The 41,826-nt window shown below is 47.7% G+C and carries 33 protein-coding genes and 1 pseudogene; 17 read left to right on the plus strand and 17 right to left on the minus strand.

What is annotated here, in order from left to right; genetic code table 11:
* Window positions 1–83 precede the first annotated feature (83 nt).
* From QUB13_RS26010 to rpoD, 6 genes are all read left to right on the plus strand, one after another.
* Entirely contained in the window at window positions 84–968 is an 885-nt protein-coding gene (locus QUB13_RS26010; RefSeq protein ID WP_333386732.1) for an ABC transporter permease, read from the plus strand.
* A 120-nt stretch (window positions 969–1,088) separates the two neighbouring features.
* A complete protein-coding gene (locus QUB13_RS26015) occupies window positions 1,089–1,928 on the plus strand; it encodes an AAA family ATPase (protein ID WP_333386735.1) in 840 nt (279 codons plus the stop codon).
* A complete protein-coding gene (locus QUB13_RS26020; protein ID WP_333386738.1) occupies window positions 1,814–2,290 on the plus strand; it encodes an AAA family ATPase in 477 nt (158 codons plus the stop codon). Before QUB13_RS26015 ends, QUB13_RS26020 begins: the two co-directional genes overlap by 115 nt.
* A 24-nt stretch (window positions 2,291–2,314) precedes the next feature.
* Complete coding sequence (locus QUB13_RS26025; RefSeq protein WP_333386741.1) at window positions 2,315–2,590, plus strand: hypothetical protein; 276 nt, start codon at window positions 2,315–2,317, stop codon at window positions 2,588–2,590.
* Window positions 2,539–2,946, plus strand: a complete 408-nt coding sequence (locus QUB13_RS26030; protein ID WP_333386743.1) for a DUF4276 family protein — start codon at window positions 2,539–2,541, stop codon at window positions 2,944–2,946. Before QUB13_RS26025 ends, QUB13_RS26030 begins: the two co-directional genes overlap by 52 nt.
* Before the next feature lie 1,694 nt (window positions 2,947–4,640).
* Entirely contained in the window at window positions 4,641–5,810 is a 1,170-nt protein-coding gene (gene rpoD, locus QUB13_RS26035; RefSeq protein ID WP_333087819.1) for an RNA polymerase sigma factor RpoD, read from the plus strand.
* 563 nt (window positions 5,811–6,373) lie between these two features.
* On the opposite strand, the gene QUB13_RS26040 is transcribed toward rpoD, so the two are convergent.
* The 3 genes from QUB13_RS26040 to QUB13_RS26050 form a co-directional block, all read right to left on the minus strand.
* Complete coding sequence (locus QUB13_RS26040) at window positions 6,374–6,526, minus strand: chlorophyll A-B binding protein (protein WP_194066599.1); 153 nt, start codon at window positions 6,524–6,526, stop codon at window positions 6,374–6,376.
* A 126-nt stretch (window positions 6,527–6,652) separates the two neighbouring features.
* The gene (locus QUB13_RS26045; protein ID WP_442922205.1) at window positions 6,653–7,933 is read right to left on the minus strand and encodes an ABC transporter ATP-binding protein; all 1,281 of its coding nucleotides are present in this window, start codon (window positions 7,931–7,933) and stop codon (window positions 6,653–6,655) included.
* 403 nt (window positions 7,934–8,336) lie between these two features.
* Complete coding sequence (locus QUB13_RS26050; protein WP_333386749.1) at window positions 8,337–10,889, minus strand: DNA gyrase/topoisomerase IV subunit A; 2,553 nt, start codon at window positions 10,887–10,889, stop codon at window positions 8,337–8,339.
* Window positions 10,890–11,971: 1,082 nt separating this feature from the next.
* Between QUB13_RS26050 and QUB13_RS26055 the strand changes: the two genes are divergently transcribed.
* Both QUB13_RS26055 and QUB13_RS26060 read left to right on the plus strand, forming a co-directional pair.
* Window positions 11,972–12,367 (plus strand): response regulator, encoded by a 396-nt coding sequence (locus QUB13_RS26055; RefSeq protein WP_194009855.1) that lies wholly within the window; start codon window positions 11,972–11,974, stop codon window positions 12,365–12,367.
* Window positions 12,368–12,472: 105 nt separating this feature from the next.
* Window positions 12,473–12,694 carry a hypothetical protein gene (locus tag QUB13_RS26060; protein ID WP_333386750.1) on the plus strand — a complete coding sequence of 74 codons (222 nt, stop codon included), beginning with the start codon at window positions 12,473–12,475 and terminating at the stop codon, window positions 12,692–12,694.
* Window positions 12,695–13,172: 478 nt separating this feature from the next.
* Here the strand turns inward: QUB13_RS26060 and QUB13_RS26065 are convergent, their stop codons facing one another.
* From QUB13_RS26065 to QUB13_RS26095, 7 genes are all read right to left on the minus strand, one after another.
* Complete coding sequence (locus tag QUB13_RS26065; RefSeq protein ID WP_333386753.1) at window positions 13,173–17,312, minus strand: DNA-directed RNA polymerase subunit beta''; 4,140 nt, start codon at window positions 17,310–17,312, stop codon at window positions 13,173–13,175.
* A gap of 349 nt (window positions 17,313–17,661) precedes the next feature.
* Complete coding sequence (locus QUB13_RS26070) at window positions 17,662–19,536, minus strand: DNA-directed RNA polymerase subunit gamma (RefSeq protein ID WP_333087812.1); 1,875 nt, start codon at window positions 19,534–19,536, stop codon at window positions 17,662–17,664.
* A 159-nt stretch (window positions 19,537–19,695) separates the two neighbouring features.
* Window positions 19,696–20,388 carry an HNH endonuclease gene (locus QUB13_RS26075; protein WP_333386756.1) on the minus strand — a complete coding sequence of 231 codons (693 nt, stop codon included), beginning with the start codon at window positions 20,386–20,388 and terminating at the stop codon, window positions 19,696–19,698.
* A 42-nt stretch (window positions 20,389–20,430) separates the two neighbouring features.
* Window positions 20,431–20,733: an HNH endonuclease gene (locus tag QUB13_RS26080; protein WP_333386759.1), complete on the minus strand. Its 303-nt coding sequence runs from the start codon at window positions 20,731–20,733 to the stop codon at window positions 20,431–20,433.
* A gap of 148 nt (window positions 20,734–20,881) precedes the next feature.
* On the minus strand, window positions 20,882–24,265 hold the full coding sequence (rpoB, locus tag QUB13_RS26085; RefSeq protein ID WP_333087807.1) for a DNA-directed RNA polymerase subunit beta: 3,384 nt from the start codon (window positions 24,263–24,265) through the stop codon (window positions 20,882–20,884).
* 249 nt (window positions 24,266–24,514) lie between these two features.
* Complete coding sequence (locus QUB13_RS26090) at window positions 24,515–24,727, minus strand: hypothetical protein (RefSeq protein ID WP_333386763.1); 213 nt, start codon at window positions 24,725–24,727, stop codon at window positions 24,515–24,517.
* A 118-nt stretch (window positions 24,728–24,845) separates the two neighbouring features.
* Window positions 24,846–25,652 carry a TatD family hydrolase gene (locus QUB13_RS26095; protein ID WP_333386766.1) on the minus strand — a complete coding sequence of 269 codons (807 nt, stop codon included), beginning with the start codon at window positions 25,650–25,652 and terminating at the stop codon, window positions 24,846–24,848.
* 67 nt (window positions 25,653–25,719) lie between these two features.
* On the opposite strand from QUB13_RS26095, the gene QUB13_RS26100 reads away from it, so the two are divergent.
* Window positions 25,720–25,977, plus strand: coding sequence for a hypothetical protein (locus QUB13_RS26100; RefSeq protein WP_333386769.1), 258 nt, complete (start codon window positions 25,720–25,722; stop codon window positions 25,975–25,977).
* Here the strand turns inward: QUB13_RS26100 and rpsT are convergent.
* Window positions 25,974–26,273: a 30S ribosomal protein S20 gene (rpsT, locus tag QUB13_RS26105; protein WP_333386772.1), complete on the minus strand. Its 300-nt coding sequence runs from the start codon at window positions 26,271–26,273 to the stop codon at window positions 25,974–25,976. The genes QUB13_RS26100 and rpsT overlap by 4 nt on opposite strands.
* Window positions 26,274–27,616: 1,343 nt before the next feature.
* Between rpsT and hisD the strand changes: the two genes are divergently transcribed.
* Both hisD and QUB13_RS26115 read left to right on the plus strand, forming a co-directional pair.
* Window positions 27,617–28,930: a histidinol dehydrogenase gene (gene hisD, locus QUB13_RS26110; RefSeq protein ID WP_333386787.1), complete on the plus strand. Its 1,314-nt coding sequence runs from the start codon at window positions 27,617–27,619 to the stop codon at window positions 28,928–28,930.
* A 211-nt stretch (window positions 28,931–29,141) separates the two neighbouring features.
* Window positions 29,142–29,567, plus strand: coding sequence for a universal stress protein (locus QUB13_RS26115; RefSeq protein WP_333386790.1), 426 nt, complete (start codon window positions 29,142–29,144; stop codon window positions 29,565–29,567).
* A 486-nt stretch (window positions 29,568–30,053) separates the two neighbouring features.
* Here the strand turns inward: QUB13_RS26115 and QUB13_RS26120 are convergent, their stop codons facing one another.
* From QUB13_RS26120 to yidD, 3 genes and pseudogenes are all read right to left on the minus strand, one after another.
* Complete coding sequence (locus tag QUB13_RS26120; RefSeq protein WP_333087794.1) at window positions 30,054–30,449, minus strand: hypothetical protein; 396 nt, start codon at window positions 30,447–30,449, stop codon at window positions 30,054–30,056.
* Between the two features lie 125 nt (window positions 30,450–30,574).
* Window positions 30,575–30,757 carry a hypothetical protein gene (locus QUB13_RS26125; protein ID WP_333386793.1) on the minus strand — a complete coding sequence of 61 codons (183 nt, stop codon included), beginning with the start codon at window positions 30,755–30,757 and terminating at the stop codon, window positions 30,575–30,577.
* 151 nt (window positions 30,758–30,908) lie between these two features.
* A pseudogene (gene yidD / locus QUB13_RS26130) lies at window positions 30,909–31,133 on the minus strand (membrane protein insertion efficiency factor YidD); the annotation flags it as partial.
* A 225-nt stretch (window positions 31,134–31,358) separates the two neighbouring features.
* Between yidD and chlP the strand changes: the two are divergent.
* Entirely contained in the window at window positions 31,359–32,579 is a 1,221-nt protein-coding gene (gene chlP / locus QUB13_RS26135) for a geranylgeranyl reductase (RefSeq protein ID WP_333087791.1), read from the plus strand.
* A gap of 120 nt (window positions 32,580–32,699) precedes the next feature.
* Here the strand turns inward: chlP and QUB13_RS26140 are convergent, their stop codons facing one another.
* Complete coding sequence (locus QUB13_RS26140; protein ID WP_194070820.1) at window positions 32,700–33,242, minus strand: Dps family protein; 543 nt, start codon at window positions 33,240–33,242, stop codon at window positions 32,700–32,702.
* 246 nt (window positions 33,243–33,488) lie between these two features.
* Between QUB13_RS26140 and QUB13_RS26145 the strand changes: the two genes are divergently transcribed.
* The 3 genes from QUB13_RS26145 (at window position 33,489) to QUB13_RS26155 (ending at window position 36,197) form a co-directional block, all read left to right on the plus strand.
* Entirely contained in the window at window positions 33,489–33,734 is a 246-nt protein-coding gene (locus QUB13_RS26145) for an Asr1405/Asl0597 family protein (protein WP_333087790.1), read from the plus strand.
* 141 nt (window positions 33,735–33,875) lie between these two features.
* The gene (locus QUB13_RS26150) at window positions 33,876–34,538 is read left to right on the plus strand and encodes a (2Fe-2S) ferredoxin domain-containing protein (RefSeq protein ID WP_333087788.1); all 663 of its coding nucleotides are present in this window, start codon (window positions 33,876–33,878) and stop codon (window positions 34,536–34,538) included.
* A 330-nt stretch (window positions 34,539–34,868) separates the two neighbouring features.
* Complete coding sequence (locus tag QUB13_RS26155; protein ID WP_333113294.1) at window positions 34,869–36,197, plus strand: hypothetical protein; 1,329 nt, start codon at window positions 34,869–34,871, stop codon at window positions 36,195–36,197.
* A 328-nt stretch (window positions 36,198–36,525) separates the two neighbouring features.
* On the opposite strand, the gene QUB13_RS26160 is transcribed toward QUB13_RS26155, so the two are convergent.
* Complete coding sequence (locus QUB13_RS26160) at window positions 36,526–38,691, minus strand: NAD(P)/FAD-dependent oxidoreductase (protein WP_333386777.1); 2,166 nt, start codon at window positions 38,689–38,691, stop codon at window positions 36,526–36,528.
* A 193-nt stretch (window positions 38,692–38,884) separates the two neighbouring features.
* On the opposite strand from QUB13_RS26160, the gene QUB13_RS26165 reads away from it, so the two are divergent.
* Window positions 38,885–39,118, plus strand: a complete 234-nt coding sequence (locus QUB13_RS26165) for a hypothetical protein (RefSeq protein WP_194070816.1) — start codon at window positions 38,885–38,887, stop codon at window positions 39,116–39,118.
* A 270-nt stretch (window positions 39,119–39,388) separates the two neighbouring features.
* Here QUB13_RS26165 and QUB13_RS26170 read toward each other — a convergent pair whose 3' ends face one another.
* The gene (locus tag QUB13_RS26170) at window positions 39,389–40,465 is read right to left on the minus strand and encodes a M23 family metallopeptidase (RefSeq protein WP_333386781.1); all 1,077 of its coding nucleotides are present in this window, start codon (window positions 40,463–40,465) and stop codon (window positions 39,389–39,391) included.
* Between the two features lie 256 nt (window positions 40,466–40,721).
* On the opposite strand from QUB13_RS26170, the gene QUB13_RS26175 reads away from it, so the two are divergent.
* The gene (locus tag QUB13_RS26175) at window positions 40,722–41,423 is read left to right on the plus strand and encodes a phosphatase PAP2 family protein (RefSeq protein WP_333386784.1); all 702 of its coding nucleotides are present in this window, start codon (window positions 40,722–40,724) and stop codon (window positions 41,421–41,423) included.
* The last annotated feature ends 403 nt before the right edge of the window (window positions 41,424–41,826 follow it).

Consider the following 41,826-nt stretch of genomic DNA (forward strand, 5'->3'; position numbering starts at 1 on the left):
TTCCTTCTTCCTTCTTCCTTCTTCCTTCTTCCTTCTTCCTTCTTCCTTCTTCCTTCTTCCTTCTTCCTTCTTCCTTCATAAATATGACTCAAAGCCGCCTCCGACTGCCGCGATTGCTCAATGTTGCCTCAAAGTCCAGCCTGTCAATGAAAATGATGTGGGCGGGTTTGATAATAACTGCCGTGTTTGTATTGGTAGCCACTTTGTCTCCGGCCATGCAAGCTTGGGGATGGCTGCAAAATCCTACCGATGCTTTGATTAATCCGATTCACGAACCGCCGTCAGCGAATTACTGGTTTGGTACCAGCCGCAGCGGCTACGATGTTTTTTCCCGCACGCTGTTTGCTTCTCGCGCTGCTTGGCAAGTGGTGATTTTAGCCACAAGTTTGAGCTTGTTTATCGGCGTACCCCTAGGTTTGCTTAGCGGTTATTTGGGCGGTAAGCTCGATCGAGCGCTGTTATTTTTAATGGATACAATTTATACTTTGCCGGGGCTGCTGCTGTCCTTGACACTGGCGTTTGTAGTAGGAAGAGGAGTATTCAACGCTGCGATCGCCCTGAGCATTTCCTACATCCCTCAATACTACCGCGTAGTCAGGAATCACACCGCCAGCATCAAAACCGAATTATTTGTCGAAGCCGCCCGAGCAATGGGTGCAGACACTCAGACAGTGCTTTCGCGCTACCTCTTCCTAAACGTGATTCAAAGCGTACCCGTGCTGTTTGCCCTTAACGCCGCCGACGCCATTTTAACATTAGGAGGCTTAGGATTTCTCGGTTTGGGACTTCCCGAACAAACCCCAGAATGGGGACACGACTTGCGTTTAGCTTTGGATGCGTTACCTACAGGCATTTGGTGGACAGCATTATTTCCCGGTTTAGCCATGACTTTAATGGTAATCGGACTATCTTTAGTAGGAGAAGGATTGAACGAAGTTGTTAACCCTCGGCTGCGAAATCAACAATAATTTGTCTCGCGGTTAAATTAATCACAATTAAGTTGCGAGTGCATTTTTTAGCGAGAGATGAACTCACAACTTGTTGAATATTTTAATTCACGACACACAAAATCTAATTAAGCAGGTGAAATGATGAAAAATGTTCCACGGATAGAATATCTCAAAGTCCAAAATTACCGAGCTTTACATAATCTAGAACTTAAAAAAATTACCCCCTTAACTGTCCTCTTAGGACCTAATGGTAGCGGAAAATCAACTATTTTTGATGTTTTTGCTTTTTTGTCTGAATGTTTCAATGAAAGCCTCAGAAAAGCATGGGATAGAAGGGGCAGATTTCGAGAATTACGCACCAGAGATAGTACAGGCTGCATCATTATTGAATTAAAATATCGAGAGACATCCAAATCGCCGTTAATTACCTATCATCTCGCCATAGATGAAGAAAATAATCGTCCTTTCATTGCTGAAGAATCGTTACAGTGGAGGCGAGCCAGCCAAGGTAAACCTTTTCGGTTTTTAGACTTCAAAAAAGGCGAAGGACAAGTTATTAGTGGCGAAAGTCCTGATGAAGAAGGTGAAAGGATCACCGAAAAACTAGAATCATCTGAATTTTTAGCAGTAAATACATTAGGACAATTTGCCAAACATCCTCGCGTCAGCGCATTAAGACGCTTTATTACAGGTTGGTATTTATCCTATTTAACCGCAGATAATACCCGCAGCCTTCCCGAAGCAGGTGCACAGGAAAGATTGTCCCCCACTGGTGACAATTTACCTAATGTTATCCAATACCTAAAAGAACAACATCACCAACGGTTAGAAGAAATACTAAAAACCCTTTCTGCTCGTATTCCATGCCTCGAAAAAGTCGAGGCTCTTGTCATGCAGGATGGCCGACTTTTGTTGAAATTAAAGATGCTCCTTTTTCTCATCCCATTTTGGCAAAATATGCCTCTGATGGTACCTTAAAACTCTTAGCTTATTTGACAGTTTTATTCGATCCAAATCCCCCGCAATTAGTGGGAATAGAAGAACCAGAAAATCATTTGCATCCGCAATTATTACCTCAGCTTGCAGAAGAATGTCGTTCGGCTTCGGCGAATACTCAATTAATGATAACAACCCATTCTCCCTTTTTTGTAGATCGTTTAAAACCAGAAGAATTATGGGTATTATATAGAGATGAAAAAGGTTTTACTCAAGCCAAAAGAACTGCAGATATGCAGGGAATTAAACAATTTATAGAAAACGGTTCCTTACTCGGTTCGCTGTGGATGGAAGATTTCTTCGATGTGGGAAATCCCCTCAAAAACGCGGGTGCACCGCAATAATTTTAACTTGAAAATTAAGAGTAGGTGAGCATTTTGCATCTTGAATTTTTAGTGGAAGAAGCATCACTAGAATCAGCTTTAACCCAGATTTTACCCAAAATATTGCCATCGACTATCACCTATAAAATTCATGCTTTTCGAGGGAAAACAGATTTACTGGCTAAATTGCCTAACCGTTTGAAAGGTTATCAAGCATGGCTTCCGCCTGACAGGAAAATAGTTGTTTTAATAGATAAAGATCGAGAAGATTGTCTCAAATTAAAACAACAACTAGAAATAATGGCAATATCATCGGATTAATCACTAAATCTTCCTGTCAAAAAGATAAATCATTCCAAGTCTTAAATCGAATTGTAGTTGAAGAATTAGAAGCGTGGTTTTTCGGCGATGTTGAAGCAATTTGCCAAGCTTACCCTAAAGTCTCTGCCAATTTAGCTAAACAAAAACGGTATCGCGACCCTGATGGTATCAAAGGAGGAACAGCGGAGGCTTTGGAAAGAGTCCTGCAAAATGCTGGATATCATCCGGGAGGATTAGAAAAATATAAGGCCTCTAGCGAAATTTCTCAATATATGAATCCTGAATTAAATAGCTCTACAAGTTTCCAAGCTTTTTATCGAGGTTTATTAGACTGCATCAATAGTAACCAGGTATAATCAACTTGATAGACAATTTTCGCTCTCGTCATTGCTGAGCTAGGAGCGCGATCAATGATTTAGAGATCAAACCTAGAGCCGCGCTTTCGGACGATACGCTGTAAATAAATGTAACAAAACTTTGAGCTATCGCACCAGCGTCCTGTCGCTCCAAATCTTTAAGCGCATTCTGCAGCTTGTGCCTTCTCCAACAATAGCAAGCACATCGCTAACTGGGTAAATTTTCCTTTTCTTGCAGAGTTATCATCTGCCGACAGTTGCACCAACGCCCCATACGGCTTTTGTTCTATCTGCTGGAAATCTTCAGCACAACACCAGTAATTTTACTTAAAATTGATGAATTTGCTTTGTCAAAGCTTCACACTGTTAGGATATATTTAAAGTAAATGTGAAGTTGTGCTTTCGGGAAATAGCGAATTGTCTTGCTTGTGAAAATGGGCGTTAGCGAAGCCCTCGAAGAGGATCGCGCAAGTGCGAGCCGAAAGCCAGCAAATTTTAGAGACATTTGCTGCCGGGAGTTGCGCGACGGGTTAACTCTCAGTAGAATTTATCCGGGTGGTTTTTGCCACGCTCTGCCATAAACTCGTGTCCCACTGCTTAAATGAGAATGTGACGCTAATAACTTAATGTGATTTAATGTCGAAATTAAACCCAATTTCTGGGATTTGAGCTAACTTAACAAAGAAAGCCCCTGTTGCACTATTAAACCCGCAACGCTTCATTGGGGGAAATCGTCGGTTTCTACTTCAGAGCGGCCGACTTACAACTCAAGTTCGCAAGCTTTATTAGATCGCAGATTGTGTATGATTCAATTCAGGGAAACAGGGTAATGATGGGTGCATCTACAAAGATTTTATTGGTTTCAATTCCAGCAAATCCAAAATTGTCTGCTAACTCTCTGGCAGACTGCGCCGCAGCCGTTCACCCACATCAGCACAAAAAAACAGCGCCGTTCGATCGTACCCAGGTTTTTAGGGGCCGTTCTCAGGATTGATCTGAATCGGCCATGAGTCACTATTGTCAAGCTAAGCTGACAAAGTTTTCCGAGTTCTTGACAAAAATTGAAAATAACTTCCATTTTTTGTGAGAACGGCTACAATCGGAAGGGTCTTTGCCAGATCCGATTCTCACCATTTGGTGCTACGACTCTCTGCTGTTGCGTTGGAAGCAGCAAACTTACATCCGAAATGGCGAAAATTAGCCGTGCAACTATCATGTCTGACAACATCGTCACTCGCACGCTGCCGGCTTTCTCAAAAGTTCGACACCTCAAACACAAAAGTTAGAGGGCTCAGTACCAGAAAACTGGTACGGGTAAAAGATCGAAGTACCGGGTAAAAAAAAGCCAGTATTTTGACCTGCGTGCGATCGTCGCATCTCTGGCATTCGTTTTTCTGGGTAAGGTATCGCAGATGAGGCGATAACTCGCTGTGAAAGAAAAAGCTGCACCCTCAATATAGGTTGCAACGTTAAAAATATGCGATAGATTGAATGTACTCGCTGCTTCTTTCAACCAGAAGTCGAAATTTGACTTGTAAAACTGGTGCTGTTTCGGTCAATGCTTCATTTAGCAAACTGAAAAGCCCACTATTTCTTACTGCGGAAATGCCAATACTGGCTAACTTGTCTAAACTACAAACAGACACTATTCCACTGTTATTTATTCTTTAATTCAGGAGCATGAGGAAGGCGGCATGACCCAGGCTAACACCGTACTCGAAACCACAATCACACCCGAAATGGAAACCATCGAGTTGCTTAGGAACGCCAAAAGCGTTCTACCCGAAAGCGAGTTGGAACTTTTTATCGACGAAGACGACGATCGAGAAGATTTTCTAGACAGCCCATCTGAAGAAGACGATACTAAAGTTGGCAAAGGTGTCAAAGCCCGCCGTCGGGCCCAAGCCAAGAAAAAGCATTATACAGAAGACTCTATTCGTCTTTACCTCCAAGAAATTGGTAGAATTCGACTGTTGCGAGCCGACGAAGAGATTGAACTCGCCCGCAAGATTGCCGATTTGCTGGAATTAGAGCGAGTTCGAGAACAACTCCTCGAAGAGTTAGACCGCGAACCCAAAGATAACGAATGGGCTAATGCTGTAGATATGGCACTGCCGGCATTCCGTCACAGACTCCACGTCGGTCGGCGGGCCAAGGAGAAGATGGTACAGTCAAACCTGCGTTTGGTGGTGTCGATCGCCAAAAAGTACATGAATCGCGGTTTGTCTTTCCAAGATTTGATTCAAGAAGGCTCTTTGGGTCTGATCCGGGCCGCTGAAAAATTCGATCACGAAAAAGGCTACAAATTTTCCACCTACGCAACTTGGTGGATACGTCAAGCCATCACCAGAGCAATCGCCGACCAATCCCGGACTATCCGCCTACCGGTTCATCTTTACGAAACCATCTCGCGGATTAAGAAAACTACCAAACTTCTTTCTCAAGAAATGGGCCGCAAGCCTACGGAAGAAGAAATCGCGACTAAAATGGAGATGACGATCGAGAAGTTGCGTTTCATTGCTAAATCCGCACAGTTGCCTATTTCTTTAGAAACTCCAATCGGCAAAGAAGAAGACTCGCGTCTGGGAGACTTTATTGAATCTGACGGAGAAACGCCAGAAGATCAAGTCTCTAAAAACTTGCTAAGAGAAGATTTAGAGAGCGTTTTGGATACTCTAAGCCCTAGAGAACGAGATGTATTGCGACTGCGTTACGGCTTAGATGACGGACGGATGAAGACCTTGGAGGAAATTGGTCAAATCTTTAACGTTACTCGCGAGCGGATTCGTCAAATCGAGGCTAAAGCGCTGCGGAAGCTGCGCCATCCCAACCGCAACAGCATCTTAAAAGAATATATCCGCTAGAGTATTTTTCTCGCATCACCCAAAAGAGTGATTGGCTCTTTTGGGGATCGAACCATAGCTTTTTTGGAAGCGATGGTTGTTAAACTTTTTGTGTTCGCTGCACTGCGAGTCATATCAATTCCGGTTGCACTCATACATGATGTTAACTGTTAACTGTTAGCTGTTAACTGTTAGCTGTGAATCTACTATTCCGATGAAGAGAGGATTTGATATCATATCATGTCGGGTCGATTACCATCACAAAAACGGTTCGTAGTGCGGTCAATCAAACGGATATGAGATAGCTATTTGCTGCTGGTAAATGGCCCTGCTAAAAGCGCGCGGGAAAAACTTTGGGAGTTCTTTTGGGGACTCCCAAGCTTTCTATTGTCTAAACAATCTCAAGTGAAAAATTAGATTGGTTTAAAGCATTTTGCTCGCGCACGGCAGTTCAAAAACCCGGTTTCTCGATCTGAGTCACTCGAAGAGCAGCTACTCGCGTCAAAGAAACCGGGTTTTTTAATCTTAGTCAGATCGAGAAAAGAATGGCGTCCCAATCCTCCAATCTCCAATCTAAAATCGTACTAGATCACGCCCCAGAAGTGAAGCAGGCCTTGACCGGAAACCAATTCGATAATCACAGCGGCAGAGAAACCAATCATCGCTAAACGACCGTTCCAATTTTCAGCTCCTTCGCTGAAGCCCCAGTTCCAAGCGTTGCGTTTTTGTTCTTGCATAGTGCGAACTCTTTTTGTTAACTTTTGTAAGGCTTATGTAAATTAATATAACATTCACTTGAATAAAGTGCAAGTTTATGATGTGTGAGATCGATCGCAAAGGCCGATCGACCTTGAGAATTTCGCCTAACGAGGGAAAATAGCCAACTCCGTATCCGGGTCAAACAAGTGAATCTTGTCATGGGCGACGGCCAGCCAAAGCTCCTCACCAACACGGATCGATCGCTCAGGAGGAACCCGCACCTGCATCCGCACAGCCGGAGCATCAGTCAAACACACCCGCAAATAAGTTTCGTGCCCCAAAGCCTCCACAATTTCCACTTGTACAGACAGATTTTTGGTAGCAGGAGGGTGAATGCTCAGATGTTCGGGCCGGATGCCCAAAATCAGCTCTCGCCCGTCATATTGCTGTAGGTTTTTTGCCCAAATATCCGGTAAAGTAAAGCGAAATTGCGGGTGAGAAATCAACAGCGGGGCTGTAAACTGCACCGGCAAAAAATTCATCGGCGGAGAACCGATAAACTCAGCCACAAATAGATTAGCCGGCTTGTTGTAAAGCTCCAGAGGTTGAGCGACTTGCTGAAGCTGGCCTGCATTCATAATAGCAATGCGATCGCCCATAGTCATCGCCTCAGTCTGGTCGTGAGTCACATAAATAGTCGTAGTTCCCAACTGTCGCTGCAACTGCACAATTTGCGATCGAGTTTCCGCCCTCAATTTCGCATCAAGATTAGATAGCGGTTCGTCCATCAAAAAAACTTCAGGATTTCGAGCCATCGCCCTACCCAAAGCTACTCGCTGCTTTTGTCCTCCCGAAAGTTGTTTCGGCAAGCGATTTAAAAGCGGTTCTATTTGCAATAATTGAGCTACCGCCCTAACTCTTTTGCCTACAGCCTTTTCCCGTTCCGAAAAATAGCGCAAACCCGGAGGAAGCTTGCGAGTTGCTCCAACTAAAAAGTCCTCCCCTAAAGTATATATTTGCTCTTTGTTTAAAGTATTAGAAGCTAAATAATTAATCACCTCTTTTAACTGATTTTTTATTTTTTCTGCCTGAACCAGGCTGCTTTTTTCCGCCTCTGTCTCTGTCTTTGTCTCTTCTTCCTTTTTCCCTCTTCCTTCTTCCCTCTTCCCTCTTCCTTCTTCCCTCTTCCTTCTTCCTTCTTCCTTCTTCCCTCTTCCTTCTTCCTTCTGAGAGCGACGCAATCCAAAGGCGAGATTATCGTAAACTGTTAAGTGAGGATAGAGAGCATAATTTTGAAACACCATAGCGATATTTCGGTCTTTGGGGGGCAAATCGTTGAGGAGGCGATCGCCAATCCAAATATTGCCGGCAGTCAAAACTTCCAAACCGGCGATCGATCGCAGCAGAGTGCTTTTTCCGCAGCCCGAAGGCCCCACCAGCACCATAAATTCCCCGTCTTCGACCGTCAAGTTAATCCGCCGCAAAACGCTGTTAGAAGTTGAACTAGAGGCTTCGGGCGAGACACTTTCTGCGACGTTGTTTGCTTTTTTTTCCTGTTCTCCTTGGCGGAGTGGAAAACTTTTGTAGATATTTTCTAATACAACTTTCGCCATCAAACAATTTTATATTTTATATTTTAGATTGGGCATCGGGCATTGGGCATTGGGCATCGGGCATCGGGCAAACAGGGCAAACAGGGCATCGGGCAAACAGGGCATCGGGCATTGGTAATTGCTTTGAGATTTAAATTAACCAGTGAGTGCCTGGATGTGAATCCTCGCTTTACCCATTACCCATGCCCCATTACCCATGCGCCATGCGCCATGCGCCATGCCCCATGCCCCATGACTATTGACTGGTAATAACCTTAATAATTTTTTCACCGGGATTGAGGTCAAAAACTCGATCGCCCGGAGCATCTTTCCCCCAAAAAGCTATAGCATCAGTAGTCGATCGCAGCAAGCGGCCAGAAGTAGTAAAAAGTTTAACATCCGTACCCGGAACCGATCGCAGCAAGCCAACCAAAGCATCTTTAGGTTCTGCGAAACGAAAAGCTTGAGTGCCTATTTCGCCGCGATTAGTAAGTCTGACAGAACCTGCGGGCATTCGTTTAGCCCAACCCAACTCCGAAAATAGCACCAGACTGTCTTCGGGATCGATCGTAATACAACCCACCAAAACTTCCTGCTTCCGCAACCTGGTTACTTGAGAACCTAGGGCGCTGCGGCCCATTGGCGGCAGTTGTTCGTCATTAACATCAAACCGGAGAACTCGGCCTCCCGAAGTTGCGACGGCCACTTGCTCGCCGACTTTGCTCAGACTAGCGCTGCGGAGCCGATCGTCCTCCTTGAGTTTAACAACAGTCATGCCGCGATTAGTCACATCAGCCAATTCCTGCACCGGCAAACGTTTAATTTTGCCTTGCTGAGTCATAGTTACTAAATCCACCCCCTCCGAATTTTCCGGCAAAATAAAGTGTGCGATAGTAATTTCCGACAAAGCGCGATCCGTACTGTCTTTAGTAGCACTAGGGGATAACAAACCGACAATCGGCTTTCCTCGGTCTTTTGGATTGCTGCTAGGAATATCAGCCACTTTCAGCGGGTAAGCTTTGCCGTTAGGAGTTAAGACTACCAAAGTGCGATCGGTTTTAGTCAGCTCTGCAGTCACAATAAAATCTTCATTTTTTTCTAAAGCTGAAACCGATTTTTCGCGACTTTTCGAGCGCGGGCGATCGTTAGCCGGCAAGCGCCGCACGTACTGCTTGTGCGAAAATTCAACAATTGTTTCTTCAGGCTCTAGAACAGGCAATAAGTTAGGCTGAATTGTTGCCGGCGATAACTGCTTGAGTCCAGAATTTTTCTTACCAGAAAATTGTGTGTCTGTCTTGGCCGCGCGTCCTGTTTCCCTAGCAAATTTAGTGCGGCGGGGGTCAGCGTACTTGCGTTTGAGCGATCGCAATTCCTTCTTCAAAGCCTTCAAAAGTTCGCGCCTGTCGCTCAACAACCGCTGCAATTCTTGAATATTTCCCGTCAACTCATCCAGTTCGGCTTGCAAATGTTGCCTTTCTAAACCAGTCAGCCGGCGCATCGGCATCGCCAAAATCGCATCAGATTGACTTTCGCTCAAATCGAGGCGAACTTGGAAAGTTTGCTTAGCAGTAGTACCATCAGGAGAATTTCTGAGAATGTCGATCGTAGTATCGAGATTTGTCAAAGCCAACATTAAGCCTTGGACAATGTGACACCGACGTTCTGCCACCTGCAACTCGTAATTGTAGCGCCTGGTGATAGTCACTTCTCGGAAATCCAGAAATTCCTGCAACAATTGTCTGAGCGTCAACTGTCGGGGTTGACCGTTGACAATTGCCAGCAAAATCGCACCAAAATTTGTTTGCAGGTCAGTTTGTTGGTAAAGACGAGCTAGCACCGCTTCGGGAGTAAATTCCCGCTTGAGTTCAATCACAACTCGAATGCCATCGCGATCGCTCTCATCGCGCAAATCAGAAATACCGTCGAGACGGCCGGCATTCACCAAATCCGCCACCTTTTCAATCCAACTCGCCTTATTCACCTGAAACGGAAACTCCGTCACCACGATCGCCGTTTTAGTCCGCACCTTGCGATTACCAGGCACTTCTTCCACCCCAGCCACACCCCTGACCGCAATGCTGCCTCGGCCCTTAGTGTAGGCATCAACAATGCCCTCTGTAGCGACGATTTCCCCTCCGGTCGGGAAATCCGGGCCCGGAATCAGTTCAATCAACTTCTCGTCCGAGACTTCGGGATTTTCAATCAAAGCAATTAAACCGTCTACCACCTCTCCCAAATTGTGCGGCGGAATATTAGTTGCCATCCCCACAGCAATCCCAGTACAGCCATTGAGTAACAGAAACGGCAACTGAGCCGGTAGTGCTGTCGGTTCCTGTTCGGAACTGTCAAAGTTAGCTGCAAAATCAACAGTTGCATCGCCGACTTGGGTTAGCATAGCTTCGTGGGCGATCGGTGCGAGCCTAGTTTCTGTGTAGCGCATCGCAGCAGCCGGGTCATTGTCCACCGAACCGAAATTGCCGTGACCCGCAAGCAAAGGATAGCGGCTCGAAAACTCCTGAACCATCCGCACCAGAGCGTCGTAAACCGATTGGTCGCCGTGGGGGTGATATTTTCCCAAAACATCTCCAACTACCCGGGCGCACTTGCGGTAAGGTCTGTCTGGTGTCAAACCGAGTTCGTGCATCGCATACAAAATTCGACGGTGCACCGGTTTTAAACCGTCGCGGACATCAGGCAAAGCTCGCCCGACGATCACACTCATGGCATATTCGAGGTACGATTGCTGCATCTCGGCGTGCAGAGGCGTAGAAATTACTTGCCCGGAAAGTAGGTTTAGTTGTTTGGCCATGAGTTCTTGTGTCCGTTAATTCCTGAGTGAAGACAGCCTCTGTCAATAATGCTCAGGTTGCCTGTCTCGAATGAAAAGCGTTTGCCTTCAAGCAAACCGATAGTTCGATAAAACCGCCCAGCAGGAGGATAAAAATAAATTTAACAGGTTAAAGCAAAATCAGAGTGCCGAAGACAGACAACACTTGCCTCTTACTCTCCACTCTTACCCTAACCTCTATATTGCCGACCGTTGCGATTACCTGTCTATTTACCGTCCGCCGCGAGAAGGTTGATTTACAGTCATGCTTTTATTTATAATCGCTCACAAATGCCGATCTTTGAGAATTCAGCAGTCAAAAGCTTTTCTCATGAGCTGTCCTAGTCTGACCTGCGATCGATCGAAGCGTCGATATTTTAAAGCAATGTCGATCGGTCTAAACTAAGAATTGCCAATCCTTAACAATCCCCGCTATGTTCCCTACTCCCAATGCTTCAGCGGCAGTATCTGAATCAACATTGCTTGATTTTAAGGGCAGCACATAAAACAATTGTCACACTACCCCGACTATAAATCGCAGGCTTGACCCAGAAAAAAATCCTAAAAACCTGCTAATGAAGAATTTTGAAACTGTTGTCAGTGTCAGGGGGAGCACCTCAATCAATGCAGTAAGTGTTTTTTTGACAGCCCATTTATAGTGCTGTCTGGCGATCGAGTCTTATATAGGTCGATCGCCACCGCCTTGCACTCGCAAAAAAAATGCTTGGCGACAGAAATGAGATACTCCCTGGAAACTTTTAGGCATCTGTAGGCCATTTCGCCTAAAAACCAGCGGGCCCAAGACAACCGAGTTGAAGGGAAACGCAATTCGCGGATCGGAGCCACCTAGTGCCATCTGTGATATAACTAGCTTGATGAAACAAGTTTTGACATAGATGAAATCCCCGTCCATTTTACGGCGGGGCAGATGTCAAAAGTATTGCAAACACATTCACAAAAAAGATGGCTATTTGTATGCAGCCGTATTGTTGCCCATCCTTTCCTCTCGCCTTCCCCGTGCTGAGTAAAGCGCCTTGGAAGCTGGTATCTAGGAGATCGCAAAGATGAAAACCGTTCTGATTGTAGAGGACGATTTGGTTAACGCTAGAGTTTTTTCTAAAATTCTGACTAAGCGGGGTGGCTTAGCCGTGAAGCACACAGAAAATGTTGAAGAGGTGATGCAGATTGCTGCGTCTGGAGAAGCTGATTTGATTTTAATGGATGTGTCTCTTTCACGCAGCGTCTATCAAGGAAAAGCTGTTGACGGTATTAAAATTACTCAACTGCTGAAAGCAGACCCGCAAACGGCCTCGCTACCAATTATTTTGGTAACAGCTCACGCGATGGCCGGTGATAGAGAAACTTTTCTAAATCAAAGTGGTGCGGACGGTTACATCTCTAAACCCGTGGTAGACCATCAAGAGTTTGTCGCTCAGATCAAGGCTTTGCTCCCTGATTGAGTGAAATATATAGCCTTTCTCGGTAACATGAGGTGCTAGGAGTGGGCATAGGGGATAGGCCAAACCGCGCATAGGCAGGAGTGGAAAGATCCCGCCTCACCAAGTTTGAGAACCGCTATACATGAAGGAGGAAGTTGGACAACGGATTGTGTAGCTGATCTAACGGATGTAAGGAAGGAAGAAAGAAGAAGGAAGAAGGAAGAAGGAAGAAGGAAGAAGGAAGAAGGAAGAAGGAAGAAGAAGGAAGAAGGAATTTTAATTGCATTGGATCTCAATGCTACATTTGTAGCAACAGCTCGCTATCGAGTTTGCACGGGCTGTATGTAACCAGCGGTGCGATCGATAGCGATAGAATATTATATCGGTCAATCTACCGGACAGGATATTAAAAAAAAGCTTTTTGTTGAAAATCCACAGATGCTCCCTTTAACTATTTGTTATATCAAACACTTAAAACCTCGGAATTATAAATTTTTATTGAATTCTGACTTATATTTTTTGACGAATACACCTATTGCTTTCTTTTTTCCTTGTTTAAAGTCCGATCGCGCTTTTGGTAGCGAATTTGCCTGTGGAGAACACCAAGCTTTAAAGAAACAAACTTAATATTTTTACACCAGTGCCGAAACCGAAAAAAAATGCCGCGCCGCCCGGTATTACGGGCGTGCGCGACAATTTCATAACTAAGATTACAGCCCTAAATTGGTTAAGGCTAAAGAAACCGGGTTTTTTACCAAATCAGTGAGCGAGTGGGAAAAATTGTCGAAAAAACCCGGTTTCTGACCACCCGCGAGTAAGTCCTGTATTACTCTTCGTCTTCGTCGAAATCGAAACCGATATCATCGTCCTCGTCGTCAGCCAAAACTTCTAACGAACCGTCATCACTTGAGCCGACAAAATCGTCTTCATCAACTTCAATTTCCTCAAACTCTTCATCAGGCTCAAGGTCAGAAACTGCTGCGGTATCGAAACTGCTTTCGATCGTATATTTGCGGCGGGCAGTACGGTCATCAAGTACCACATCCTCCTGCAAATCTTGGAAATCGTCATCAAACACGGCACCTTCAAAACCCGCATCCTGAACGCTGGCATCTTCGTAAGCATTGAAACCAGTACCGGCGGGAATCAAGCGGCCGATGATGACGTTTTCTTTGAGGCCTCGGAGCCAGTCGGACTTGCCTTCGATCGCCGCTTCGGTCAGCACCCTGGTGGTTTCTTGGAAAGAAGCCGCAGAAATGAAACTGTCAGTATTGAGCGAAGCCTTAGTAATTCCCAGTAGCACCGGAGTGTAATCTGCCGGAGCCCCGCCGGTAATCGACATTGCCTCGTTCACCTGCTCTACCTGCCGCAGCTCTACCAGCTCGCCCGGTAGCATCGTAGTGTCGCCGCCGTCTTCTACGCGGACTTTGTTGGTCATCTGCCGCACAATTACCTCAATGTGCTTGTCAGAAATATCTACCCCTTGGGATTGATAGACAGATTGCACTTCGTTTACCAAGAGGGTTTGCACCTGCTGGAAACTTTCCAAAGCTGCTTCAAATGTGGACTGGCGCTCTTTGAGGGCTTGGAAGAAAACTTCGAGAATTTCATGGGGGTTGGCGGGCCCGTCAGTCAGGGCTTCGGCTACACCTACTCGCTGTCCGTCGGAGACGATCGGATTCTGCCCCGGTAGCAAAGGATATGCTTCGATGCGGCCGTCATCTTCAACTACAGCCAGTTCGACCATATCTTCCTCGGTGGATACGCGGGCAGTCCCCGGACGGTGGGCCAAAATGCAGGCTTCCTTCGGCTTGCGCCCTTCCAGGAGTTCTTCAATCCGGGGCAAACCCTGGATGATGTCGCCTGTTTTCGCCCGCTCGAACACCAGGATGACTAAGTTGTCGCCCCGCTGCACCAAGTCGCCGTCATCGACGTGGAGGACTGCACCGGCGGAAACCCGGTAAGGACGAGCTATTCTGAGCACGATTTTTGCAGGTTCCGAGCCGTTCGAGGGTACGACCTTGACTACTTGGCCGGATTCTTCCAAAAACGTGCCGGGGGCGATTTCCGTACCGGCTACTAGCAGTTGACCGGGACTGAAATCTGGGGCGACGGGGAGGTCGATCGAAATCGAGTCGGCTTCCCGCATGACCAAGAGGCGGCGCACCGGCTCATTTTGTCCTTCGCGGATGCCCCGAACCGTCCCTGCTTCTTTGCAAAGAATTTCGGTGCGGGCTACTACTGCGCCCGGAGCGATCGACTGTCCGTCTTCTACCAACAGCCGCGTCTGAGTGCTGCCCTGGGTGGGGTCTGCCGACACGTCGCGCCGAACTACGAGGGATTCTAAAATCACTAACTGCAGGCGGAAGGTTTTGGAAACCGGCGGTGCTTCGTCGCTTTCTCCTGCCAATTCTTGGGAGAGGGCGGTGGAGTCGGAGACTGCTGCTGGGGAGTCATAATCGTTGTCCGACAAGGCGGTATCATCTTCTGGGTCTGGCAAAAGTTCGATATCTGCTGCCAGTTGCGGAGCTCCTGAACCGATTTCTAGGATGAGCTGAGTCCGCAGGAGTTCGAGTCCTTCTACTGATTTGACGCGCTCTCCGTCTTTGTAGGGGAGGCGCTGGACTGCTTTGAGGGCGATCGACTCGTTGAGCGCAGTCTGGGAAGGCACCGGCGGCTTGTCGGGAACAGGAAACTCTACGACTGGCCGCAGCAGCAATGCTGGGCCTTCGGGTGTTTCGATGTATTCCGCATAGGCGAGTTCTTCAGCAACTAAGCCGGGGAAGATTTCTTGACCCGCGTTGACAATTTGACCTTCGGTTGCCGAAAGTGGGGGGCGGTCAACGACGTGCAGGGTTCCAGGTTTGATGACAATTTCCCGCAAAATATCATTTTTTTGCGTTACTTCTACTGCACCGCTGGTTTGGCAGAAGATATCTTTGACTACTTCAGTGCCGGCTTCGACGTACTGGCCATCTTCGACTAGCAATAGAGAGATGTCTTTGTTGACTTCGTGGCATTCTTCCGGTATCCACAGCAGGGTGCCGCCCTTGATGACTTCGAGTCCTTGTTTGGCTTTGCCGCGCTTTTGGACTTCGACGCCGGCGTATTTGACAATGCCTCCGGTGGCGGTGCGGTAGGTGTCGTCGAGCAGTTCGGCTACGACTTCGCCGTTGATGACTTTGCTTCCGGGAGTTGTTTTGAGCGAGAACCGCTGGTTGGAAGTTGTTTCGATCGTGTAATATTCTCGGCCGCCGGTGCTTTCGGCTCGGACGATGGCTTGGTCGAGCAATACTTGAGCGGTGATGATTTCAATTTCTCGCTCGTCGGCGATGCGGACTACGCCCCCGTGTTCGGAGACGAGTTTGGTTTCGGCGATGACGCTGTTTTCTGGAATTCGGGAGCCGTTTTTGACTGCCGGTTCCGCGCCGGGAGGGAGGTTGTAGACTTCTCCCGAGAGTATCCAAATCAGTCCGCCCCGGCTGGCGGTGCGGGTGGTGTTACCTTGGCGGTCGGTTTTTTCTTCGGGTACGATGTCGGCAAATTTGGCTTCGCCGGCTAAGTCTGAGGCTACGTCTGTGGTGACTTTTTCGGTGGTTTTGCGGGCTGCGCGTCCGACGATCGGCACTTGAGCCAATATTTGACCTTGGATGGCGCGCTGTCCGTCTTTGACCATGAGCGTGGAACCTTGGGCGATCGCCAGTTCAATCTTTAGTTTCTGATTTTTGGCTCCCGATTTGCCTTCCTCGAAGCCGTCGCCCTCGAATACGAGCTTGCCGCCGTTTTCGGCGATCAGGGCTTCTTCGCCGTGAGAAGTGCGGAAGGAACGGGTTCGCAAGTTCTTAAACTTTGCCACGCCCGGGAATGGGGCGCGTTCTTGTTTGGCGACTTCTCCGGTGAACACGCCTCCGGTGTGGAAAGTACGCATGGTGAGCTGGGTTCCGGGTTCGCCGATCGACTGGGCGGCAATAATCCCGATCGCTTCTCCCATGTCTACCATTTTCAGGTGGGCGAGGCTCCAGCCGTAGCAGCACTGACAGACGGAACGGGTGGCTTCGCAGGTTAGGGGCGATCGCAAATACACCTCGCCAACTCCTGAAGCGCCGATCGCGTCTGCCAGCTCTTCACTAATTGGCTGGTTGCGGACTGCCATGATGTTGCCGAACCTTACGATTTCTTTGGTTTTGGGGTGCACCACGTCTTTTGCAAACACCCGGCCGAGCAGCCTGTCTTTGAGGGGTATCAGCACGGTAGCTCCGTCGGTCATCGGCCGGACTCGAATCCCGCGTTGGGTGCCACAATCTACTTCGCGGACAATTACGTCTTGGGACACGTCTACCAGGCGTCGGGTCAGGTAGCCGGAGTCGGCGGTGCGGAGGGCCGTATCGACCAGTCCTTTTCGCGCTCCGTAGGAAGAAATAATGTATTCCGTGACAGTGAGGCCTTCTCGGAAGTTGGTTTTAATTGGCAAGTCGATGATTTCTCCCTGGGGGTCTGCCATCAATCCGCGCATTCCGACAAGCTGCCGCACTTGGGAGATATTTCCCCGGGCACCGGAGAAGGCCATCATGTAGACCGAGTTGAGGGGATCTGTGGCTCGGAAGTTTTTGACTACTTCGTCTTTGAGGTCTTCTGAGGTGCTGTTCCAAGTGTCGATTACTTTTTGGAAGCGTTCGACTTCGGTGATTTCGCCTCTGGTGTACCGCTGTTCGGTGATGCGGATTTCTTCTTCGGCTGCATCTAAGAGTTGTCGTTTGATTGGTGGTACTTGCAGGTCGTCTACGCTGATGGAAACTCCGGCGCGCGTAGCAAAGCGAAAACCCAAGTCTTTGAGTTTGTCTGCCATTTGCGCCGTGCGGGCAGTTCCGTATTCCATGAACGACCAAGAGATTAATTTTTTGAGCTGACCTTTGTCAACAACTCGGTTGCGAAAAACAATTTCTTTATTTTCTTTGTATTCAGTCATTTGTTTGCTGTTAGTAATTTACTCGTCAGTCATCAGTTTAGAAACCGGGTTTCTGAGAATATTTCTCCTCACCAAGCCCAACCTGTAGAAACCCGGTTTCTCGCTCCTGGCGCATCACTCATCGGTCATCAGTTCAGAAACCGGGTTTCTGAGAATATTTTTGGTCACATAACCCAACCCTTAGAAACCTCGTTTCTCGCTTCTGGGACATGGGTCATCGGTCGTGGGAGTGAAACCGGGTTTCTAAGAATATTTTTGGTCACATAACCCAACCCTTAGAAACCTAGTTTCTCGCTCCTAGACTGACCGATCGCCTATTACCCGCTGTTATTTCCCAATTTTCCAATTCCTAATTATTAATGACCGATTCGATCGTTTGGTGATAGATAATTCGACCGGGAGTAGTGCGAATAAACTGATTGAGCAAGTTTCCTTCTTTGTCTTCTCGAATCCGGCGGAACTTGAATTCTTTCGTCACCGTACCGTCGGTCGATCGTTCTAGTTTCAGCGGTTCTCCTTCTGGTTCTATATTTTCTATCGGGCCTTGAAATCTCACCCACACGTAGGAATGCAAGTCAACAACTCCTTGTTCGTAGGCTACAACCGCATCGGTGAGGTTAGAGAAATAGTGACCTGCTCCTTTTTGAGCGTCGCGATTTTCCGCTGTCAAGTAATAGCAACCGAGCACCATATCTTGCGAAGGAGTAACAATCGGTCTTCCGGTTGCGGGCGACATAATGTTATTAGAAGCCAGCATCAGCAAGCGGGCTTCCGCCTGAGATTCCAGAGACAAGGGCACGTGCACGGCCATTTGGTCGCCGTCAAAGTCAGCGTTAAAAGCCGGACAAACTAGCGGGTGAAGCTGAATCGCCCTCCCGTCTACCAAAATGGGCTCGAAGGCTTGAATTCCCAAACGGTGCAGGGTGGGGGCCCGGTTCAGCATGACTGGGTGTCCTTCAATCACTTCTTGAAGCACCTCCCAGATGCTTGGGTCGCTGCGCTGGATCAATTTTTTGGCAGCTTTGATGTTATTGACCAATCCTTGGCGGATGAGGCGGTGGATGACAAAGGGCTGGAAAAGTTCGATCGCCATTTCCCTCGGTAAACCGCACTGATGAATTTTCAGTTTCGGCCCCACCACAATCACCGAACGTCCAGAATAGTCAACCCGTTTCCCGAGCAAGTTTTGCCGGAAGCGGCCTTGTTTCCCTTCAATAATGTCCGACAGAGATTTCAGCGGGCGGTTGTTTGCGCCCACGACAGTCCGGCCGCGGCGGCCGTTGTCAATCAGCGCATCCACAGCTTCTTGCAGCATCCGTTTTTCGTTGCGGATGATAATTTCCGGCGCTAGGATTTCTTGCAATCTCGCCAAGCGGTTGTTGCGGTTAATTACTCTCCGATAAAGGTCGTTGAGGTCGCTCGTTGCAAAACGCCCGCCGTCTAGCTGTACCATCGGCCGCAAGTCTGGGGGAATCACCGGAATCACCGACAGCACCATCCAATCGGGATGAGAACCCGTAGCGATAAAGTTGTCAATTACCCGCAAACGTTTGATTAACTTCGCTCGTTTTTGACCTTTAGCATTAGCAATATCTTCGCGCAGCTTTTCCGCTTCGCTTTCTAGCGGAATATTTTGCAGCAAAACTTGCAAAGCTTCAGCACCGATTCCTACTTCTACGCCGGTCAGGGTGGAATCTTCGCTGTAAAGTTCATCTTCTATTTCCAGCCAAGCATCTTCTGTGAGCAATTGCTTGTATTGCAACTTTTCAGCATTACCAGCATTCAACACAACATAGGCATTGAAATAGACAATTTGTTCGACATCTCGCAGCGGCATATCTAACAGAATCGCCATGTAACTGGGGATACCTTTGAGATACCAAACGTGAGCAACTGGAGCTGCTAATTTGATAAATCCCATGCGGTGGCGACGGACGCGAGATTCTGTTACTTCAACACCGCATCTCTCGCAAACAATGCCTCTATGACGAACTCTCTTGTACTTGCCACAATGACATTCCCAATCTTTTGCAGGCCCAAAAATTCGCTCACAAAACAACCCGTCCATTTCCGGCTTTAATGTTCTGTAATTTATGGTTTCTGGTTTTATGACTTCGCCAGTTAGCTGACCATTGGGTAAAGTTCTCTCTCCCCATTGTCGAATTCTTTCAGGTGAAGCTAACCCAATCTTTACATAATCAAATCGTTGTTCTATCTTAGCCATTCTTGACTCCAATCGATGATTTACTTGAAATTATTTGCTGTAATTTATCTGTTTTGATTGATTGTTTGGCGCTTAAATCAATGTCATACTCCTTTATATGTGGCATTAGTTTTAATGTCATAAATGACATTTTTGGATGCTCCCAATTCGCGAGAAATCTTAGTTAGCAAGAGATTCTCCAGCTTTAATGCGTTCTCGCACATCCTGTGCTTGAGCAAAAGTCAGTTTGCGATCGAGATATCCACCCATGTGAGGAATCGGAATCTCTTCGCCTTCTTCCTTCCATGTCAGGTGATACTTAATATTGTGTATAGTTATCGGATTTACGCTGTATGCTTCAGCTAGATCCTTCATTCTCTCTCCTGCTGCTAGTTTTTGCCGGATTTCTCGCACCTTTTCCCAGTCTAATTTTGCATTGGAAAGGGGATGACTTTTTCCTTGGGTGCGTCCTTTTTTTGAAGCATCTAAGGCATTTTGGGAACGAGTACCAGCCCAGAGGTGTTCTGGATTTATACAACTGGGAGTATCGCAGGTATGACAAGCATCTATATATGTGGGAACTTCATATCCTAATTTCTCTGCTAAAACAGCACGAGTAACTGATTTCAAATTCCCATTTTTCCAGTATCTGCCATAGCCTGAACAATCTTTTCCGCCTTGAAAAATTATGCAGCCGTTGTCTTGAATTTCTCCTAAAAAATGTGGAGAAACTGTGGTGAAGTTATCGGGAATATTTGTCTGAACGATCTTAGTAATAGTTTCATGTTGTACCCCATACTCTTTTGCTAGGTGGTTCTTGACTTTTTCCGATAAATATTTAGTCTGAATTTCTCGCAGTTGTACGATCGACAATTTATCAATTCCCGGAATACTTTTGCGTCTGGGAGTTTGGCGTTAGCGCAGCCCTCGAAGAGGATCGCGCCCCATCATCTGTCCCGTGTTCTCAGCGGCAGACCCCGCTACAAGATGTTCCGGGTTGATGCAGCCTGGATTGTCGCAGGTGTGGTAAGCAAAATAACCGGAATCTAGGAATCCTGCTATTTTTGATTCGAGGACTAATCGGTGGACTAATACCGTTTTTCCCGACATCCACTTACGCCCGTAACCATTGCCAAACTCACTACTTTGCCAGTTAATACAGCCTGTCTCCCGATCGAATTCTCCTTCAATTCCGGGGATAACTGTTAAAATAATCATGTCAGCGCATCTCCTTGTTAGAGCGTTGATTCGCCTCAGTAGTGGTACGAACACTGCTGAGGCATTTTTATTCGAGATTGTCGATTTTAAATTTTAGATTAAATATTACTAAAAAATCTAAAATTTAAAATCGAAAAATCTCAAATCCCTAATCTTCGTCTTCGTCGCGAGAAAGCGATTCGTAAGTAGGCCTGGAGGGCGATCGCCGCCCGCCAGCATCCGCCATCAAATCCACCTCAACGTGCTCGCTGCCTTCGTCGTTCGTATTCACTTTGTGCACGGCAATGTCCAAACACAAAGACTGCAACTCCCGCATCAACACTTTGAACGATTCCGGCGTACCGGGGCGCGGGATGGATTTGCCCTTGACGATCGCGTTTAAAGCCTCGTTTCTGCCCTGCATATCGTCCGACTTGACTGTCAGCAACTCCTGCAAGGTGTAAGCGCAGCCAAAGGCCTCCAAGGCCCAGACTTCCATTTCCCCGAACCGCTGTCCACCCTGCTGCGCTTTGCCGCCCAAAGGCTGCTGCGTCACCAAGGAGTAAGGCCCGGTGCTGCGGGCGTGGATTTTGTCATCTACCAAGTGGACGAGTTTGAGCATATAGGCGATGCCGACTGTGATTGGGCGATCGAACGCTTCCCCAGTTCTGCCGTCATAAACTATAGTCTTGCCTGGGTGTTTTTCGTTAAACACCCAAGGCTTGCCAGTTTTTTCCCGCGCCTCTTCCAACTTGCCGTGAACGGTTTCCCGCGACTTTTCAGCGCCGTGCATTTCGTCAAACGGCACCATCTTGAACCGCATCGACAGATTTTCGCCCGCCCAGCCTAGCAAGCACTCGAAAATTTGACCGACGTTCATCCGCGACGGTACGCCCAAGGGGTTGAGCACGATGTCAATCGGAGTGCCATCGGGCAAGTAGGGCATATCTTCCTTCGGCAGAATCCGGGATACGATGCCTTTGTTGCCGTGGCGGCCGGCCATTTTGTCGCCGACTTGAATTTTTCGTTTTTGGGCGACGTAGACGCGGACGACCATGTTAGCGCCGGGGGGCAGTTCATCGCCTTGTTCGCGGGTAAAAACGCGCACATCTACGACGCGGCCTTTTTCTCCGTTGGGAACGCGCAGCGAGTTGTCGCGCACGTCGCGAGCTTTTTCACCGAAGATTGCTCTGAGCAGTTTTTCTTCGGGGGGTTGGTCGGATTCGCCTTTGGGGGTGACTTTGCCGACTAAGATATCGCCAGATTCTACCCAAGCGCCTTTGCGGATGATGCCTCCTTCGTCTAGCTGGCGCAGGGCGTCTTCGCCGACGTTGGGAATTTCGCGGGTGATTTCTTCGGGGCCTAGTTTGGTTTGGCGGGCTTCGATTTCGTATTTCTCGATGTGGATGCTGGTGTATACGTCTTCGTACACCAATCGCTCGCTGATAAGCATTGCGTCTTCGTAGTTGTATCCTTCCCAAGGCATATAGGCTACGAGGATGTTGTGACCGAGGGCGAGTTCTGCGCCTTCGGTGGAGGAACCGTCGGCGAGGACTTGACCTGCTACGACACGATCGCCCTCATAGATTAGGGGGCGCTGGTTCAAGCAGGTATCTTGGTTCGATCGCTGGTATTTTTGCAGTTCGTGTTCGATGCAGCCGGCGTATTTTTGCTTCCAAACCGAAGGCTGTCTGACTTTGAGTTCGTCGTACTCGCGAATCAGGAAATGTTCTTCGCTGGAATTAGACTCGGCATCTGGTGCCAGGGGCTTGACAATAATCCGGGTCGCATCGATGTAAATGACTTCGCCGTCAATCCGGGAAACTACCACCATCCCGGAATCTCGGGCTGCCTGAGCTTCGAGACCAGTACCGACGAGGGGGCGTTCGGGTTTGAGCAGCGGCACGGCTTGCCGCTGCATATTCGACCCCATCAGAGCGCGGTTGGCGTCGTCGTGTTCCAAGAACGGGATCAGGGAGGTGGCAACGGAGACGATTTGTACGGGTGAAATCGCCATGTAGTCCACCTGCATGGGGGTGGTGGTGGTGAATTCTTGGCGGTAGCGGACGGCTACGGTTTCGCCCAAGAGGTTGTTGTTTTCGTCGAGGCTGATGTCTCCGGGGGCGACGCGCAAGTCGTCTTCTTCATCGGCTGTCATGTAGATGGGGGCTTTGTCCCGCAGCACCTGTCCTTTTTCTACTGGGTAGAATGGTGTTTCGATGAAGCCGTAGGGGTTGACGCGGGCGTGGGTTGCTAGGGAACCGATCAGTCCGGCGTTGGGGCCTTCTGGTGTTTCGATCGGGCAAATCCGGCCGTAGTGGGACGGGTGAATGTCCCGCACTGCGAAACCTGCGCGTTCGCGGGTCAGACCTCCAGGGCCGAGGGCGGAAAGCCGGCGTTTGTGGGTCAGTTCTGCGAGGGGATTGGTTTGATCCATGAACTGCGATAGCTGCGAGGAACCGAAAAATTCCTTGATTGCTGCTACCAGGGGTTTGGGGTTGACTAGGGAGGCGGGGGTGAGGGAGTCTGCGTCGGAGACTGTCATGCGTTCGCGGATGATCCGTTCTAGGCGGTTGAGTCCGACTCTGACTTGGTTTTGCAGCAGTTCGCCGACGCTGCGGACGCGACGGTTTCCTAAGTGGTCGATGTCATCCGTCGAGCCGATGTCGAATTCGAGGTTGATCAAATAGTCGATCGCCGTCAAGATATCTTGGGATGTCAGCACCCGCACGGTGTCGGGGACTGTCAACCGCAGTTTTTTGTTTAGTTTGTAGCGGCCGACTTTGCCTAAATCGTAGCGTTTGGGGTCGAAAAAGCGGGAATTGAGGAGCTGTTCTCCGCCGGCTACGGTGGGGGGTTCGCCCGGTCGCAGTTTGCGGTAGAGCTCCATTAGAGCTTCTTCTTCGCCGAACTGTCCTTCTTTTTCGATGGTTTTTTGGAAGTATTCGGGGTGGCGCAAACTGTCGTAGATTTCGCCGTCTGTGAGCCCTAGGGCTTTGAGGAGGACTTGGGCCGATAGTTTGCGGGTTTTGTCGATTCTGACCCAGACTAAATCGTTTTTGTCGGTCTCGAATTTCAGCCACGCGCCACGGTTGGGGATGAGACTGGCGTTGTAGGTGCGGCGGCCGTTTTTGTCGGTTTCCGATTTGTAGTATACGCCGGGGGAACGGACGATTTGGTTGACGATTACTCGTTCCGCGCCGTTGATGATGAAGGTTCCCCGTTCTGTCATCAATGGCAAGTCGCCGATGAAGACTTCTTGTTCTTTGATTTCGCCTGTTTCTTTGTTGATCAGGCGGGTTGGTACGTACATTTGTACCGAGTAGGTGCTGTCCCGGCGCTTGGCTTCGTCCACGTCGTATTTCGGGCGCTTGAGTTTGAAGTCTTTGCCCATGAAGTGGAGTTCTAGTTTGCCGGTGTAGTCTGAGATCGGGGAGAAGCTATCGAGTTCTTCGATCAGTCCGGCTTCTAGGAACCAGCGAAAACTTGCCCGCTGGATTTCGATCAGGTCGGGCAAGGTGAACGCGAATTCTGTGTAATCTTTAGTGATCATGGGTGTCCTTTTTCCGCTGTGGCTCTAGCTTTTTACATTGCGCCAAGGCTTGGCGTTTTTACTTTGTTGTGTTTTTTTGATGGATTGTGTGAGAGAATGTATATGATATTTTCGATCGCGATCCGACTTTTGCAACTGTTATTTGTGCGGGTTGCTCGCATTCGTTTTGTGCGGATTTACGCTTGATTGAGATGTTTTTAGAACCGATATTTTGCTGTTTCAGGGTAAACTCCCCATACATTCGACTCCTCAAATTGACTCGAAAGCTATTGCCAAATTACTGAGGTTCCAAGTGTCTCCCTGTCTGTAAATTTGACTGTGTAAGGAAAGAGTTTCTGCTGGAAGTTTTGGCGAGCGTTGGGACGGCGTGCTGGCCCGATTGCTGGCAGTTCGCCGACTGCTGCGATCGCGGGGATAGTCAGCCAAAGCTCGATCGGCTGGTTCTATTATTATAGGACGCAAATTCGATCGCGTGCCGTCAACGTCAAAGGAATCTCAGGGTGAGGATGAATCCGGTTTTTAGGGCAAACAAAATATAGATGAGATTACCCCTTACCCCGAAGGCTTGCCTCTAAATCGATTAGTTTTCCTCGTTTCCTTGCTCTATAGCGAGTGAAAGGCCAAATAGCTGACAGGCATTTTCGGTTGTCTGCCGCGACAAAGTTAAAAGAGAAACTCCTCTCAATTTCGCAACTTGCTCGGCTACGTAGTATACGTAAGCTGGTTCATTACGTTTTCCCCGCTGGGGTGCGGGGGCGAGAAAAGGGCAATCTGTCTCAACTAGGATGCGATCGCTATTTACCATACAAGCTGATTCTTGTATTTGCAAGGCTTTTTTAAAGGTGACTGTGCCGCTAAAACTGATGTAGAAACCCAAGTCTAAAAACCACTGGGTTTCTTCGGGCGTACCTCCCCAGCAGTGCATCACTCCCCGCACCGGGCCGCGTTTTTCCCAAAAGTTCCGCAGCATTTCGGCCATTGGGGCGGCAGCGTCGCGACAGTGGATAATGACTGGTTTGTCAAGTTCCCTGGCGATTTCAAGCTGTGCCTCAAACACTTTAAACTGGTGTTCGCGATCGTCAGCTTTAAAAAAGTCGAGTCCGGTTTCACCGATCGCCACTACCCTAGAGTCAGAACTTGCCTTTTCGCGAATCAGATTCGCAGTTTCGTCTTTCCACTTGGCGGCATCTAGGGGGTGAAGCCCCACCGCAAACGAGACTTCTGGAAATCGATCGGCAATTGCTTGAATTGAGGCAAACTCTGCAGGCTCCACACAAGAATGAACTAGCCGAACCACACCAGCTTCGCGCCAGCGTTGTCGAATAGTTTCTAATTCAGACTTGTAAGTCTCAAAGTTGATATGAACGTGAGTGTCAATGAGCTGCATGGGGGAAGCAGATTAGATTTGATACCAGAGCATCCGAGTTGTTGACGGGAGAGTGGGGGATGGGGAGATGGGGAGATGGGGAGATGGGGAGAGTGGGAGAGTGGGAGAGTGGGGGAATGGGAGAGTGGGGGATGGGGAGATGGGGAGATGGGGAGATGGGGAGAGTGGGAAAAATTCTCTTTCTTCCTTCTTCCCTCTTCCCTCTTCCTTCTTCCGACGGACTTACATCCGTTACATCCGTTACATCCCGTACATTGCTCGTTGCCGAACTTCCTTCTTCCCTCTTCCTTCTTCCTTCTTCCCTCTTCCTTCTTCCTTCTCTTAGGATGCTACTTGTGTTTCGTGTGGCTTTAGGGTTCTTGCCAAGCGGGACTTTTTGCGATCGCCGTTGTTGCGGTGGAGTACGCCTTTTTTGACAGCTTTGTCAATTTTGCTGTATGCCTCAGACATCCGCTGCTGAACTTCTTGCATTAATTCAGGAGAAGGAGTTGCGGCGTACTTTTCGACGGCTACAAAATACTTCTTCATCAAAGTTTTGACCGCTGACTTGTAAGACTTGTTGTACAAGCGGTTGCGCTCGGCGATTTTGACTCGTTTGATTGCGGACTTAATATTTGCCATAGTGTCAGTTGCTGGAAGTAGGTATTCATTGATACATCCCCGTCGGGAGAAAGTCTCCAGACACGGGAATTTTGCGACAAGCTTTTCGGGAGCGAGCCACAAAAAGCTTGATTTTTAAAAGCTGAGTCTGTTGATTTGAGGTTGAAAATTTTAGATTTAGTCCGCAGGTGAACCTGAGATCTCGAACCAAAGTCTAAAATTTTGAGTTCTCCACGACTCACGACCAGGCGAGTGTCGGGGGCTTCCGTTTTTGGGCGGGTCGGACAGCCACTACCGCTAGCTCAGATCGAGCTGAGTCTGTGGGTACTTTCGGGCGACGCAATAATTTTTTATTGACTCATTTAACTGCCAATTTTTTATCCCTGACGATACCCAAAGGTATGATACAGGTGTTACACAGGCTAGTTGCGGGCGATCGACCGTCACGAGTTAAAGTTACGGTTTCTGACACGCAATTTTCAATTATACAATAATTTGGCGTTTTTCTATAAAAAAAACTATCTGGTGTTGGAAAAACTAATATAGCATCTATTCTGCTTAAAATCCCATTCCCGGAAAAATCCAAGTTAAACTATAACAAACAATACGGGTTATTTGGGCTTCTTGCTGGATCACTCATCGAATCGAAGGAAGAAGGAAGTTCGGCAACGGATCATGTAACGGATGTAACGGATGTAAGTCCGTCGGAAGAAGGAAGTTCGGCAACGGATTATGTAACGGATGTAACGGATGTAAGTCCGTCGGAAGAAGGAAGGGGGAAGAAGGAAGAGGGAACAAATCCCCCCCTTCTCTTCCTCCTCTGTCCCTCTAGATTCTCCCCCTCTTCCTGTGCACCCGGTTCTCTGGCGAGCAATTTCCAAGGAAGGTTGTGGCTTGTCCTCGGTGTTGCAAAATCCCGACAGAGATTTAAGCGCTGCACTGAAGCCTGTGAAAATGCCGCGAGTCTGGCAGTTTAAGCTTGTGGACTCGTGGTGGCATACTTTTCTAGGATATATTCACAAAAATTCCAAATTGTCAAGCAAATGTTAGCTATACAGGCGGGAATCCCCAAACCATAACCGTTTCGGATTGGTGTTAAAATGAAAAACCTGCACTAATTGTAATAATTCTGGTAGAATATTCATATCTTGGATCCAAGAATAACAATCTGGGTCTAGGTAAAAAACTTTTCATGTGACAAGTGGGGCGGGACGTGTTCCTCACTATAAAACGCAGTAGAGGGAAACAATTGGAGTACCTTGAATGAAGTTCTAGATATCCTTAACCGGACTCTGAAGCCCACACCATGCCCTTCCGGTTGGTGTGGGAGCGTCACTGAATTATTGACGGCATTCCTAATCTCCATGCTGCGAATTATTACTCAGTGGGTTGAGGCGCAAGCTGAACTGCGACGAATCTGCGATCGCACCCATGACGAACTTATTGTTCATAAAGAAGCCACCGTGCGGGAGGTGCTGCAAGCTGTAAGGCGTAGAGGCGATTTGGCCCTGCTGCACTACACTGCTGAATTCGATCGCATGACTCTAAATGTGGAAGATTTGCGGGTGAGTGGCGCCGAATTGGATGCTGCTTACCAACAGGTGTCGAAAGAATTATTAAATGCGATCCGCACAGCTTGCAAACAGGTAGAGGCGTTTCACCGACAGCGCGTACCCAAGTCTTGGGTGCAGTTTGGTGATGACGAAATTGTTTTGGGCAAGCGCTACACACCGGTCGATCGCGCGGGAATTTACATTCCTGGCGGTCAAGCGTCCTATCCTAGCTCGGTAATCATGAATGCGGTACCTGCAAAGGTCGCTAAGGTTCCGAGAGTGGTGATGTGTACTCCCCCCGGACAGGAGAAGAAAATGAATCCTGCGGTGCTTGTAGCGGCTCAGGAAGCGGGAGTTGATGAGATTTATCGAGTGGGCGGGGCACAGGCGATCGCGGCTTTGGCCTATGGTACGGAAAGTATTTCCAAGGTGGATTTAATCACCGGGCCGGGGAATATTTACGTGACGCTAGCGAAAAAACTGGTTTATGGAACGGTGGGAATCGATTCTCTGGCGGGGCCGTCGGAAGTGCTGATTATTGCTGATAGTTCGGCAAATCCCGTACATGTAGCTGCGGATATGTTGGCGCAAGCCGAACACGATTCGATGGCGTCGGCGATTTTGCTGACGGCGGATTCGGTGCTGGCGAGAAAGGTGGTGGCTGAGGTAGACAGACAGTTGGTAAATCACCCGCGCCGGACTTTGACGGAAAAGGCGATCGTTAATTACGGTTTAGTTGTAGTGGTTGATTCTCTCAAAGCGGCGGCGGAACTGTCTAACGAGTTTGCGCCGGAACACTTGGAATTGCAAGTGGCAGAGCCCTGGGATTTGCTAGACCAAATTCGGCACGCTGGGGCGATTTTCTTGGGTTTATCTACACCGGAAGCTGTGGGTGATTATTTGGCGGGCCCCAATCATACTTTGCCGACTTCTGGGGCGGCGCGCTATGCTTCGCCGCTGGGGGTGGAAACTTTTATGAAGCATTCGAGTTTGATTGAATATTCGCCGACGGCGCTGAAGAAGGTTAGTAAGGCGATTGATGTGTTGGCCAAAGCTGAGGGTTTACCTTCTCATGCTGATTCGGTGCGGTTGCGGACTGAAAATGAGGGAAAGAGTGAATTTTAGATGGTAGAGTTGAGGCTGGCGATCGGGATTTACGCAATTCGGGCTTAAGAAACCCGGTTTCTTCCAATATCTTGCTTAAATGACGCAATTATGTTAAGAAACCGGGTTTCTGTGTTGATGATGATGTGGCCCGGTAGCGCGAAGTTGTGGAAAGTAGCCGATAATTAACGCGAAGTTTAAAGTCTAATATCTGAGATTTATAAGGTGCATTATATTGAATACTATTTTGGTGGCGATCGACAATTCAGAGTTAGCGACTCAGGTATTGCAAGTTGTAGGGCAATTTCAGCTAGAACCGACGGCAAAGGTGATTCTAGTTCATGTTGTGACTTCTGATATGTCGGATTTTGATGCGGCGGTCGATCGACCTCACGCTCAGGGAAAGGAGATTGCTTACCGAGAAGTGGAGAAGTTACTGCAATCTTATCAGCAAAAGTTGCCTTGTCAGAGCGAGTTAGAGATTGTTTCGGGGGAACCGGCGCAGGAGATTTTGCGTTTGGCGAATATTTATAAAGCAGACTTAATTGCGATCGGCTGTCGGGGTTTGACTGGTGTCAAGCGAATTTTGGCAGGTTCGGTGAGTGCTGAGGTTGTGGCTGAGGCTCCTTGTTCGGTGTTGGTTGTGCGGGCTAGGTAGGGGCGGTAAATCAAAGAGTCGATCGCGTTTACCTCAACCAACATACGTATTCCACTAAGAGATTGCGAGATAAAAATTCGGAAAATATATCTAGTTTTGTATAGAACCCATTTGACATCTTTGAGTTTTTGAGTAGGGTGACGAGAAATATAGAGAGAAACTGGTTTTTGAGATTTACGCAAGGGGCGAGAAACCGAGTTTCTACGAGTTTTTGGTTGGGTGACGAGAAATAGAGAAACCCGGTTTCTGAGATTTACCCAGAATAGATATCAAATGGGTTCTATAGATAAATGTTTTGGAGTTTCCGAATTGGCGATCGTTGATTGAAACAGAAGTCGGTTATACCAATTTCATAAAATGCCGATACAAACATGAGTTCTGCCGAACGAAATTCGATGTCTGAAATAGATTTACTAACTGTAGCAATATTATGAAATTGGTATAAAAAATTGGGAATTTTGCCTAGTTTAGTAGAAAGTCTATTTTCTACTTCCCCTTTCCCTTCCCCTTGGTCAAAAAGTCCCGCAGCCGCAACAAACTAGCGGTTTGGCCCAAATTCAGCGGTAGCAGCGACACTCCCTCCAACCGAGACTGCACCCAACCGTCGCCCCAATACCACTCGTGAAACCCGTCAATTCCCTCACTCAATAACAGCCGCAGACAGTTTGACTCAGCAATGTCCACATAGTGCTGCACCGCTACCGGGCCAATCCAACTCGTGAAAGTCAATTCGCGATCGATCATTTCCGGCAAACCCTTAGAAAACTGCTGAGGCCACAGCCACTGCTGCAACTGCACAGGACGCAGCAAACTGTCTCGAATCGCGGTTTCCGAAGCTTCAACCTCAATCCGCAGTTGACTTTGTTGAAAATTACCTAGCATAGCAATTTGAAATTTTATATAGGAGCTTTACTTAACTTCAATGTAACGTAATTGCACGAAGTTCGATCGACAATGCCGATCGCACCCTCAGAAAATTCCCCTACATTATAGTAAAAAAAATTTACCTATTTGGAGAGCGGTTGGCGAATAAAACTAGAAACAACTGCCACAATCCGCGCCGCCACAATCGAGTCCAGAACAATCCGCGCCGCCACAATCGAGCCCAGAACAATCCGCGCCACCACAATCGAGCCCAGAACAATCCGCGCCGCTACAATCGAGCCCAGAACAACATTCTGAGATTCCACAATCTAGCCCTTCAATAAAGTTTTCACACTGAGAGCTTCTGCGAGGAGTTTCCCCCTGAGATTTTGGTCGATCGGATTTTGGTTCATCGTTACCCTCGAAATTGGAGTCTTCACTGCCAGATTCACTGCTAAACCGAGCTTTCAAGATTTGATTTGCCCGCTTGCAAGCCGCAAACCGACGGTGTGACGCTTTGATCGCCCCAAAGCAGCCCAATTTGGCGATCGCGCCCTTGATATACTGAGAGCAAGACTCCCCTCCGTACAGCACTCGGTGAGCACAAGAAAACCCTTTTCTCGGTGATATGTGTTTCTGATATCCGCTAATAGAAGCTACAGCTAGTTGTCGGAGGGCTGCATCAAAGATAGGCGTTTGCATTGGTTTCCCATACGTTAGATATTCCCTTCCTGCTAAAAACTACAACCAACAGCTCAACAATTCCCCGCGCCCCATCCCTCGCGCGATGCCTATTTTCGTATCCAATTGTTAAGCTCTGTTTCATTTCATTTAAATCTCCCGTCCTTACCCCACAGCCAAGAAACTCCGTGATACCATCACATCTGACTGAGTAAATACTTATAGAAAAAACTGGGGAGAAAAGCTTTGACACTACGGGTTGCAGTTGTGGGCTCAGGGCCGGCCGGTTCTTCCGCCGCCGAAACATTGGTAAAAGCAGGAATCGAAACTTATTTATTCGAGCGCAAATTAGACAACGCAAAACCCTGCGGTGGCGCGATTCCCCTGTGCATGGTCAGCGAATTTGACTTGCCACAAAGTATTATTGACCGTCAAGTCAGAAAAATGAAAATGATTTCCCCCTCCAACGTAGAGGTGGACATCAATATCGAAAATGCCGACGAATACATCGGTATGTGCCGCCGGGAAGTGCTCGACGGCTTCATGCGCGATCGCGCTGCTTCCTTGGGTGCCAAACTAATTAACGGCACAGTCCACACCTTAGAGATTCCTGGGAACAACACCGACCCCTACATTCTCCACTACGCCGACCACTCCAACGGCACCGCTGTGGGAACTCAGAAAACCCTGAAAGTGGATTTGGTAATCGGGGCTGACGGCGCTAACTCCCGCGTAGCCAAGGCGATTGATGCAGGCGATTATAATTATGCGATCGCCTTCCAAGAGCGCATCCGCCTCCCAGAAGATAAAATGGCTTACTACGAAGGCTTAGCCGAAATGTACGTCGGCGACGACGTTTCCACCGACTTCTACGCCTGGGTGTTCCCCAAATACGACCACGTAGCCGTCGGTACCGGCACGATGAAAGTCAATCAAGCCAGCATCAAAAAACTGCAAGCCGGCATCCGCGCCCGCGCTGCCAAAAAACTGATGGGCGGTGAGATTATTAAAGTGGAAGCTCACCCCATCCCGGAACATCCGCGTCCCCGCCGGGTTGTCGGCCGAGTTGCTCTCGTCGGCGACGCCGCCGGTTACGTTACCAAGTCTTCGGGCGAAGGTATTTACTTTGCTGCGAAGTCTGGCCGGATGTGCGCCGAAACGATTGTGGAGATTTCTCAGCAGGGGACGCGGATTCCTACGGAACAGGAAATCAAGCTTTATCTGAAGCGTTGGGATAAGGCCTACGGAATTACTTATAAAGTGCTTGACATTTTGCAGCGCGTGTTCTACCGTTCCGATGCTACTCGCGAAGCTTTTGTGGAAATGTGTGCCGATCGCGACGTGCAGAAACTCACATTCGATAGCTACTTGTATAAGACAGTAGTGCCAGCCAATCCTTTCATCCAAATGAAGATTACCGCCAAAACCATTGGTAGCTTGTTGCGTGGCAATGCTTTAGCGCCTTAACTGTTAAAGCACTTTGTATAAAAAAAGCGGGCAGTCACAAAACTGCTCGCTTTTTTTATGGTTCAGATAACGAACCGCGAAGGCGCTAAGGGCGCGAAGGAAGAGGAAGAAGAAGAATTGTTAGTTCAAGTTCAACTGCACTAAGGTATCGGGGGCGAGGAAGTGGGAAATGTGATAAGCTCGCTCTTCTGTTTTTAGCAGGATTTTTTCGTAGAGGTAGCGCGTAGCTCGATCGCCCAAACTTTCTGCTTGTCCTGCTTGACGGCGCAGCAAACCTATGATAGCTTGTTCGGCAGTCAAATCATGTTCCAGCATTTGGCGGCACGAATACACGCCGTCGGCTTCCGGCTCGAAACAGCACAACTCAGCTAATTTGCTAAAACTAGCCGCCGGTATGCCGCCCAACCCGTTCAACCGTTCGCCCAACTCGTGGACGCTATCTTGAGCATCTCCGTAGCTTTCTTCAAAGAATTTGTGCAAGGAGTAGAATTCTGCCCCTTCCACCACAAAATGATGTTTTTGATATTGCAGGTATAAAGCCTGGAAACTGGCCAGCAGCGCGTTCATCCCTTCACAAATCGGTGCTGTGACGGAATGTTCCAGTAGAACTGGATTTTCAGCTATGTGGCCAAACGGTCTCAATGCACTCTGAGTCTCAGCCATGTGTGTTCTCCTCTCAATAGGCAGTTTTGTTGCCAATAGATTCAGTGTAGCACCCTAGATTTACCAGTCAAGCAGGGTCGGCCTCGATAGTGGAAGACTTTGTATAGTAAAAAAAAAATTTCAAAATCTATTGAGAATAATTTGCAGTTGCGCTATCCTGTAAAAAGATGCTCGTTCTGAATGCTTCCTGAAAAGGGGGTGGATCGAGAGCAAAAATTAATGCAAATCATTATTGTTGCAAAAAAAATGAACCCAGCAGATCCAGAATTAGAAGTTTGTGACATCGTGCAAGTCAGTTGGCTAGACAGATGGCAAGTTTACCAACGCTTGCAAGAACTAGAAATTCCCTGCTGGTGCGGAGTTGACCAGCCTTTGCGGGCAAAAATTAGCACCGCCAAACAAGCTGCTCAACTCGCAAGCGTTTTGAGGCAATTGAGCGCTCCACGGCGCGAACTGGTGAACTTGCTGGAGTGCTGCTGGCAAATCGGGTAAAGCTCAAAGGAAGAAGAAAGACGTCTGAGGGAAGAAGTAAAAACAATAATGATGCGATTTAACGCATAAATACATTCACTAACGACGCTTTTTGTCAAGTTCGATAATTTTCACTGAACAGTCAATCAAGGAGTTATAACAATGTATAAATCTGGCAAGCAAGTTTCCGAGTTCAACTTAGAGGGAGAAATCCTCAGCCTAGTTATTGAAGATGGCTGCAAACTTAAATATTTGCGGATTAGTACCGCTCGCAAAGTAGAATACCTCGTGAAACTTCGCAAGGAATTGCGGTCATTTTTAGCGCCTGTTTTGACACCTGGATTGAGAGTGAAAGTTGTAGGCGAGCAAGAACTTAATTTAAAAAACGGTAAAATAAAACTGAAAGCTCGCAGTCTGACGCTGGCTGGGGGAAACAAAGATAGATTGCCCGACCAGCAAGGCTTTACGGGTGTGCCTGGTGAGATTGTGACATCAGACGATCGCGCGATCGGCAAAACCGAAGTCAGCCCTCCAGAAGCAGATCGAACTGTAAAAGCTCGCGCCAAAACTCAAACCAAAATATTAGTATGTCAAAAATCTGACTGCCAAAAACGCGGTGCCGCAACAGTCTGTAAAGCTTTAGAAAATGCTTTGAATGCGCGGGGTTTAGAAGAAGAAGTGACAGTTCAGGGTACCGGATGTCTCAAACAGTGCAAAGCTGGCCCCAATATAGTTGTGATGCCAGATAAAACTCGCTACAGTCGCATTGCACCAGCAGAGGTTCCAGCAATTATTGACAAACATTTTGCAGTTGCTAAAGCTTAGGAACGAAATTTTAATAAGTTAAACACCTGACATATTCCTTTTTTTCGACAGACAGCTAAGTCAGAGGAGGCAGAGCTTCCAGCTATTAGTTACCAGGCTCCAGTCTGGTAACTAGCAAATTCCTTAGCCGATCGCGCGTCAAGAAAAAGTGGGAGACTGAGAGAGTGGTAAATCCCCAAATCCCCAAATCCCCAAATCCCCAATCTACAATCTACAATCTCAAATAAACTGAACCGTATTGACCAATAACTAATGGCCGGGGGCTTCCTTTTAGAGAATCTATAACGATACACTGTATTTTAGACCCTGTGACTATTGGGATAAAAAGCTATGTCAGAAGCTGATCTTCGAGCTAATCAGCATCAACCGTACCCTGCTGTTCAATCGGATGCCGAACCATTGCAGTCAAATTTGGCCGCTGCTGGGGGTTTTGATCCGATCGCCCCCCCTGCCACAAATACTCCTGCGGTTCCCCAACAGCCAGAAGAAGACTGGCAAACATTAGATTTTCCCAACGCGCTCAGCGTAGATGCCATTCCCACAACAGCAGAAACAAAAAATTTGCAATCTCTGACACAGCCTCCCGAAGCGGGAACACCGCCGATTTCAGAGAACCTCAAAAATCTGCTCGGTAATGCCGAACAGCGTCAGGCCAAAGGATCGACCCCAGTAACCCTGATGCAAGCACTGCACGAATGCAACCGCGACCTTTTGCAGCGCATCGCCCAGCTAGAAACAGCGCTCGAAGAGTCCCAAAAAAACTGGCAGCATCGCGAAGCCTTGCTAGAAAAGCAGACTGCTGAACTCGAAAACACTCAAGAACAATTGACGCGGCTGTTTGGCAAAGTGGAAGTTTCCCATCAAACCCTCCAGAGTCAAGAAATTTTAGTGGAGAGTTTAAGGAATAAGTTAGCAAGCAGCCAAACCAGGCTAGCGATTGTTGAGCGAGAATGTGCGTCTACGGTGCAGCGCTACAACGAACAGTTTCATCAGCTAGTAGCCACAGAAAATGTTTGCCGAGAATTACGATCGCGCTTGCACCGCCAGCAGCGCCACACTTTGCAATTCAAAGCAGCCTTGGAAAGAAGTTTGGAGATGCCGCAGAAGCCGCCGACTTACGAGCCGCCTGACAGTGGGGACGATTTGGCGCACAAGCAATTAGAATCGTTGCTGGCGACGGTCAAAAACTCTCAAGTTCCGCTGCCGCCAGCCTTTAACGCTTCTCCTGTCAAACCTTGGTCAGAGCCCGAAGAGCATCCAGATGCAGCGGCTGTGGAAGAGGCGATCGACACTGAACCCACGGCCAATCAGGAACTCAACAAGTTAGCCCAAGTATCCGGCCTTCAATTGCAGGAGAGCGAAACCTACCGGACTCAGGAGACTGTAACTGAGTCGGAGGTGGCGGTGGAGGAACCGGAATTACCGATAACTGAGTCTGAACCAGAAATTGCTGCTGTCAAATCGGGCAGCGAAGAATTGGCCAGGGCGGTTCAAATTTTGAATTCTGTGGAAACCTTTGGTATTCAAGAAGGGCGATCGAGTGAAGCCACGCCTACAGCAATCGCGCAACCAGACTGGCTGACTTTGATTGCTAGTCCGCTGCGGGCTGCTAAAAAACGTCGATCGCTAGCTGAAATTGAATTGCCGAGTTTTCGATAGTTAATTTAATGCGGTAATATCAATTCCGGTTGCACTCTTCATGATGTTAACTGTTAACTGTTAACTGTTAATTGTTACTTGTTAATTGTTACTTGTTAATTGTTACTTGTTAATTGTTACTTGTTAACAGTTAATTTATTATTCCGATGAAGAGAGGATTTGAGATAATTGGTGATTGCACAGATTTACCAATTACCCACAATACAGCAAATACGGTTTCAGCTTGGGATAATATCACGGGCGATCGATTACCACAACAAAACAGTTTGTAGTGCGGACGATCGTCCGTTTTCGCGAGTTCGTAGTGCGGAATTCCTCACTACAAACTTTAACTCGAAACTATTTTTTTCCCTTTTCCCATCCCGTAAGTGAGAGCATAGCTGGTAGCCAACAGCCGCAGCCAAACAGCCGGATAGCGGGGCTCCAACCAAGGCTGTATTTTGCGGGCGAAACTGGGAAGCCATCCGAAGAGGAAACTCGCCAAAGCCAGCAGAGTAAAATTTAAGTAACTCCCCAGCCAGCGCAAAATATCCCGGAAGGTGACAAAATCTAAAATCCACAACAGGAGAGAAGGATTTTTTCTGGCTGCTTTAATTGCTAATTGATTGAAAGTTAGCCAGTCGGCTCTGTCTTTAATAAAAGTTTCCGCGACGGTGAGTTCTTGTTCTGCCAAAAGACCAAAAAAGGTATTGAGCATTGAATTAATTCTTTGGGGTGGCAAAGTGCGCCCCGTCGGTACCATCATCCCTTTAGAAAACAGCCAAGTTACTGATATATTGCTCTGGTAAGCACGAATTTGGTTTAAGTGTTTGGCACTTAATAAATTGTGCTTTAAAGCTGTATCCAATAAATCTGTTAATCGAAAAAGATTGCGGATGAGAGAGCCGAAACCGGTGAATACTAAGGGAGATTGCAAAGATGCTGCATCGCCGATCGCAATTAGGCGATCGACAGCCACGGCGCGATCGCTACTTGTAGTGCTAAAATGGCCCGGAATATAACCAAAAGTAGTTTTTTTCCAGATTAATTTATTGACATCGCAGCGGCGGTACTCCGGCAAAATTGCGAAAAAATCCTCGTACAATTCCAGCAAAGAACCGGGATTTTCGGCATTTACTTGGTGATAGTGAAAGAGATAAACTGTGAGTTCTCCTCCAGCGCCGGGAAATAACTCCCAAATCAGTTGGCGGCCGCGGGAAATATCGCCGTGACTCCAGAGAACGTCGCCGTAATCGGAATCCCAAACTCCCGGCTCCATTCCTCCGTCAATGACTCCTCCAACCGTCGGACAAACGCTGTCAAAAGCCCGTCCTTCGTTCAATTGCCAAGCGATGGGAGAAGCCGAACCCATTGCATCGACGAGCAAACGTCCGCTGACAGTGCGATCGGTTTTTGTCGGCAAGTGGCAGCTTTGAACTATAACTTTTTCCGCTTCAATATCGGCTCTGATAAACTCAGTTTCGTCCCAGATTTCCCCGCCCGCTTCTGTGAGTTTAACTCCCGCCAAATACACCAGTTTGTCGCTGTCCAAAGCTATATTCAGCACCTTCGGCGTGTGCAGAATTGCCGCTTTAGCAACGGGCGGATTGTTAGCATCAAAAAATTTGCAGTAGCCATCTTTGTATTCTCGCGCAATCAAAGTTTCGATTTCGGCTGCAGTAAATAAACCTAAATCAACTAAGCTTTGCATTTCGTCCCGCGAAATATTCCACTCGCGATTCATCTTCCCGAAAGGCATTCGTTCCAGCAGCAGCACTCGGTAGCCCAATCTCGCCATGACGGCGGCGTGAATCACTCCTAATGCTCCGCCGATATAAATTAAATCGTAAACAGTATCGCCAGCATCTGACACCGAAACAGTGCCTTCTCCCTTCTTCCCTATTCCTTCTTCCTTCTTCCCTCTTCCTTCTTGCTTCTCCCCTCTTCCTTCTTCCTTCAAAAACACTACTTGCTTTGGCTTTTGAGGATTGCGAGTGTTTTCGCGCCAGCGCTGCTCCCACCAGTAAACGCGCTGCAGGTCGTATTCGCCGTTGGGCATTTTTTGGAAGTATTTGACGGTGAGAGGGTAATAGGGGGCAAGAGCGTCAAAAATTGACTGTTTGGAGAGGTCTATGGTGGGGGGTTCTGGGTAGCGATCGGGAAACTTGTTTCTGACAGCCAGATTTAGAGTTTCCAGGAACTGTTTTTCTCCAGGCGGCGCGTCTTCTACACGAAAGACTTTTAAATAAGTTGTGCGCTGTACTGACCAGACAAAGGTGGAAAGTTCTGTTCGCCAATTGTGGTTTTCTGAATTGGTATCAGCGAGGGTCGGTTTTGGATTAGCATTTTGAGTTCCAGATTTTACCAACTCCGCTGCTGTTGTGTTGGAAAGCAGGCGAAAACCGTCAGGAGTAATAATTTTTTCTCCGATTTCGGGGTCGAATTCGTGCTGCAGCCAGGTGCAGACTGCTGCTGTATCGGGTGTGGGGACTTCTAGATAAAGAATTTCTTGCATGATTGGGAGTTCAATTCTGAATAAATTAATAAAGATGGGGGAGTTGACAAGGGAGCAAAGTAGGCTATACTCCCGAATACTTATTTAGTTTTAAATAAGTTTACAATGTTTTAAGATTTTTAGTTTCTCGATCGCCCTAGCTCTTAGTTGAGCCGCAGCGGGTCAGTATCTACTTTTTTTGATATGCACTCTTATGAATTATCCCATTCCTACGAATCCTCAAGAAATGATTGCTTTGCGACAGCAGCCGCTGAATGAAGAATTGGTGGCGTCGGCGATCGCGGGTGTGATTCAAATAGCTCGATCGCGTTCTCAGTCTTTAGACGAGTTAAAGGCTGAGCTGCTCGCCGACGACAACCTGCTCGATTTGGCTCAAAGGCTCTGGTTGAGCGAAATTGTAGCTCAAGCTTGGGAAAATTTGCCTTGATCGTTATCAAAATCCGAACAAGACACGGCACCGAAAATTATCGTTCTTCTTCAGTCCGCCTGCGCGGACTTCGTTTGACAAGGAGCGAATTCCATTCGCCGTCCGATGTTTTTCTACTATTTCCAAATATTGTGATTATTTTAACAGTATCTGCACGTCCATACCCAAGAAACCGGGTTTTTACTTAATTCAAGGCTGAGATACATGATTGTCGGAAAAAACCCGGTTTCTGACTGTTTGAATTGATAGGTTGCGAAGGAATAAATAAGATTATCGCAATTCAACTTCTCGCTTAACTTCTGTTAAAACTCGATCGCCCCGCGTCAACCGATATTCTGCGCGCCACACTCCCGGAATTAGAGGAGAATTTGTACTGTTTTTTTTGCCAACAATACCCAACCAAGTGCGGCTGGGGGCGGGAATTTCTTTGCTGGCGTTGGCGATGGTTTCACCGTTGGGTGCAAATAATTTGTATTCTTCGCGATCGCCCTTGAGGACTCCGTAAGTCTGCACCCAAAATATTAAAGCAGGGCTATTTATGGGGAGTTTAGTCTCAGAAAATTGTCCGGCCCAGATAGCGTTATCGTCAGGTGCTTTGCTGGCAAAACCGGCGCGAATTAAACCTGTAGAAACATAGTCGATGGGCTTGTCCCAAATTGGATTGCGGGCGGTGTTGCAGCCTAATTTGGCATCGGCACCGACAAACGGATCTACAGCTTTGCCTTGATAGCGAAAAGTGACGTGTACGTGGGGGAAAGAAGCCATCCCAGAGTTTCCCACCATGCCCAAAACTGTACTTTTTTGTACCTGCATTCCCGGCTTCACAACCACGCTGTTTTGGCGGAGGTGGCAGTATTGGGCTTCCCAGCCTGCGCCGTGATCGATTACTATGCCGTTGCCGCATTCTGTGCCTGAGACGTTGGCTTTGTCTGTCGGGTTTTGCAAGCGCCGATCGACTACACCATCTCGCACTCGCAAAACTTTGCCCGCTGCGGAGGCGATAACTGGAACTCCTTTTGCCATTGCTTTGGCGTCGGGAATGGCGAAGTCTGTGCCGTCGTGCCCGTCGTAGGTTTGTCGCCCGCAGCCAAAATCGACTGCAGCCGGGCTCGGATCGCGATCGAAGTACAGCAATACAAAACAGTCTTTTCCTAGGGTACAGTCGATCGGCTTACCGAATTGCCCGCTGGGCTTTTGGGCGACGGTTGAAGAAACGAGGCGCTGGGCGATCGTATTGGCTTGGGCGATCGGTGCATTGACTGAGGTGTTGTTAGCACAGGCAGCCGCACTTGTCAACCCCACGGCCAACAAAATTGCAGAAAAGTGTTTTTTTGATATGATAGTCATTCGTCGGTGGGAGATAAAATTTGAGGAATGAAGTCAAAAATCAATCAATCATTCAAAATATAGTTGGGTCAATCATCTAGACGATCGATCTGGCGTTTGAGTTTCCCATATTTATTGTAAACTGTCGCGTCTTTTATTTATACTGGTCTGTTTTTTGAGACTTTTGTATAGCGGAATTTCTGCCCGCTAGAAAGGTTAAATTGCCAAAGCAAAACAGCTTAGTTTTCTCGGTTTTTACTGCTTAATTAGTTAAAAAATGCTCTCTAAAATTCGATCGCTGATTACGATAATTCGGCTTGGCGGCCTTGCGGTTGCTGCTTTGGCGATGTGGGCGTTTGCCACCATTGCCGAAGAGGTTTTGGAAAAGGAAACCTACGCTTTCGATACATCTATCTTACTATATCTTAGGAACCTGCACACTCCGCTGCGCGATCGCCTCATGCTCGGCTTGACATTTTTGGGAGAACCCAACGTGCTGCTCATGCTGAGCGTGAGTTTGGGTATTATATTGTGGATACGCAAACATCGCTCCGAAGCCACAACTATTGCTGTTACAGGCGTGGGAGGTCTGGGTTTAAATCTACTCTTGAAACAACTGTTTGCGCGCGATCGGCCTCTACTTTGGGAGCGCACGGTTGACGTAAAATTTTACAGTTTTCCTAGCGGACACGCGATGATTTCAATGATTATTTACGGTTTGCTAGGATATCTCTTGGGTTCGCGCTTTCCCAAGCAGCGCTGGTTAATTTACAGCTTGACTGTGGTATTAATTGCTGTTATTGGTTTGAGCCGACTTTATCTCGGAGTGCACTGGCCAACCGATGTGATTGCTGGTTATATTGCTGGTTTTATATGGCTGCTTGCTTGTATTTTTAGCTTGCAAGTATGGAAGCAGTTTCATGATTCTCGTCCTGTTCCTGAAGAGAAGTTTTTGTCGCCTGAAAATCCTCAAGAATAGTTTTAGTTGTTGACGGTTGACGGTTGACGGTTGACGGTTGACGGTTGACTACTAAGAGGGCGGGCACGGGGGCACCGCCTAATAAATAACAACTAACACCTAACAATTAATACCTAACAACTATAGCAATCCTAAATGAGTCGTAAATCTTTTTACCCCACCCCAACCCTCCCCTTACTAAGGGGAGGGAGTAAGAAGTTTACAAATGATTTAGAATTGCTATAACAAATAACAAATAACAAATAACAAATAACAAATAACAAATAACAAATAACAAATAACAAATAACAAATAACAAATAACAAATAACAAATAACAAATAACAAATAACAAATAACAAATAACAAATAACAAATAACAAATAACAAATAACAAATAACAAATAACAAATAACAAATAACAA

The sequence above is a fragment of the Microcoleus sp. B4-D4 genome (genome assembly GCF_036705185.1).
In the GTDB taxonomy this organism is placed as follows: Bacteria; Cyanobacteriota; Cyanobacteriia; order Cyanobacteriales; family Microcoleaceae; genus Microcoleus.

Bases quoted from the DNA above. Each gene is read 5' to 3' on its own strand.
- QUB13_RS26120 (WP_333087794.1), bottom strand. From the start codon at position 30,449: ATGCTAGGTAATTTTCAACAAAGTCAACTGCGGATTGAGGTTGAAGCT.
- QUB13_RS26140 (WP_194070820.1), bottom strand. From the start codon at position 33,242: ATGGCTGAGACTCAGAGTGCATTGAGACCGTTTGGCCACATAGCTGAA.
- QUB13_RS26160 (WP_333386777.1), bottom strand. From the start codon at position 38,691: ATGCAAGAAATTCTTTATCTAGAAGTCCCCACACCCGATACAGCAGCA.
- QUB13_RS26055 (WP_194009855.1), top strand. From the start codon at position 11,972: ATGAAAACCGTTCTGATTGTAGAGGACGATTTGGTTAACGCTAGAGTT.
- QUB13_RS26175 (WP_333386784.1), top strand. From the start codon at position 40,722: ATGCTCTCTAAAATTCGATCGCTGATTACGATAATTCGGCTTGGCGGC.
- QUB13_RS26080 (WP_333386759.1), bottom strand. From the start codon at position 20,733: ATGATTATTTTAACAGTTATCCCCGGAATTGAAGGAGAATTCGATCGG.
- QUB13_RS26165 (WP_194070816.1), top strand. From the start codon at position 38,885: ATGAATTATCCCATTCCTACGAATCCTCAAGAAATGATTGCTTTGCGA.
- rpoD (WP_333087819.1), top strand. From the start codon at position 4,641: ATGACCCAGGCTAACACCGTACTCGAAACCACAATCACACCCGAAATG.
- QUB13_RS26070 (WP_333087812.1), bottom strand. From the start codon at position 19,536: ATGGCTAAGATAGAACAACGATTTGATTATGTAAAGATTGGGTTAGCT.
- QUB13_RS26170 (WP_333386781.1), bottom strand. From the start codon at position 40,465: ATGACTATCATATCAAAAAAACACTTTTCTGCAATTTTGTTGGCCGTG.
- QUB13_RS26045 (WP_442922205.1), bottom strand. From the start codon at position 7,933: ATGGTGCTGGTGGGGCCTTCGGGCTGCGGAAAAAGCACTCTGCTGCGA.
- QUB13_RS26040 (WP_194066599.1), bottom strand. From the start codon at position 6,526: ATGCAAGAACAAAAACGCAACGCTTGGAACTGGGGCTTCAGCGAAGGA.
- rpsT (WP_333386772.1), bottom strand. From the start codon at position 26,273: ATGGCAAATATTAAGTCCGCAATCAAACGAGTCAAAATCGCCGAGCGC.
- QUB13_RS26010 (WP_333386732.1), top strand. From the start codon at position 84: ATGACTCAAAGCCGCCTCCGACTGCCGCGATTGCTCAATGTTGCCTCA.
- QUB13_RS26150 (WP_333087788.1), top strand. From the start codon at position 33,876: ATGTATAAATCTGGCAAGCAAGTTTCCGAGTTCAACTTAGAGGGAGAA.
- QUB13_RS26020 (WP_333386738.1), top strand. From the start codon at position 1,814: ATGCCTCGAAAAAGTCGAGGCTCTTGTCATGCAGGATGGCCGACTTTT.
- QUB13_RS26015 (WP_333386735.1), top strand. From the start codon at position 1,089: ATGATGAAAAATGTTCCACGGATAGAATATCTCAAAGTCCAAAATTAC.
- hisD (WP_333386787.1), top strand. From the start codon at position 27,617: ATGCTGCGAATTATTACTCAGTGGGTTGAGGCGCAAGCTGAACTGCGA.
- QUB13_RS26155 (WP_333113294.1), top strand. From the start codon at position 34,869: ATGTCAGAAGCTGATCTTCGAGCTAATCAGCATCAACCGTACCCTGCT.
- QUB13_RS26065 (WP_333386753.1), bottom strand. From the start codon at position 17,312: ATGACTGAATACAAAGAAAATAAAGAAATTGTTTTTCGCAACCGAGTT.
- QUB13_RS26100 (WP_333386769.1), top strand. From the start codon at position 25,720: ATGGGGAGATGGGGAGATGGGGAGAGTGGGAGAGTGGGAGAGTGGGGG.
- QUB13_RS26145 (WP_333087790.1), top strand. From the start codon at position 33,489: ATGAACCCAGCAGATCCAGAATTAGAAGTTTGTGACATCGTGCAAGTC.
- QUB13_RS26050 (WP_333386749.1), bottom strand. From the start codon at position 10,889: ATGGCCAAACAACTAAACCTACTTTCCGGGCAAGTAATTTCTACGCCT.
- QUB13_RS26095 (WP_333386766.1), bottom strand. From the start codon at position 25,652: ATGCAGCTCATTGACACTCACGTTCATATCAACTTTGAGACTTACAAG.
- rpoB (WP_333087807.1), bottom strand. From the start codon at position 24,265: ATGATCACTAAAGATTACACAGAATTCGCGTTCACCTTGCCCGACCTG.